We start from the raw sequence: 57,671 nt of genomic DNA, 5'->3' as shown, positions 1-57,671 counted from the left end.
CGTCTATGAATAGTTTGTTTGTAAAATAAAAAAGAATGAGTAGTAGGTCCTCATTCTTTTTTTATTATTTGGTTAATAATTAGATACTTCTAAAATGTATTAACCAAATAATATTTTAAGACTAATTAATAAATTAGTAAGCAACAATACTGCAATAAAGACTACGATGCCATTCTCAAGAGAATTATTTTTTAACTTCGCAACCTTTACATATGTATTTTTATTTTTTAAAAAATTCTTTTTCATAGCAATATTGTTTTTATTTGGGGTTAAAACTTTTTAAATATAAATTTCTTTAAAATAGTAATAGTTCAAATATATAAAAACCATTTGTTTTTATCGTTAAAAAACATAAATAATCGATGAAATACACATTTATTAATTTCAGATAGCATGCATACTATAAAAATAGGTGGTGTTCCTGAGCACTTCAATCTACCCTGGCATTTAACTATTGAAGACGGAAGCTATCTAAAAAACAATATACAATTAGAATGGACAGAATATCCTGGTGGTACAGGAGCCATGTGTGAAGCTCTAAGAAACAAAGATATCGATATGGCAATAATCCTTACCGAGGGTATTGTAAAAGATATTATAGCTGGTAATCCTAGTAAAATTATACAAACATATATCCAAACACCTCTTATATGGGGAATTCATGTAAGCGTTCATTCTAAATACACCCATCTTTCTGAACTTCAGAATACAAAAGCTGCTATTAGCAGGTATGGATCAGGTTCGCATTTAATGGCATATGTAAATGCTCAAAACCAAAAGTGGGATACCTCCCATCTACAATTTGAAGTTGTAAAAAATCTAGATGGAGCGGTTGAAGCATTAACTAATGGAAAAGCTGATTATTTTATGTGGGAACATTTTACTACAAAACCATTGGTTGATAATGGGACTTTTAGGCGAGTTATAGATTGCCCTACTCCCTGGCCTTGTTTTGTGATAGCTGTTAGGGAAGAGGTACTTAATACCAAAAAAGAAGAAATAAAGGCAATTCTGGATACTATAAATACTACCACTACAGATTTTAAGCATATCCCAAGTATAGACAGAACTCTGTCTTATAGATATGATCAGCAATTAGAAGATATACAGAAATGGTTACAACATACAGAATGGAGCCAATCTCTTATCGAAAAGAAAACACTTGTTGAGGTTCAGGATTACTTATTTAATTTACAAATCATTAACAAAAAAATAGCTCCCGAAAAATTAATTTATGACATCTAAGGTCTACATATATTAATATCCAAATAAAAAAAAGCGAAAATAAAGGGTAGGGATATCTTAAAATAAAACGTTACTACATAAAGGATATTTTAAAAATTAAGATTAAAAATATAATATATAAAATGCAAAGAGTAAACCCTTAGCAAATAATTAATTCTTAAATATCTATTAAGCAAGCATCTATACAAATAAAAAAAATTGTACATTTGCCGAGCCTACCCCCAATGAAATGAACTAATTATTAGCGCATACGCAACCTTATAGGGTTAATTGCATCTAATAATTAACTAACAAATCTATTATGGTAACTTTTTTAATAATACTAGCAAGTCTTATTATCTTCAACTTTATTCTGCTAAAATTAAGTACGCAATCTGTTGATACAGATAAAAAGAAATCAAGAACACAAAAAGTTCAGATTAACTCGGTATCTAATCAGTCTTCAGATGATAAGTCGAAATCTTCTGAAATACCTAACGCGGCATAAGTATATTTACCAACTTATTTCAGTTTGATTGGTTTCTAGCAAATATGAATTGGTTTTACTAAAATGCTTATTCCCAAACCAGTACCCCCTGTTAGCGCTTAGTGGAGAAGGATGCCCACTAGTTAAAATATGATGTTTTGATCTGTCTATCTTAGCTCCTTTTTTCTTAGCATAACCACCCCATAACAAGAAAACAACATTCTTTTTTTTATCAGATATAGTTTGAATAACAGCATCGGTAAATTGCTCCCAACCTTTATTTTGATGAGATCCAGCCTGATGTGCTCTAACGGTTAATGTAGCATTCAATAATAAAACTCCCTGCTTTGCCCAACGTTCTAAATTTCCACTTGATGGATATGGTAGTTCTAAATCTGTTTCAATCTCTTTAAAAATATTGATCAGTGAGGGAGGCATACTGATACCATCATTAACAGAGAAGCACAAACCGTTCGCCTGCCCTACTCCATGATAAGGATCCTGACCAATCACAACTACTTTAACATTATCAAAACTACAATGATCAAAAGCAGAAAATATCTCACTTCCATTTGGATAACATGTGTTATTTTTATATTCTGTTTTCACAAAATCTGCTAATGAACCAAAATATGGCTTATCAAATTCTTCCTCAAGTTGCTGATTCCAAGAGGGTTCAATATTTACATTCATATAGATGTCAAAAAATTATAGCAATTGTGTACTTTTGCCCTGTTCTAAAACTGATCGAATATAACCCAAAAATAGGGTAAAAAAAAGTATGATTCGTATTTCTAAAAAAACACTAGACGACCTAGAATTTGATACTGTGCAGAAACATGTTGCAGAACAGTGTAGTACAGATTTTGGTAAGTTGAAAGCATTACAAATTGTTCCCTTCGATACTGAAGAGCAACTTCATATTGCCCTACAAGAAGTATTCGAATATAAATCTTCATTATTAAATGATACTCGTATACCCAATCATGGATTCGATAGTATTAATAAAGAAATTCAATTATTAAATATTGAAAATACATTTTTAGAAGCTTTGAATCTAAAACGATTGGTTTCTATTAGTACTACTACTAATGATTTGCTATATTTTTTTAGAAAAAATGCAGAGCTATATCCTACACTCTATCAAACATCTTCTAAAGTAGTATTTACTAAAGAAATTATTAATCTAATCGAAATTGTGATTGATAAGTTCGGAGAGGTTAAAGACAATGCTTCTCCTGTATTACAACGTCTTAGAAAAGATATTCATAGTGTACAAGGGAAACTAAATGGAAGCTTTGGAAAAGACTTATCTCGATATAACAGCTTGGGATATCTAGATGAAATTAAAGAAAGTGTAGTAGATAACCGAAGAGTTCTAGCGGTAACTGCCATGTATCGGCGTAAAGTAAAAGGTGCCATCATGGGGAATTCTAAAACCGGAAGTATTGTTTATATAGAACCCGAAGCCACTTTACAATATAGTCGTGAACTTAGTAATCTTCAATATGAAGAACGAGAAGAAATCGTAAAAATACTAAAAGAACTAACTAATAAATTACGACCATTTACTGAGCTATTAGAGCACTATCAAGAATACTTAAGTGATGTAGATGTTGTTTCTGCTAAATCAAAATATGCAAGTCAACTTAACGCAGTATTACCAAAAATTACTACAGACAAAGAGCTAACACTTAAAGATGCATATCACCCATTACTATATCATACTAATAGAATAAAAGGAGAGAAAACCTTCCCTCAAACTATAACATTAAATGAGAATAATCAAATCATTGTTATTTCTGGTCCCAATGCCGGAGGGAAAAGTATTACTTTAAAAACTATAGGTCTACTACAAATAATGTTACAAAGCGGAATGCTCATTCCTGTACACGAATACAGCAGAATGTGTTTATTTGACGTTATCCTTACTGATATTGGGGACAATCAATCTATAGAAAATCATCTAAGTACATACAGTTATCGTTTGAAGAATATGAATTATTTCTTACGAAAATGTAATAGTAAAACGCTATTTCTAATTGATGAGTTTGGAACAGGTAGTGATCCAGAACTTGGTGGAGCACTAGCCGAAGCTTTCCTGGAGGTTTTCTATGAAAGAGGATCTTTTGGAATTATCACGACACATTATGCCAATTTAAAAATGCTGGCTAATGAGTTACCGAATATGAGTAATGCAAATATGTTATTTGATTCAAAAACATTAGAACCTCTATTTAAATTACACTTAGGTGAAGCAGGAAGCTCTTTTACTTTTGAAGTAGCTCAAAAAAATGGAATCCCTTATAGCCTTATCAATAAAGCAAAGAAAAAGGTAGAACGAGGTAAAATTCGTTTTGATAAAAGTATTGCCAATCTTCAAAAAGAGAGATCTAAATTACAAAAAACTACCGCTGGACTCAAAACCAAAGAACAAAAAGCAGAGGAAGAAAAAGATCGTCTGGAGAAGACCAACCAGCGTATTCAACGTAAGTTAGAAAGCTATCAGGAGTTATATGATGGTAATCAAAGAATGATTTATCTGGGGCAAAAAATCGATGATCTTAGTGAAAAATACTTTAACAATAAGAAAAAAAGAGAGTTAATCAATGAATTTATAAAAATCGTTGAAGTAGAAAACTCTAAACGAAAAAAACAGAGTGTAAAGCAACGAAAAGTAGAAAAAGCCAAAGAGGAAAAAGTCGTAAAAGAAGTTATCGAAAAAGTGCAGGTTATTCGTAAAAAGAAAAAGGAGGAAAAAAAGAAAGAAGAAAAAATCGAAGCGGCAAAACCAAAAGTGACTTTAAAAATTGGTGATCGAGTACGAATGATTGATGGAAGATCTATAGGTACTATAGATACTTTAGAAAAAGGAAAAGCTATTGTTAATTATGGAATTTTCACTACTAATGTAAGTATTGATCAATTAGAATTTGTAGAAAGAAAAAAATAAGCTCCGAATGGAAATCTATCTTTACTTAAGTACTTATATTATCTTAATTATTGGTTTATCGATATATATATCCAGATCATCATCAAGTGAAGATTTTCTTATCGGAGGGAGAAATAAAAGTGCTTACGCCATTTTATTCTCTAAATTCGCAGGTGCCATTGGAGTGAGTACTCTAATTACGTACACAGGTTATGCATATAAATTTGGCTGGGGGCTTTTTGCCATGTCTATAGGATCAGTAGTTGGTTATTTTTTATTTGCATTTTGGGCTGCGCCTAAAATAAAAAGACTATCCACACAAGGTAAATTCTATACACAAGGAGACCTACCCGCTTTTGTTACAAGTAACAAAAACACTGCTGTCATTACCAACGTTATAACCATAGTAGTTCAGTTTTTCTGGATATTACTATCCTTGGCAGGTGGTGCAAAGATCATTGCGTTTTTCGAAATTCTTCCTTACGAAACTGCGTTACTAATTACAGCAATGGTAGTTATGGTGTATGTATTATTTTCTGGTTTTAAAGCTGTTATCGTTACCGATGTTTTTCAGGCAGTAATTATAATTGTATTTCTCTGTATATTAATTTACGGAATGTTTGATGTTAAGGATTTTGGTACTATTCTTAGCAGTTCTACAGGTAAAAATGTAACTATGGGTAGCATTATAGGCTTAGTTCTTTACGGAGGATTATCTGTTTTTGGATTAGCAGATCGATACCAGCTTTGTTATGCCGCTAAAGATGAAAAATCCTTAAAGAGAGGGTTGAGTCTTGCCATTATTCCTGTCTTAGGTATCGTTTTCCTATTGCTTTTAATTGGACTATACACCTATATTCAAAATCCCAATTTAGATCCCGATACTGTATTCGTTTATGCCATGCAAAACTTTATAACACAATCGTGGCTACCACTTTTACTTGTACTTTTTTTTGCTGGTTTAATGAGTACTGCAGATACTTCTATTTTTGCAGTGGCTTCTCATATTGTAGCTAATACTAAAAAAGAACAAAAAGTAAAATCCTTACGATATGCTACGATTATTACTGTTATTGTTGCTTTTATAGTTGCCTTATTTTGGAGAAGTATTGTAGATATTACCATTGTAGGCGCTGCATTACGAATGACACTTTCAGTAGCGATGATCTATGCTATCCAGCAAAAAAGAAATAGCGGGCGATTTATCGCAAGTGCATTAGGGGGTATTTTAGGGTTAATAATCGGTATACTAGCCTTTGGTCCTACTCCTACCATTGCCATTACCGTACTTTTAGGATCGTTACTAGGATTAGTTTATAGATCCAAAAGTCAAAAAGAAATATAACTTTATAAAGTTATGTGTCCGAAAGATAATTGATATAGGGCTTCCTGTTAAAGTATCCTTAAACCACAATTCTGAGAATTTTATCTTTTTATATTTGGAGAAATTCAACTAAAAATTGCACCAAGAAATTATGCGAAAATTATTTTTTATAGCCTGTATTGGTATACTATTCCCATATATTATACAAGGACAACAACCTAATAAACCCAATGCAGCAGAAATTCATCAAGCTATAAAAAAACTTAATTTTTTAGGATCTGTATTATATGTTGCAGCACATCCTGATGATGAAAATACACGACTTATATCCTATATGTCTAATCAGGTAAAAGCAAGAACAGCTTATTTATCTCTTACCCGAGGAGACGGTGGGCAGAATTTGATAGGCCCAGAGATTAGAGAATTATTAGGGGTAATTAGAACCCAAGAATTATTAGCGGCTCGTAGAACAGATGGAGGAGAACAATTATTTACACGTGCTAATGATTTTGGATATTCTAAGCATCCCGATGAAACACTTTCTATCTGGGATAAAAAAGAAGTATTAAGTGATGTAGTTTGGGCAATACGAAATTTTAAACCAGATGTAATCATCAATCGTTTTAACCATAGAACTCCTGGTAGTACTCATGGTCATCATACTTCTTCGGCCATGCTAAGTGTAGAAGCTTTTGATTTAACCGGAGATAAAACTGTTTACCCCGATCAGCTCAATTATACAGAAACCTGGCAACCAAAAAGATTATTCTTCAATACTTCATGGTGGTTTTATGGTAGTCGAGAAAATTTCGAAAAAGCAGATAAAAGTAAATTATTAGAGTTTGACACAGGAATATATTATCCCTCTCTGGGACTTTCTAATAGTGAAATAGCTTCGTTGAGTCGTAGCCAGCATAAATCTCAGGGATTTGGTAGTACTGGTAGTCGTGGACAACAAAGCGAATATATAGAACTCATCAAAGGGGAATTACCAAAAGATAAAACGAATATTTTTGAAGGAATTGACACTTCATGGAATCGTGTTAAAGGAGGTAAAGCTATTGGTGATATTTTATATCAGGTAGAAAAAGATTTTGACTTTAAGTCCCCCTCTGCTAGTATTCCACAATTGGCAAAAGCATATCAACTAATTCAACAATTAGAGAATAACCATTGGAAAGCGGTTAAAACCAAAGAGATCCAGGAAATTATTGCTGCTACTTCGGGATTGTATCTAGAAGCCGTTGCAACAGAACCAAATACTACTAAAGGGAGCGAAATTACGCTAAAAGTAGAAGCAATTAATAGAAGTGCAAATACTATGACTCTGCAATCTATTAAAATTGCCGCCGTTAATATTAATGATATTTCTGAAAAAGTATTAAAAAATAATATCCGAAATAACTTCGAATTTAAAGGTAATATCCCAACTAATTTTGATTTCACCAATCCCTATTGGCTTACCAATAAAGGTACACTGGGAATGTATAATGTTAGTGATCAAAAGCTAATCGGAAAACCAGAAACAGATCATAAAATCAAAGCCTTGTTTACAGTAATGATCAATGGAGTTTCAATTCCTTTTTCTAAAGATGTTGTATATAAAACTAATGACCCAGTTAAAGGAGAAGTATATAAACCATTTGAGATCATTCCTACTATTTCTGCAAGTATCAAGGATAAAGTAATTATCTACGCTAATGGGGCATCAAAACAAATTCCTGTTACTATAAAAGCTGGAAAAGCGAACTTAAATGGAAAAGTTACTCTTGCACATCCAGAAGGTTGGCAGGTGACTCCAGCAGCAATTAATTTTAATCTCTCTCAAAAAGGAGAAGAAAAAACAATCACTTTTACTCTTACATCACCCCAGACTCAAAGTGAAGGTTACATTTCACCCAAGATAGAAATTAACGGGACCTTATACTCTAAAGAGGTCGTTACTATTGATTACGACCATATCCCATATCAAACTGTAGTATTACCATCTGAGACCAAAGTTGTGCGCCTGGATATTAAAAAGAAAGGGCAAAATATAGGGTACATAGAAGGAGCAGGAGATGTAGTGCCAGAAAGCTTACAACAAATAGGTTACCAAGTAACTACAATTGATCCAGAATCTATTTCTACAAAAAGCTTACAATCTTTTGATGCTATAGTAGTAGGAATCAGAGCATATAATACTGTAGAGCAGTTAAAATTTAAACAACAGTATTTATTAGAGTATGTAAAAAATGGAGGGAACCTTATCATTCAATATAATACCAGTCATAGATTAAAAGTAACTGATAACTTAGGTCCTTATCCTCTTAAGCTATCTAGAGATCGGGTAACCGATGAAAATGCAAAAATCACCTTTTTAGCACCAGAACATCAGGTATTAAATTCACCCAATAAAATCACTGCCAATGATTTTAAAGGATGGGTACAGGAAAGAGGATTATATTTCCCCAAAGAATGGTCAAAAGAGTATACCCCTATTTTAGCGGCTAATGATAAAGGAGAGTCTGAAAAAAAGGGGCCTTTACTAATAGCTAAATATGGTGAAGGACATTATATATATACCGGACTTAGCTTTTTTAGAGAGTTTCCGGCGGGAGTATCAGGTGCATATCGCCTTTTTGCCAATATGCTATCATTAGGAAAATAAATACCCAGAATATACTACAAAATATAATCTAACAATTTTTAATATGGAAGAGAAAAACGAAAAAAGAGAGTGGAAAAAATTATATAGTGCAGTATTAATCGCTAATGCAGTTTATATACTACTATTCTATTTTATCACTAATTCTTATTCATAATTCTTTTAAAAAGAACAACCTCAATCATCAATCAATAAACTAATTTAATCAATCAACTTATGCAAACCATAGATTGGATCGTACTACTAGGAACCTTACTATTTATAGTACTATATGGTGCCTGGAAAACCAAAGGCAGTAAAAATGTTAAAGATTATATACGAGGAGGTAATGATGCACATTGGTGGACTATTGGCCTATCGGTAATGGCAACACAAGCAAGTGCTATTACTTTTCTTTCTGCACCGGGACAAGCTTTTCATGACGGAATGGGATTTGTACAATTTTATTTTGGGGTACCTATTGCCATGGTTGTTATTTGTATGGTTTTTATACCAATGTATCATAAGCTAAATGTCTATACAGCGTATGAATACCTCGAAAGCCGATTTGATCTCAAAACCAGAAGCTTAACAGCTATCTTATTTTTGGTTCAAAGAGGGTTAGCTGCAGGTATAACTATTTTTGCACCAGCTATAATATTATCATCTGTACTAGGCTGGGATTTAGTAACCTTAAATATCATCATAGGTATACTAGTCATCATATACACTGTTTCTGGAGGAACAAAAGCAGTTAATATTACTCAGAAGCAACAGATGGGTATTATTTTTATTGGTATGCTGGTAGCCTTTTTTATTATCATAAGTTACCTACCAGATGGGATTACTTTTTCTAAAGCATTGGATATCGCAGGTGCTAGTGGAAAAATGGAAGTCCTTGATTTTTCATTTGATTTTGATAACCGTTATACATTTTGGAGTGGAATTATCGGAGGAACATTTCTGGCCCTCTCCTACTTTGGTACAGATCAAAGCCAGGTACAACGGTATTTAACTGGTAAATCTATAAAAGAAAGTCAGCTAGGGCTTTTGTTTAATGGATTGCTCAAAGTACCCATGCAGTTTTTTATTCTCTTAGTTGGAGTTATGGTATTTGTTTTTTACCAATTTAATGCCTCTCCTTTAAATTTCAATCCAAAAGGAAAAGAAGCTATACTTAACACAGAATATGCAGAACAATATACAGAACTAGAAAACAAACTTGCCGAAATTCATAGCTCAAAAGATGCTGTAATTAAAGGCTATCTGGCAGAACAAAAATCAGACAATAAAAATTTAATTCAGGAGCTAAACAAAAATGAAAAAGAAATCCGTGAAGCTGCTAAAGCATTAATCAAAAAGGCAGATATAACAGTAGAGACAAATGATAAAGACTATGTATTTATCCATTTTATTTTAAACAATCTGCCAAGGGGGCTTATCGGTCTGCTTCTTGCTGTTATCCTATCTGCTGCCATGTCTTCTACAGCTTCAGAATTAAATGCCTTAGCTTCTACTACCGCTATTGATTTATACAAACGAAATGTGGCTGAAGAAAAAAGTGATCAACATTATGTATCCGCTTCCAAATTTTTTACTCTTGGTTGGGGTATTTTAGCTATCATAGTGGCATGCTTCGCTAATTTATTCGATAATCTTATTCAATTGGTAAATATTATTGGTTCAATATTTTACGGAAATGTGCTAGGGATATTCTTATTAGCTTTCTTTATCAAATTTGTGCATAGTAATGCCACCTTTGTTGCAGCACTTATCACCCAGGTAATCGTGATTATTGGTTGGTATTATGACTGGATGCCTTACTTATGGCTCAACCTATTCGGGTGTGCATTAGTAATGACAATAGCAATTATCATACAACCATTTTTGGGGTCAAAACCTAAAATTACAGCCTAATGCATCTTAAAAGAAGTATAAAATGGGGAATTATTGGTTGTGGTAAAATAGCACATAAGTTTGCTAATGATCTAAAATCGGTCCCTAATGCAATACTGTATGCCGTTGCAAGTAGAGATCTAAAAAAAGCTCAGGATTTTGGAAAAGAGCATCAAGCTTCGACCTGCTATGATAACTATGAAGCGTTAAGCATAGATCCCAATATCGATGTCATATATATTGCAACCCCTCATGTTTTTCATTATGAAAACGCTTTGATGTGTCTTACAAATAAGAAAGCAGTTCTATGCGAAAAACCATTTGCCATGAATACTGCTCAAGTTGAAGAAATGATTGCGGCGGCAAAAAAGAATAACGTATTTTTAATGGAAGCACTTTGGACGTATTTTCTTCCGCATTATACATATGTTTTAGATGTTGTTAAATCTAATGCGCTTGGGGAAGTAAAAACACTGAAAGCTGATTTTGGCTTCACAACCCCTTTTGATCCCGAAGGAAGAGTATTTAACAAAAAACTCGGAGGAGGAAGTCTGCTCGATGTAGGAATATATCCATTATTTGCTGCATTAAGCATTTTAGGATATCCCGAAGAAGTGAATGCCCAGGCTACCATAGGAAAAACAGGAGTTGATGAAGATTGTAGTATTCAGCTTCGGTATAAAAATGGAGCTACAGCCTCACTATTTAGTGCTGTTACTAAAGAAACCGATACAACCGCTACTCTCGAGTTCGAAAAAGGGTCTATCATTATCAATAGTCGTTTTCACGAACCATCTTCTATAACTATCCTAAAAGAAGGAAAATCAGAACGTATAGAATTTAAGGTTGCTACCAACGGTTATAATTATGAAGCCATTCATGTACAGGAAATGTTGCTACAAAACCGCAAAGAAAGTACAATCATGAGTTTCGAAAAAAGCATCCAGTTAATCAACCTGTTAGATACGGTTAGAGAAAAAATAGATTTGCATTACGATTAAATTGAATTTCTTGCTTAGTTCTATTGTTCAAAAACAAAAGCACAGAGGTATATTTTTATCATATCAAGATAGATATAGGTAATTTTAAGTTAATTATAAATCCTCTAGATTTGTAAATAAAACGGCAGACAACACTCCTTAAACTCCATTGATTAAATAATTTGTCTTCGCTATCGCTTCTCAAATGATTTAATCAATGACGCTAAGGCTGAGTTTAGTAAGTCGTTACCAAACATATAGACAAAAGGAGGAAATATAAATACTACTCAATTAGTAATACTAATAATTGTTATATCGCTAAATATTGTCTTTGCTAGAGAAAACAAATGCCCAAGTACAAATTAAAATGATAAAAGTAAACAAAATAAGTACAATAAAATCATCGATACTAGACGGTATTGAAGTTAAATCAGCAACGTTTATTAATAAAAACTTCCCTTTTCATTTTCATCAATGTTGGAGTCTAGCTTGTATCAAATACGGAAGCGAAAACATAGCGTTTAACAATTCGAAGTTTTTGATTAGTAAGAATGCTTTGCAATTAATTCCCCCTTACTCAATTCATAAAAACTGGGGCAATACAAATAGTACTTGGACTTATAAAGCTCTATATATCAGCAATACGTAATCAAAAGTGTTTCAAAAAAAATAAATGCCGATTATTCTTACCTGGCAAGCTTTCCCTATTTTCTAACCTACTGTAAGAGTGAATTTGACATAAACGAAGTTTCAATTTTCAAAATCCTTGAAAATCTTTTTTTGGATACTTTGAATGACGATGAGCAATCTTATTTTCAAAAAAATACTGATGATCCTTTTGACGATATTCTAAACTATTTGTCTCTAAATTATAATCAATCACTTTAGAAATGCTACAACAAAAGTTTAAAGTGAATAAATTTAAACTACAAAAAAGCTTTAAAAAGAGTATTGGTTTAACACCTTTGGAATATCTAACTACCATTAGAATAGAAAACTCAAAAAAGCTTTTTTATACAGATGTTCCTTTGGTAGAAATTGCGCTTGAATCAGGGTTTTATGACCAAAGCCATTTCACTCATAGTTTCAAAAAATACGTTGGAGTAACTCCTGGTAATTATAAAAAGAACAGCAAGATTTTACAAGACTTGTAATTCTCTAAGAAGCATATTTGTTTTCTTAATTAAAACAATGAGAAATCAACACTTTTGTAATAAAAGGAAGAAAACATGAAAACAACAAAGTTATTAATATTAACATGTGTTTTCTCGATAAACACTGTCTTTGCTCAAGAAAATAATGTAAACGATGATACACAAAAGGCATATGAAATGCCCAAAACTCAGATCATTCAGGTCAGTAATTCTGAAACAGATACACTAAATACACTTTACATAAAACTGCCGGAAGGATATGAAAAAAACACAGATTTAGAATACCCTGTAATCTATTTTACTCATCCGGTACTACATATCGAGATATTATCTGCCGCCACTGAGTATCAGATAGAAGACGTTATTTTAGTTGGGCTTACCTGGCAAAAAGGAATGAACTATGGGAATTTGGACAGTTATGTGAAATTTATTCGCAACGATGTTTTTAAGATGGTAGAAAGCAACTACCGGGCTGATGCTAACAGACGTACCTTTTTTGGATATTCTTCCGGTGCTTTAGTTGGTGCGTACATATTATCAGAACACCCCAATACCTTTGAAAATTTCATTCTTGGTAATCCCGCTCTTGGAGTTGATCATGAAGTCATACAGAAAATTTATGAACTTGAGTCTACTACCACTGAAGAGCGAAATAAACTGAACGCAAATGTTTTTATTTCATATGGCACCTTGGAGGGGGAAGATATCCCTCATTTCGAAAAATTTATCACCATGCTTAAAAGCATAAACGATAAGAGTTTAACCTTACAACATGTTGTGGTTGAAGGTAACCATCAAACAGTATTGCCTATGACTACAGTACGCAGTATGTATTGGTTATCAGGCTTGATAAAAGAATAACAAATCTAAAACATAAGGTAAAATTGAATAACAAGCATGCATACGTTTGTTACCAAACATTATAAAAATTTGAACAATGAAAAATAATAACTTTATATTTTTATTACTTGTATTCATAATGTTTTTCAATTCATGCAATACTAAAAAACATGAATCAAAACACAGTGATTTACCAATTACAAGAGACTCCTATTTTGAACAAAAATCACCGAACTTGACTCCTAAATTGTTTGCTCCCGGAGTCATTTCACTTGATGGAAGATTTGAAAGTGCCGTTTCGTTTTCTCCTGATTTAGATGAAATATATTTTTCAGCTTATTCTGAAGGCGAAAACACATCTATCTACTTCTCAAAGCTCGAAGACAATAAATGGACTCCCGTTAAAAGAGCAAATTTTACAAATGGGAAAAAGCAAACAGAAATGCATCCATTCGTCAGCTCCAACGGTAAAAGAATTTATTTCACAGCTTTGGACTCTAGCTTTGTGGATGAGAAAATTTGGTACGTAAACCGTACAGAAGATTCCTGGAGTAATGCCGTAGAACTTGATTCACCTATCAATGATGGAGTGGTATTTGCTCCCAATCAGGCAAAAAACGGAGACCTTTTTTATACAGAAATATCAGGAAGAAATATAAAAACCAATTATGCACCCAATAAAAACGGTAAATATCCCGAAGTACAGGAAGTTGAAATTGGATTTGGTCATCACGCATTCATTTCTCCAAGTCAGGACTATTTACTGGTGACCGGTCAAAACGAAGAAGATGAAAGTAGAAAAGACAACGATATCTATGTCTATTTCAAGAGGCAAGACGGAACATGGACAAAACCAATTAATCTGGGTAGCACGATAAATTCAGATTTTGATGAAGTAAGCCCGAGAATCACTCCGAATGGCAGATACTTGTTTTTCGTTAGAAGTGAAAATCTATATTGGGTAAGCACAGAAGTTATTGATAAAGTACGGCCAGATGATTTCTGGAAGAACCGTAGAAACAAAAAAAAGGTTGATCAAAATGCTCTTCAAAGAAATTAGCGAAAAAATAAAAATTTCTACAACAGATATTGAAATATCAATAATTGAAAGCCCTGCAACAAATTGGGGGTTTAGAGGAATGGAAAAGAATAAATATGTACCATCAACAGTTCTGGCTTTAAAAATTGCCAGGCTTTTCAAAAAACCTGTTGAAGATATTTTCCTTTTAGAAGAAGAAGATTAAAAAACAAAAAAGCGTTCCTAATGGAACGCTTTTTATGATTTGTGTGTGAAAAAGAGTGTTTATTTGGCTCCCCACTCTGCAAGGGAATCTTTATTCATTTTAACGTAGTCGGCATTTTTTGCCTTCTCTGCTAACTCTAACGAAGTTTTTGCTGCTTTTATTGCCCCATCTTTATCTCCAGATAAAGAATAGATCAAAGATTGTTGTCTATGATACCAAAAAGCAGGCTCTTTACGTAGTGAAATTGCTTTATCAATATGCTCTTTCGCTTTAGCAAAATCTCCAGAATCTTTATAAAAAGTAGCTGCCAGATAGTGATCTCTATCCGTTGGACCAGCCATAGTTTTTTCGATACTGGCAACAGTTTGTGCTTTTGCAGGAGTTTCTATAGTAACTGCTGCTTCTGTATTTGCCCAAATAAAATTCATAACTGCAGAATCCATTTTAAAATCACTAAACATGATTGTAAATGTTTCTACATTCATAGGGATAGTACTTGATTTTACAGTTACTGTAGCTGCTACTTTGGTATCATCCCATTTTTGTGGAGTCCCCCAATTGCTTGCATCACTATAAAAAATTACTTCCCAATTTTCTTTACCTGGTTTTGTATAAATTGCATAAGTCCCTTTTTTCAACTCTTTACCTGCAACTTTTACATCATCGCTAAATATTATTTTTGTATTTGCATTAGCCCCTGTTCTCCATAACTTGTCATAAGGCACTAAATTTCCGAAAATAGCTCTTCCTCGCATACTAGGACGTGAATATTCAACAGAAACGTCTGTCAATCCAATAACCTGCTCTATTTTAGAAGTAGGACTTGGTTGTGGTGCTTTTACCTGAGCTTCAATTCCTAAAGAGAATAAAGCCATAGAAAGAAATAAGATGATCTTTTTCATTGTAGTTAGTTTAGTTTGTTTTGATTTACTTAATGACGAAAATAAGGATTACAACATACATTAAAGGTTAACAAAAACTTAAAATAAGTAATAGTATATTTGTCATCATTTTAAAAAAGTAATGAGAAAATATATTTCTGAAAGTATAGGGACTTTTAGTATGGTATTTTGTGGTACCGGTGCTATGACCATTAATGAAGTAACTGGTGGAGATGTCACTCATGTAGGAGTTGCAATTACCTGGGGACTTATTGTAATGGCAATGATTTATGCTTTTGGAGAAATATCCGGAGCTCACTTTAATCCCGCGGTTACCATTGCATTTGCTTATGCCAAAAAATTTGAATGGAAAGAAGTACCTAAATATATAATCGCTCAATGTATTGGTGCAATAATAGCCAGTAGTATTCTACTCTTTTTATTTCCGGAAAGCGAATTTCTTGGCGGCACCCTGCCAGCTCTAGATGATCTAAGAGCATTCGTCCTAGAAACATTACTTACTTATTTTCTTATGGTAGTTATTATAAATGTTTCTACAGGCTCTAAAGAAACTGGTACTATGGCCGGGATAGCAGTTGGAGGAGTTGTACTACTCGAAGCAATGTTTGCTGGCCCAATGACTAATGCGTCAATGAACCCTGCCAGATCCTTAGGTCCTGCTCTATTATCTGGTCATTGGGAACACCAGTGGCTTTATTTTATTGCTCCTGTTCTAGGTGCTCTATTGGCTGTGTTAACCTGTAAACTAGTAAAGCCAGACAACTGTTGTACAGACTGTTAAAAGATATTTTGTTTAAAATTATTATATTTAGCACAAAATATTAGCTCACCAAAATGCTTTGGATATGTATAGATATTATAATTCTTCTTTTACTATTATATATAAATTATAGAAAATATAAATTCTCGACAGAATTTAATATTAAACAAAATACTGGGTTTGCAACAATCTTCTTTGTTATAGTCTTTTTTGGGATTACTATACCCGAAATCACTTTTATGATAGTCAAATTTTCTGATTTCGAAGTTAAGTTTTTTGATATCTACAAAATGAGATATCAATTATATTGGATACTAGGTTTAGTGCAATTGGTTTATTTATTCTGGATTAATACCAAAATTAGATCTAAGAACATTTAAACTTTTATTATCAATTACTTCATCACCACAAACTGTATTTTTTGGTATGATACTATGCATTAGTCACTCTTTTTAACATATATTTACAATTTATAACAATACCCATATCCCCCAATGGAGCATTTTTCTAATGAATTTTGTAAAATAGATCTATACGATCAATATGTCATACTTACTATCAACGAAAATGTAAACTTTACACTTAATAAAGCTTCAATACTTAGAGACAAGCTTAGAAAGCATTATGAAACAGAAGGTTTTGTAATGATTAGTCATCGTAAATTTGAACATAAAGTCTCTCCAGAGATATATAAACAAGGCTTATTAAACAATATGAGAGGATTGGCAATTGTATCTAGTAATGATAAAGAAAGAGATAAAGCAATTATGGAACAACCATTATATGGGAAATCCTTTGCGTTCTTTAACACACTCGAAGAAGCAAAATCCTGGGCAAAAAGCTTTTTTTGATAGCATTATTATTTTGTTTAACAAAATTCATTTTACATTAAACAAAAAATATCTTACTTTTGGTAGTATAATTTCGTATCCTATGAAAATATATACATTAAAAGCAAAACAAAACCTTCCTATATCAATAGAAAAAGCCTGGGAATTTCTTTCAGACCCCAAAAATCTGAAAACAATGACACCAGAATATATGAAATTTGAGGTTTTATCAGGCGCTGATCGTAAAATGTATCCTGGTCAAATTATACAATATATTGTTACTCCAATTGCTGGTATTAAAAATAAATGGGTAACCGAAATAACACATGTCAAGGACAAAGAATATTTTGTAGATGAACAAAGATTTGGTCCCTACTCGTTATGGCATCATAAACACTTTATCAAAGAAATACCTGGCGGTATTGAAATGGAAGATATTATCGATTATAAAATACCTTTCGGGATACTAGGCCAATTGATTCACCCTATTGTTGTAAAACCAAGATTAAAAGAAGTGTTTGAATATCGTAAAAAAAAATTAATCGAATTATTTGGAACATTTGAAACCAAAGCAGATAATGAAATTATATTTGTTTAAAACTTAAATAATGAGAAAAAATATCCTACTCATAGGTGGAAGTCATGGAATTGGTTTTGAAATTGCTCTAAAACTGTATAATGAGCATAATATTTTTATTGCTTCCAGAACTTCAGAAAATCTAGGTAATTTAGAAGTAACTCATATTCCTTATGATGCATCGAAGGATGAAATCGATACTTCTACCCTTCCCGAAAGAATTGATGGTTTTGTATATTGTCCTGGCAGCATCAATCTCAAGCCTTTCAAAATGTTGACTCCAAAAATATTTGAAGAAGATATGCAGATCAATTTTATGTTTCTGGTCAAAATCATACACGCCTTACTTCCCAAATTAAAAAATTCGGAGCAAGCAAGTTTAGTATTTTTTAGTACCGTAGCCGTAAAAGTCGGAATGCCTTTTCATACAAGTATTGCCGCTGCAAAAGGTGCAATAGAAGGGTTTGCAAAAGCATTAGCGGCAGAATATGCTCCAAAATTTAGAGTTAATGTTATCGCACCATCATTAACAAATACTCCCCTTGCAAAAGGATTACTGAGTAACGAAAAAAAGAAACAACTCATGGATAATCGTCACCCAATGAAACGCATCGGGCAAGCAGAAGATATCGCAAATATTGCGCGATTTTTGTTAAGTGATGATAGCAGCTGGATTACGGGTCAGGTTATTGGGGTAGATGGAGGTATGTCTACTCTTAATGTAAATTAATATATGAGAAAGAAGGTCACTGTATTCTGGTTTAGAAGAGATCTTAGATTAGATGATAATACAGGGTTTCTTGAAGCACTAAAAGGAAAGTATCCGGTCTTACCGATTTTTATTTTTGACAAACATATTTTAGAACATCTGCCAAAAAATGATGCCCGGGTAACCTTTATTTTTGAAACGCTGCAAAAAATCAGATTAAAGCTTCAAAATAAATACAAAAGTTCTTTATCGATACACTACAGTACTCCTAAAAAAGTTTTTGAAACTCTAATTTCTCAATACGAAATACAGCAGGTATATACCAATCATGATTATGAACCTTACGCAAAAGAGAGAGATACTCTAATCAAAAATATCTTAGAGGGCCATAATATTCAGCTACATACACGTAAAGATCAGGTTATATTTGAAAAAGATGAAATTGTAAAAAAAGATAGCAAACCATATGTAGTATACACACCCTACAAAAATAAATGGAAAGAAATATTTGACCCCGTTCAATTAAAAATCCATTCCACAAAGTTATATCTTAATAATTTGGTTAAGAATACTGATCTTCCTAATGTAGCATTACAGGAAATGGGATTCGTAGCATCATCTATCAAAGTTCCAGATTATGATATCTCACCAAATCTTATTCAAAACTATGAGGCTACCCGAGATTTTCCATCAAAAGAAAACGGAACTTCAAAAATAGGACCTCATCTACGTTTTGGGACTGTTGGGATACGATCGATTGTCAAAAAAGCGATCACAGAAGAAAATGAGGTTTTTTGGTCGGAACTAATCTGGAGAGAGTTTTTTATGCAAATCCTATGGCATTATCCACATACTAAGGACTCTTCTTTTAGGCCTAAATATGATAGAATCGAATGGAGAAATAACGAGCAGGAGTTTAAAAAGTGGATGGATGGCCAAACAGGTTATCCATTGGTAGATGCAGGAATGCGCCAACTCAATCAAACAGGATATATGCATAATCGTGTACGAATGGTAGTTGCCAGTTTTCTCTGTAAACATTTATTGATCGACTGGCGATGGGGTGAGGCTTATTTTGCAGAAAAACTATTAGACTATGATATGTCTGCTAATGTAGGTAACTGGCAATGGGCAGCCGGTTCTGGTGTTGATGCAGCTCCATATTTCAGAATCTTTAATCCTACTACACAAATCACTAAATTCGACAAACAACTTTCCTATATCCATACCTGGGTAAAAGATAGTAATGAGTTTACCTATCCACAACCTATGGTAGAACATAAAATGGCACGTGAGCGTTGTCTTACAATTTATAAGAAAGCCGTCGGTTAGGTTAAAAATTATAACATTTTTTTAAAATTACCAACCCTATTTTTTTTGTATTTTACACATATCACAAGTCATTTATAAACCAATAATTTTAACACCATGAACACACAAGAAGTGGCCACACGCTTAGTAGAACTCTGTCGTCAGGGAGAAAACATGCAAGCTCTTAAGGAATTGTATGATCAAAATATAGTAAGTAAAGAAATGCCAGGAATGCCAAATGAAGTAACCTCGGGTATCGATGCTGTTATTCGAAAAAGTGAGGATTGGCATGCTTCTGTCGAAGAGTATCATGGTGGAGAAATATCTGAACCCGTAATTGCAGAAAATCATTTTAGTTGTGCCATGAAAATGGATTGCACTTTTAAAGAGCAAGGCCGTATGCAAATAGAAGAAGTTTGTGTGTATCAAGTAAATGATGGTAAAATTACCGAAGAGCAGTTTTTCTATTCTATGCCAAACGAGTAAATATATATAAACTACAGAAAAGTCAGATGCAATATGCATCTGACTTTTTATTATAAAAACTTCAAGATTTGCTGTAGTGCCGGATTTCGGTTGTCTTTTTTCCAAATAACAGAAAGTATTGCTTTTTGAGATATTTTCGGAATCTCTAAAAACTTAACCCCCAGATCAAAACCCTGTTGTAATGATGTAGGAACAATTGCAACTCCTAACCCACTCTCTACCAGTTTAAAAATGGTTTGCGCATGCACCGATTTATGAGAAACGATAGGAGAAAATCCTTTATCCTCGCAAATACTCATTATCTTATCATAATATACCGAACTATAATCAGACGAGAACAAAATAAAATGCTCATCGGCAACCTGTTTTACACTCTTAAACGTCTTCTCATTTAAATGATGATTCATAGGTAAGACCAAAGAAAATGTATCTGTATGTACCGTTTTTATTTCTATTCCATCTGGTACTCTGGCTAACCTTACAAAACCAAGATCCAGTTGATCCTTAACTATCCCCTCTACCTGAAGATAATTAGACATCTCTTCTAAACTAAATTGTATGTTAGGATATTCTTCATTAGCCTTTACCAGCAATGCAGGAATAATAGTCTGTATTGCCGAACCTAAAAAACCTATTCGAATTTCTCCATCACTTCCTTTATCAATCAAACGAGTTTGTCTTATCGTAAAATCAATATGATTAAAAATATAATCCAACTCTTTTTTAAGATACACTCCTGCAGCAGTTAGCGTCACCTTTCTTTTGCTACGTACAAAAAGGGCAACACCTATTATTTCTTCCATCTGTTTAATCTGTCTGCTTAATCCTGGTTGAGAAATAAACAATCGATCCGCAGCTTTTCTGAAATGTAACTCCTCGGCTACCGCCATAAAATAAGTAAAATGACGAAGCTCTATTTGATAACCCATAGTTATTAATTAATGACCAAATTAGTATTTCTAATTATCAAAAATAGGTATTATTTTAGTAAAAAAATAGAAATACGTATATGTCAACAACAACACACCAATTTTCATTTGGAGAAGACTACCTAACCGCAGGTATGGCAATACAAATTGCTCGTGGAGAAACCACCGGAATTATCTCTGAGACTTCTCGCAATAAAGTAAAAAAAAGCCAGCAGGTAGTAGAAAATATTGTAGAAAAAGGAGAACCTGTATATGGTATCAATACTGGATTTGGACCACTTTGTACTACAAAAATATCTAAAGAAGAAACTAATATCCTGCAAAGCAACATCTTGCAAAGTCATAGTGTCGGTGTGGGAGATCCCATAGATACCGAAATTGCTAAGCTCATGCTAATTCTTAAAATACAGTCTCTGGCAAAAGGATATTCTGGTATTGCAGAAAAAACATTAGATAGAATTCTATGGCATATTAATAACGATGCTATTCCGATTGTTCCCTGCCAGGGGTCTGTTGGAGCATCTGGAGACTTAGCTCCACTCTCTCATCTATTTTTACCTTTACTTGGATTGGGGAAAGTAGAATATCAAAATAAAGTAATTACTACCCAAGAGCTATTTGACATCACAGGATTAAAACCACTTGATTTAGGGCCAAAAGAAGGATTAGCTTTAATAAACGGAACCCAATTTATTGCTGCTCATGCGGTACAGGTAGTAGCAAAACTACATAGTTGTCTTACGCAAGCTGATATTATTGGAGCAATGATGATCGAAGGATTGCAGGGCTCTGTAAAACCATTTTTTAAAGAATTACACCAATTACGACCTTATAAAGGAAATATCCATGTCGCTTCCAGAATAAAATCTTTACTAAAAGGTTCTGAGATTATGGAAGATCATATTGATTGCGATCGAGTTCAGGATCCTTATTCTTTGCGTTGCATGCCACAGGTACACGGTGCATCAAGAAATGCATGGCTACATTTAAAAGAACTTCTGGAAGTAGAATTAAACTCAGTTACCGATAATCCTATAATTATAAATGAAGAGCTAACTATTAGCGGAGGTAGTTTTCATGGGCAACCACTAGCTATGGCTATTGATTATGCATGTTTAGCAGCTTCAGAACTCGGTAATATCTCTGATAGAAGAATTTACCTTTCATTAGAAGGTAATTCTCCTGGTGTTCCTAAATTATTGATGGAAGATACAGGTATCAATTCTGGTTATATGATACTACAATATACCACTGCCGCACTGGCAAGTGAAAACAAAGGATTATGTTTCCCTTCAAGTGCCGATAGTATTCCTACTTCTCTGGGGCAGGAAGATCATGTAAGTATGGGATCGATCGGTGGTAGAAAAGCATTAAGAGTAATTGAAAATCTGGAAAAAATATTAGCCATAGAGTTATTAACTGCAGCTCAGGCTTTCGAATTTAGAAAACCTTTAAAATCTGGAATCATTCTAGATGAAATCCATAAAAAAGTACGAGAAGCCGTATCTTTTGCAGATAAAGACAGGGTATTTGCTGATGATATAGAGAAAGGAATCAAAATCATCCAAAACAAAACTATAATTACTACTGCTAATCAAGTATCCTTAAAAGAACAGGTATCTCTAGAAACACAGTTTTCTAGTGAATTTGAAAAATATTAGTCAAAAAATTAAATAGTTCCCTTAGCTCGATTCAAAGGAAAAAAATATAATATGACAACATATAAATTAATAGGTCCGATCACGCAACTCATACCTATGCAAAAATCTGGTATTAAAGGTGCTATAAAGGATCATAACCTCGACATCATAGAAGATGCAGGTATTCTTATTGAAGGTGAAAAAATCCACACCATTGGTACTTTTTCAGATTTAAAAGAAAAAGCCAATGCTCTACATGCAGAAATCATAGAATTAGATACCGATTATGTATGTACTCCCGGATTTATAGATGCCCATACACATATCTGTTTTTCTGGATCCAGAGCTAATGATTATGCCATGCGAAATGCAGGAAGGTCCTATTTAGAAATTGCTGAAGCTGGTGGTGGTATCTGGGATACAGTTACCCAAACCAGAAAAGCAGAACAGCAGGTACTTGTTTCTGGTGTTATAGAAAGAGCAAATACATTACTAAAAAGAGGAATTACCACAATCGAAGTAAAAAGCGGATATGGTCTTTCGGTTACAGAAGAACTTAAAATGTTACGTGCTATAAAAACTGCAAATAGTAGTACAACAGCAGATTTAGTTTCAACCTGTCTTGCCGGGCATATATTGCCTAAAGATTTTGATGGAGATCATAAAGCATACCTCGAAGAAATTAGCACTACTCTATTTCCTTTATTAAAAGAAGAGCAACTTACAAATCGAATAGATGCTTTTGTTGAGCAAGGAGCATTTCTTCCTTCTGATATCTATCCCTATTTTGAAAAAGCAAAACAAATGGGATTTGATATTACCGTTCATGCAGATCAGTTTAATACAGGAGGTAGCGAAGTAGCTGTAAAAGTAGGAGCAATTAGCGCAGATCATTTAGAAGCCAGTACCGAGAATGAAATACAAATGTTAGCCCAAAGTAATGTGATTTCGGTTGCTTTACCCGGTGCTTCCATTGGATTAGGATGTGATTTTACACCAGCTAGAAAAATTTTAGACGCAGGAGGAGCATTAGCTATCGCCAGTGATTGGAACCCTGGTTCGGCTCCTATGGGTGATTTGCTAACACAAGCTTGTATTTTGGGTACATTTCAAAAATTAAGTAATGCCGAAATTCTTGCAGGAATTACCTGTAGAGCAGCTGCCGCACTTAATCTAGACGACAGAGGAAGATTAGTTCCTGGGATGATAGCAGATTTTAACCTGTTTCCAACAGAACATATCAATGAGATCTTTTACCACCAGGGAAAACTAGTTCCTTCTAAGGTATGGAAAAAAGGAAAGTTAGTATCCTAATCAAACTGTTTCCTTTTCTGTCATCTCGCGCGGAGTAGAGAGATAGTCAAGCATCGTATTTAATCACATTTCGACTCCGCTCAATGTGACAGTAATTATAATTCAATATATAATGAACTTCAAAGAACAAATACTTCAAGGAATTCCTAAAACAATGCCTCCAAAGAAATCTTTGGATTCTAAAATTAGTCGTGCCCCCAAACGAAAACAAATCCTTTCTAACGAAGAAAAAAAATTAGCGCTTAAAAATGCATTACGATATTTTCCAAAAGACTGGCATAAAGAACTTGCCAGTGAGTTTTTAGATGAATTAAATACATTCGGACGTATTTATATGTATCGCTTTATGCCAGAATACGTGATGTATGCTCGTCCTATTGATGAATATCCTGCAGAGACAAAACAAGCAGCAGGAATCATGCTCATGATTCAGAATAACCTGGATCATGCAGTCGCACAGCACCCATACGAGTTAATAACGTATGGTGGTAACGGAGCCGTATTTCAAAATTGGGCACAATATGTATTAACGATGCAATATTTGGCCACTATGACAGAAGCGCAAACTTTACATATATATTCAGGACATCCCATGGGATTATTCCCCTCTTCAAAAGATGCTCCAAGAGTTGTTGTGACCAACGGAATGATGATTCCTAACTACTCAAAGCCTGATGATTGGGAAAAATACAATGCCTTGGGTGTAACGCAATATGGGCAAATGACCGCAGGAAGTTATATGTATATTGGTCCTCAAGGTATCGTGCATGGTACGACCATTACTGTAATGAACGCTTTTAGAAAGACATTGAAATCTGAAGAAACTTCTGCTGGTAAAATCTTTTTAACTTCTGGATTAGGCGGAATGAGTGGCGCGCAACCAAAAGCTGGAAACATTGCAGGATGTATTACTATTTGTGCCGAAGTAAATTCAAAAGCCGCTCAAAAACGTCATGAGCAAGGTTGGGTAGATGAAATCCTTGATAATTTAAATGATTTGGTAACCAGAGTTCAAAAAGCGATGGATCAAAAAGAAATCGTTTCTATTGCATATCAAGGTAATGTTGTCGATATCTGGGAACGATTCTATGAAGAAAATATCTATATTCAATTAGGATCTGATCAAACATCATTGCACAACCCGTGGTCTGGAGGATATTACCCTGCAGGGTTAAGTTATGAAGAAGCGAATACCTTGATTAGCAATGATCCAGAAGCGTTTAAAAGCAAAGTTCAGGAATCACTTCGCAGACATGCCAATGCAATTAATAAACATACTGCAAGAGGTACTTATTTCTTTGATTACGGAAACGCGTTCTTACTAGAAGCTTCTCGTGCAGGAGCAGATATCATGGCAGAAAATGGCATTGATTTTAAATATCCATCCTATGTACAGGATATTTTAGGGCCTATGTGTTTTGACTATGGTTTTGGACCTTTTAGATGGGTATGTACCTCTGGGAAACCAGAAGACCTGGACACGACAGATCAGATTGCCTTAGAAGTAATGGAATCTATTAAGAAAGTGTCTCCAAAAGAAATTCAACAGCAGATGCAGGATAATATTACCTGGATTAGAGAAGCCAAACAAAATAAACTTGTTGTTGGTTCTCAAGCTCGTATTTTATACGCCGATGCCGAAGGTAGAATCAAAATTGCTGAAGCGTTTAACAAAGCAATTGAAAGTGGAAAAATTTCGGCTCCGGTTGTTCTGGGGAGAGATCATCACGATGTGAGCGGTACCGATTCTCCTTATCGGGAAACCAGTAACATTTATGATGGCAGTAAATTTACTGCGGATATGGCTATCCATAATGTGATCGGTGATAGTTTTAGAGGAGCTACCTGGGTGTCTATCCACAATGGTGGTGGTGTTGGCTGGGGAGAAGTAATCAACGGGGGATTCGGGATGTTACTCGATGGCTCTGCAGAAGCTTCAGAAAAACTAGAACGTATGTTATTTTATGACGTAAATAATGGAATTTCAAGAAGAAGTTGGGCTCGTAATGAAGAAGCATTATTCGCAATAAAAAGAGAAATGGAGAGGACTCCACAACTTAAAGTAACATTGCCAAATCTGGTAGATGAAGAATTTTTAGAAGGCTTTATTTAAGCTCACCGTATTATGGAAATTACCATCATTACATCCGATACATTTAAAATCAATACCTGGTCTGGGGGTACAACTACTCAATTTTTTATGTACCCCAAAACTGCAAATTATCCGGAATTAAATTTTGATTTCAGGTTAAGCATGGCCACGGTTTCAATAGAGGAGTCTGTTTTTACTTCACTTCCAGGTGTATCAAGAACACTACTGGTTTTAGATGGAGAGATAACATTGCTACACGAAAACAGATACGCAAAACAACTTTCTAAATTTGATAGTGATGAATTTGAAGGAGGTTGGAAAACATCCTCTATAGGAATGTGTACAGATTTTAATCTAATGACAACAGCTAATACGATTGGTAAATTAGATGTATTTAATCCTAAGCAAAATGAAAACATCCTATATCCTATTAAAAACAAATGGGATTGGGTGTTTATATATAACTATTCTGGAGAAGTTACTATTGACATCAATAATCAAGAATATATCATAAACCAATCTGACGTATTGGTTATACGTCAACCAATTGCAACTACTATGCGTATTAATGCAATTAAAGATAGTACCTTAGTTTTTTCTGAAATAGTAACTAATTAATAAAATTTAAACGTGTGAATCTATTTAAGATTACAGAAGCCAAAGCACCTATAGTTCCTATAATTATAAGTGTACCGCATTCGGGAACAAAATTTCCTTCAGACATAAAGAAACAGTATAAAAAAAGAATGCGTACCCATCTTGATGACACTGATTGGTTTGTACATCGACTGTATGAATTTGCGCCTTCTCTGGGGATCACTGTAGTTAAGGCAAATCTAAGTCGATGGGTAATCGATCTTAATAGAGACCCTAAAAGTGTACCCTTGTATACTGATAACAGACTTATTACAAGCAATACACCAATAACAGATTTTTACGGAAATAAAATTTATAAATCTCAAGAATTCGAACCTGATCAAAACGAAATTAAAAGAAGATTAGACACCTATTACTGGCCGTACTACGAGCAACTTAAGGCTCTAATAGAAGATAGAAAAAAGCAGTTTGGTAAAGTTTTACTTTGGGATGCTCATTCTATCCGCCATAAAGTTAGTACTATCCAAAAAGATCCTTTTCCTGATATGATTTTAGGAAATAATGATGAAAAAACGGCCTCTCCAGAACTCATTACATCTGCTTTACATGGGTTAAAATCAGGTACATTTCAAATTAATCATAACTCTCCTTTTAAAGGAGGGCATATTACCCGTTACTTCGGAAATCCAGAGAATAATATTCATACGCTTCAGCTGGAAATGAATAAAATTTTATATATGGATGACAATGAAGTTACTTATAATGAGGAAAGAGCAAAAAAAGTGCAGAACGTATTACAACATACCATGGAGCGCTTAGTTGAAACGCTACAAAAATAAAATTCTGAAACACACTATGAAAACCTATTATTTTAAGGGAATACTACAAAATACTGGCTGGAAAGAAAATACCGGTTTCACTGTAAATAATGAAGGTATCATTACAGATATCTCTTCTTTTGACCCGCAAAATACATCCAATAAAATTATTGATGGTTTTGCTATTCCCGGGTTTCAGAATGCACACTCTCATGCGTTTCAATATGCTATGGCTGGTTTGGCAGAAAGGCATGAAAACACTACTTCTACCCCGGATGACTTTTGGGGATGGCGAGAAGCTATGTACCAATTGGCATTAACGATGAATCCAGAGCAAATGGAAGCCATAGCAACGATGCTCTATGCAGAAATGGCTCGTCATGGATATACCAATGTAGCCGAATTTCATTATGTACATCACGATAAAAATGGAGTCCCCTACTCTAATCTTTCCGAAATGGGAAATAGTCTTATTTCCGCAGCAAAAAATGTAGGTATTGGAATTACGCTAGTTCCTATTTTTTATCAAAAAGGAGGTTTTGGACAAGAACCAAATGACAGACAGCGAAGGTTTATCTCTCCTACTATTGATGAATATTTAAAATTATTAGAATCAAGCAAAGAAGCTTGTAAGCACTACCAGCATGCCAATATTGCTATTGGTATACACTCTATGAGAGGAGTTGAACCGTCTGATATTGCCGAGATTGCAAAATCCGGACCTCAGGATATTCCATTTCACATTCATGTCTCAGAACAACTAAAAGAGATAGAAGATTCTGTCAAATATCTAGGGAAACGTCCTGTAGAATGGTTATTAGATCATGTAGATATGAATGATAGATTTCATTTGGTACACGCAACACACCTAACAGATGATGAAATCGAGGGAATTGCAAAAAGCAAAGCTAATGTAGTGCTCTGCCCAAGTACTGAAGGTAACTTGGGTGATGGATTATTTCCGTTAAGAAAATACCAGGAAAATGGTGGAAAATGGAGTATTGGCACCGATAGTCACATAGGTCTTAATCCGTTAGAAGAACTACGTATTTTGGATTATGGACAACGCTTAATTTCTCATAAAAGAAACACCTACTCCTCTAATCAACAAGGAGATTCTGGAATGTATGCATTAGAAATGGCTACAGAAACGGGAAGAAAAGCGATGAATAATTTTAACAAGGATTTCTTTAAGGTCGGAGAATCACTAAATGCCTGTATTATTGATGCTTCATCGCCATTATTAACTACCGCTTCTACAAAAAATCTTACTTCGACTATTGTATATGCAACAGATTCAAACATGCAGCTAGGAACTATTGCTAACGGAGAAATGATTGTTAATAACCAAAATCATACAAAGTATCAGGAGATAAAAGAAAAGTTTGCAAAAACCATCGATGCATTAAAAAACAGGTGATAATTATAACTTATATACTTCATATACAAAACCCTCTAGCGTTTTCACTAGAGGGTTTTACACATTTAACCACTTAAATTACAATCATATAAACTCAACTTAGTATAAAGATAATGTACTATATAATACGATTATTACGGGTTTCCGCAATAGGTATGATTAATTCTTATAAATATAGTTTTAGCGCTTATTGATAGTATGTTTATTACATTAGCATATTTTGACAAAATAGGCTATTATAACTTATCGAACGACTTATTTTTTTAGGTATTAGAAAGGAAAAAATAGCGTATTGTAATTATCCTGATCTTAGGCTAAGAATATAATAGTAATTGCTATTACATTATTATTGTATGCAAGTTGATAAAAACTGTAGTATTATAAAATTATATATCTTTAATATAAAACTTGATGAATAAGATACTAGTAACTCTTTTGGTAATTTCTGTAATTACCTCCTGTAAACAAAAACCAAATTCTACTAAAGAAATTGTAAACAATCTACCAATCAAAGATAGTTTGACATTAGAAATTGAAAAGTTAAACAAAAACTATTTCAATGGGTTGGCAGTTGCGATAGTTGATTCTACAGGAACCATATACAAAACAGGAATTGGCTTCGCTGACATAAAATCAAAAAAACCTTATACATCAAATACTATTCAACCAATTGCTTCTGTCTCAAAGACATTCATCGGTATCGCTTTGATGAAAGCACAAGAAAAAGGACTTTTAAATTTAGACGACCCAATAAATAAGCATCTTCCATTTAAAGTTCAAAATCCTAACTTCACAAACCAACCAATTACTATAAGACAGTTAGCAACTCATACTTCAACAATTGTTGATACCGAGAACTATATGGGTAGAGCTTATGTATTAAAAGATGAAATAGACAGTACATCATTCAAAATTGAAAACATCCCTCAAAGTTTCAATCCAAATAACACTAAAATTCCATTATCCCAATTTTTAGAAAATTATTTATCTGAAACAGGAAAATGGTACAAAAAGGATGCTTTCACTAAAAATAAACCAGGACAATTATTTGAATACACAAATGTAGGAGCTTCATTAGCTGCATATATCATTGAGCTTGTTTCAAATCAATCGTATTCAGAGTATACTACCGAAAACATTCTGAAACCTTTAAAAATGAATAACTCAGGTTGGAATTATAGTGATTTTAATATGAGTAATGTTTCAACTCTTTATTCCAATCCTAAAACAACAGTGCCATATTATTCATTAATCACGTATCCTGATGGAGGTTTTTTAACAACTATTAATGATCTAAGTATTTACCTAAATGAATTAATAAAAGGATATTCTGGAAGCGGCACATTACTCTCAAATAAAAGCTACAACGAGCTTTTTAAAATACAATTAAAAGAAGAAAACTTCACAGAAAGAGACCCAAATCATCCGTATAGCGACGAATACAATACTGGAATATTTATGGGTACTTCTGCTATGAATAATATTGGGCATACGGGAGGAGATCCGGGAACTTCAGCTTTAATGTTTTTCAACGCAAAAGATAAAATAGGCAGAATTTTATTAGTAAATACAAATATTGAAAACCAGGAAGGTGTTAACGCATATTATGGAATTTTTAATAAACTAGGAGAGTTTGGTCATAAATTAGAATAAAAGTCAGTGTCGCAAAACCCATTACTTTTCATATACTGAACCATTGCATACACATAAAAAAGAGGTAAAAACAAATGGCAAAAGAACAGAAAATAAGTACTGGCCTAAGAATTGCTTCAATGCTCTTTGACCACATTGTAATGACATTTATTGAGATGTTCTTTTTTATTCCGGGGATGATTTCGGAGTTTTTGACAGCTTTTGAAATAAGTCATGAACCAACTACCTTCGATATTTTTGGTTTAAATTACATTACACTTATTGGCTTTGCGCTTTATTTCTGTAAAGACTGTATAAATGGACAAAGCATTGCAAAAAGAGTTCTAAAACTTCAAGTCGTAGAAAACTCAAGCGGTAAAGTGGCTTCGCCAATTAGGTGTTTTATTAGAAATATATTTTGTATCTTTTGGTTTATAGAAGTAATTGTTACCCTGGTAAATCCTAATAGGAGAATCGGTGATATGGTGGCAGGAACAAAAGTAGTTCCATTTAATCCTGAGCTTAAACAATCAAAAATTAACGTTGGACAAATAGTACTTTCAATAATTCTTGCTTATGGGGTTATGATGCTTATAATGCTACCATTTGAAGCCTGGAAATCAAGAATAAAAAGTAATCAGGTAACGTATGTAACCCGTTCGTTGAATGAACAAGCCGCAAGTGAAACCGAACAACTTTTTGCAGATAGCCTGGGAACACACTTGACTTCTGATGTACGTGTTTATGATCAACTTGAGCAAAACAAAGACTTAAAATATGTTTCTGTTATACTCAGACTTAACGAAAACTACTTAGAGAATGACAACAATTACGAAAAAATCAAATCTGTCACTGTGCCCCTAATTTTGGCACAGTTTCCAGAAGGAACTTTTGTGGGTCAGATTCAATATATCTATCAACAACCACGTAGTATAAGAACGCGTACATTGACACTAGATTGGAGAAAAAAGGAATAAAAAACTTATTAAATGGAAACTGTTCAAAAAAAACACGAATACAAACTTGATAAATATACCTTTCAACAACCGTATGAAACCATAACAGTTGTGGATAACGCAGTTTTAGATATCTTATCTTATAATTATGACACCACTATTAATACTAATAGTAGTTATCTAGAAAAGGTGCAGCTAATTCTAAGTTTCTTAAAACTAGAAAACATATTTGAAACCGTTTTGATACACGAAAATACTCGTAAAAACACGTTTACCGAACTTCGGGGAAAAAGTGGCTATGCGGTATTGGATAGCTTCTTACGAATTGAGTTCGTTTCTGATCACACCGATAAATACCAGATTTATGAAGGGTACAAGAAGTTTAATGAGTATGTTTCTAGTTTTGAAACAGGCCTTAAAACAAGATATGAATCACAAAATAAACAGGTAGCCAGAAAATGGAAAAAGAAGCAAGAACATGAAGTTGAAGAAGAGTATAAAAGTGGGATGGCTGTTCTTATAATTATTGCTATCGTGTTTTTTGCTTCAATATATGGGATCATTAGCTACATAAATGGTTAGAGTTTTATCTTTTTTAAAAACTGTACAGGAAGCCATATCTATCTATTGAAGAAAATAAAATATCTTAAAAAATATATTTAGCAAAGATATTAGTAACGATAACTCGATGTGTATTTTGATAGTAATGTAAGAAAACGAAATAATGACATTTTACGAAAAAGAGCTTTATAGAATTCGTAGCATTGTTTATTCAAATGAAGGACAAATTAACACCGTAATTGGAATTCGAAACTATATCGAAAATAATTATGATGCCAATTTAAATTTAGAATTATTATCTCATATTCAGTTTGTTTCCAAGTATCACTTGTTACGCTTGTTCAAAAAATATTATGGCTTAACTCCAAGACAATACTTAATTGACAAACGAATTGAGAAATCTAAAGAGCATCTCATAAATGGAATGTCGGTAACTGAAACCTGTTTTGCTGTTGGTTTTGAAAGCTTAGGTTCGTTCAGTACTTTATTTAAAACAAAAACAGGAAAATCGCCTTCAGAATTTCAAAAAGAGCAACTTTCAAGAAGTAAAATAGATTTGAAGTTCGGAACTTTGGAGCATGAATAAATAAATTAAAGATGAAAGTAACACTAATTAGCATTCCAGTACGAGACCAAGAAAAAGCTTTAAAATTTTACACAGAAAAACTGGGCTTCATAAAAAAGAAGGATCTACCATTAGAAGGTGGAAATAGATGGCTGACCTTAGTTTCAAAAGAAGCACAGGATGGACCAGAATTATTATTAGAACCAGCCCCTAATCATTTTGAACCGTCTAAAGTCTATCAAGATGCATTGATGGAAGCAGGAATTCCATACACCCAATTTGATGTTCAAAATGTTGATTCAGAATATGAACGATTAACGAAATTTGATGTAGAATTCAGTATGAAACCAACCAAAATGGGAACTGTAAAAGTTGCAGTTTTTAACGATACCTGTGGAAATAATATTCAACTAGTGGAGGAATTATAAAAACACTACTGTCAACAACGTATATAATTCATTGCTAGTAATTGCGAAACCGAAAGGTTTGTGACTATTTATAAAGATCGCCAAAATGTCGTAACATTTTGCAATACTACGACACATATACTATGAGTTAGTAGCAATTAAAACCAATGTTAAAAATGATTTCACAAAATCAAATAGACAAGGCTTCAAACTTTTTGAAACTTCACAAAGAAGAAAAGATACTTACTCTATTAAATTCTTGGGATCCAGGAAGTTCTAAACTAATAGAAGCAAGTGGTTTTAAAGCAATTGGAACAACAAGTATGGGCATTTCTGCTTCATTAGGGTATCCAGATTGTCAAGCAATTCCGTTCCAGGAAATGGTAGATGCCGTTAAAAGAATAGTAGAAAAAGTAACCTTACCTGTTACAGCGGATATTGAAGGTGGATATGGTAAAAATATAAATGAAATTGTGAATAGTAGTAGGCAAATTCTTTTAACAGGAATAGTAGGGATTAATATTGAAGATAGTTATGACTTGAATCCCAAATTGGTTGATTCAATTGAATTTTGTGAGCGAATATCTGCTATTCGAGAAATGGCAAAATCTCTTGGAATACATCTAGTCATCAATGCAAGAACGGATGTTTTCATTACGTCTTCTGGTTCAGAAAATGACAGGTTGAAAGAATCTATTGATCGAGGTAATAAATATCAAGAAGCGGGAGCAGATTGTATATTTATTCCAGATGTTTGGCAAAAGGAAAAAATAAGAACTTTAGTACAAGAAATTGATGCACCAATTAATATTCTTTCAAATCCCACAAACGGAACAGGGTTTCCTCCTTCAATAAAAGAATTAGAAGAAATTGGTGTTGCCAGAGTAAGCTTAGGTTCTTCCCTAATGAAATCAACCTTGGCTTCAATAAGGAAAATTGGACAAGAAGTAATTGAAGAGGGAACATATAAAAGATTATCTGAGCATCTCGAACCAATCTCTGAAACATTATTGGCATATAAAATGGCAACCGAAAAAAATAAAAGTCACTAACAAACAATGTAGTAAAAATGTAATGAGGCGAAATAAAGTAATAGGAGTTCTAATTATTTTAATGGGAGTTTTAGTTCTTTTATATAAAAATGATGGTTTTTATGGTTGGGGTGGTTATGTTGATAAATCCCTGGAAAATATTATAATTAGTACTGTAATGATTGTAATTGGTGTTTTATTTATAAAAAAAGGAAAGTAACAGTTAACCAGGTACGACACAAATATTAAACGTTAGCAGTAATTAAAACCGGCTACTACAAAAAAATTAATTCAGAATTAATATCTTTATAGCCTGTTATACTAATTCAACATATTATCTGAGTCTTACTAAAAAGACATTCTCTATAAAACGAGAAATTGATACATAAAATTCTTCGGATTTTACAATGTACAGGTAATCATATCCAATTATTTTATCAAATCTTAACAATAGTAATCGATTAAAAATCAATTGCTTTATCACTTTGTAATGCATTTTGCATTTCGAAATGTGATGATAATACAGTGATTAAAAATGAATAGTAAACAGTTAATAAGCAGAAATAAAGAACAATATTATAAAGCATTAATTGCAGATAATGGTAAGTTGAATGAAATTGATCTTGGAGAAAAACTCGGGCTTGATGAAAAGGAAACCAGAGAAATAATTGTTCTACTTCTATCTGAACATAAAATTGAATATTTAGAGAATGGAGTTTGTGAATATAGTTGTATGAAAATAGTGAAAAGGAAAAGGAAAAATAAAGGCAGTTAACGATATATTCTATGTAAAGCGCTTTCCAAAATCTTAGGTTAAAATATGTGGTTTTTTACAATGAATATAAAAAGGATATGTGTATTGACACATATCCTTTTTATATCTGCAATTCTGAAAAATGGACGAAAAAACAAAAAACAAATAGAATTATATACTGCTGGAGCAACAATGCATCACAAAAATCCATTTGAAGAACTAAAGTATTATAAATCTGAATTGAAAAATAACCTGATTTAGATTTTTTTAAGTTCAGTTCCTTTTCTTTATATTGGAGTAATGATGACAATTGTAATGGCAAGAACTATTGAATAAATGAACATAAGTTTTGACCTTGATAGTACATTAATTCCGAACGGAAAGGAATTTGAAACAGAAAAGAGAAACCGAATTGCTAAACTGTTCGGAATTGAGGAAGTGCGAAAAGGAACTCATGGATTGGTTTCGGACTTGCAGAATCAAGGACACAAAATCCATATTTATACAACATCATTTAGATCTAAAGGAAAAATAAGACTGACTTTAAGATATTATGGAATAAAAGTCAATCGAATTGTAAACCAAACAGAAAATCAACGAGTTTTAAAGTCTCGGAATATCAACTCTTCTAAATTTCCTCCAGCATTTGATTTTGATTTGCACATTGATGATTTAAAAGGTGTCGGAATTGAAAGTGAGAGATTTAATTTCAATGCAATTATTGTTGAACCTACTGACAAAAATTGGGTTGAAAAGATAAAGAGTGGGATAAAAAACGCTGGATAACACTACATATGTGATCATAATTAATTAATCGATAGGTTTTTATTTTTTTATGGTGGCACCAGTGATTTAGATAGAAAAAGGTATAAAATCTGTGCAGATTTGTCGATGGTCTGGTAACTTTTCGCACAGTTATGACATATATTTAAAGTTGTAGCATATCATGTAAAACAAAATACGAATGAATAAAATTATAGTTCTATCATTGTTATTGGCAATTGGATTTATATCCTGTAAAACTTCTGAAAAAGAAATTGACAAACTTGAAATTGCAAAACAGTACTACAAGGCTCTTGACAATTCTGATGATTCTGGAATAGTAACTCTATTGACCGATAGTCTTTTGACCAAAGAAAGAGAGTATGACTATGAGCAAACATTTTCTCTGAAAGAATATGTTGAATGGTTGAAATGGGATTCTGTATTTGACCCGACGTATGAGATCCTTCAAATTGAGCTAGAAAACGGAATTGTCAAAGCAAAGATTTCAAAAATAGACAAAAGAATCTTTTTTCTTCACGAAGAACCAATTGTCACTAATCAAATTATTCGATTTGATAGTGGTAAAATAACCAGGGTTGAAACAACTAAATACGTGATTTTTAATGATACGACGTTTGTTAAAAACAGAAGTGAATTTTTAAATTGGATAGACAAAAATCACCCTGAGTTAAATGGGTTTATACACGACCAAACTGAGACAGGGGGACTAAAATATCTAAAAGCCATTGAACTATATAAAAACAGAAAATAATGCACTACAATACTATTATATAGCGAATAGAGTGATTAATAAAAAAATGAATAAGTGCTTAATCAAAAGTTCACTACTTTTAATTCCTATACTAACCATAACCTAGACCTTAGTTATTACTTACAAAGCACATGATTAAAAGTGAAAAAATGCTAAATACTAAATCAATTTTTATGTGCTTGATTTTACTTGGACTCATATCATGTATAGGTAAAAAATCAGAATTGATTGAACTGAATTTTGAAAAGGATTTAATGCCCGAAGGTATCGCTATCGACGGCAGTACAAAAAAGTTATATTTAAACAGTCTAAAAAATAATAAAATAGTAAGTAGTTCACTTGATGGCAGTAATCCTGCAATTTTTCTAAAAACCAACAAACATAACTATTTAGCTGGTTTTGGAATGACAATTAAAGGAGACACTTTATATGCTCTTGGTAATAGTCTAACAGAAGATAAAAACAAATCAATCCTTTTACTTTTACAACTTTCCTCTGGAGACCTAATTGATTCTTATTCAATTAACGACTCCAATTTTCACTACTTGAATGATTTAGCAATTAGTTCAAATAATGAAATTTTCATTACTGATTCAGAAAGTAACAAAATCTATAAGATTCAAAGACCAAATAAAACCATCGAAATTTACTTGGATTCTGAAGAGATTTCCAACTCTAACGGAATCACAATCTCCGATGATGATGAATATTTATATTTGGCATCAAACAACGGGATTTCTATTGTCGAAACAATATCAAAAAAAATAATAAATAAACCCAAAGAAGGTTATTCGGGTATAGATGGTATAAAATATCACAAAAATAACCTGTATGGAATAGTAAACGGCTGGAGGGACAAATCACAAAATGGACTGTTCAAATTTGAACTTAACAAAATTGGGACGGAAATTCTAGAAAGTAAAAAAATAGTCGAATTCACCGAAAATTTTAAAATCCCAACCACTTTTGATATTTTCGACGGAAACATTTATTTTGTAATCAACACCCAAATAGACAATTTTGACGAGAATACAAATGAGATTCTCGACTTGAAAAAGTTAGAATCGTATACAATGATGAAAATCAAAGCTGAATAAAACAATGCTAACAGTTCCTATAACAAATAAGACCGTAAGTACAGATTTAGTTACTCTGAACCAATTTGATGTACAAAAAACTTTTCTAACAAGATAGATACATAGCAAATGAAGACAACAGGTAAAATTGCAATCATAGGAGGAGGAATTGGAGGTTTAACAATGGCATTAACCCTAAAAAGAAATAATCAAGGGTTCAAACTTTTTGAAAAATCTAATGAATTCAAAGAAGTTGGAGCTGGAATTGGAATCGCTTCTAATGCTTTAAAAATATTTGATAAACTTAACATAGGTAATGAACTAAGAGAAAAAGGACATTTACTCAAAAAGACAATACTTGCTACCGAAAAATTAAAAATTCTAAAAACAGTTCCCTTTCCAGAAGAGGTCTATTGTATTCACAGAGCTTCAATTATAGATGTAATTTCTAATGAGCTGGACAAAAACTCTTACGAGTTAAACAAAGAAGTAGAAAGCATTGAGAATCAAGAAAACGTAAAGATTAAATTTAAAGATAATACAGTTTCAGAATTTGACACCTTAATTGCTTCTGATGGTATTAATTCAACAGTGAGAAAATCTGTTTTTCCTGAAATAAAGACAAGACATACACATCAAGTTATTTGGAGAGGAATTACAAAATTTGATATCAATGCTGATTTAAAGCATACCTATTACGAGCTTTTTGAAGGTAGTTTACGATTCTTATTTTTACCATTGAATGATACCGAAATGTTTTGGCTGGCTGTTCAAGAAAAAAAGAATTTCAGTAAAGATTCATCTGCTTCTCTAAAATCCTATTTATTAAAAACATATAGCGAATTTCATCCCATAGTATTGGATTTGCTCAATAGAACAATGGAAAGCAATATCCTACAAAATGAATTGGCTGACATTGAACCCAATTATAAGAATTGGTTTAAAAATAATACTGTTTTTATTGGTGATTCTATTCACGCTACTACTCCAAATCTAGGACAAGGAGCCTGTCAAGCAATTGAGGATGCCTATACTTTAGGGCTTTGTATAAAAAATGACATGAATACTTCTTTTTCTGATTATCAAAACGTAAGATTTAAAAAAGTCGAATACATTGTAAAACAATCTTGGAAAATTGGAAAAATGTCACTGACCAATGGGGGTTTACAAAAAAAACTACTCCATTTATTGTTGAGATTCTTTCCCGAAAAACAATATCAAAAAAGGTTTAAGCGGATAATCGATATTGAATATTTGAATAAATTAGAAAACACTACCGCTAACAACATGCAATAAAACATAGCTAATAAATAAATCAAAAACATTAATTATAAATAACCAAACATGAAATATAATAGCAATTGCTATTATAACATTGTTACCACACATTTAAAAAACTCTTTCCTAACCGAAAACATTCTTTCACTCATTATGGTTTTTCACTTTCGAAATCTAAAATTAAATTTGACTGAAATTATATCAAAATGAAAAAACTTATTTTATTATTCTTTTGTTTTTCATTCATAAGCTATGGGCAAATAGAAAACAGATGGCAACCTGATAGTGTTTATGCAAATCATAAAGTGAAGAAAATTTATGTGTATCTGAATTCACCAAAAGACTTGTCCGAAATTGTTGAATTTGAGCAAACTGGAAAAAGATTGTGCTCAATTAAATATAGTTCATCTTATAATCGTAGAACCCGAAAATCAAAAAGGATTGAAAAGATAAGTCATTATAAATATGATTCCTCCGATCGTTTAATAAAAATAATTGATTCAGTTGGAACAGATTCAATAACTTTTCAATACGGGACAAATGGAAAATTATTTTCATCCAGAAAAAATTTGGGTAGTTTTATTTATGATACAAAATACTCTTATGAACCTTTTAAATCCACCACAACTCTAAAAAACGATTCGATAGTATTTTATGAAAAAGCAAAAGAATATGAACTTGATTTTTATGTCAGTAGATTTTTCGGTTATTATATGGAATCAAAATTAAAAAAAGCACAAACTACTGAAAACGGAATAACAAACACTTATGCATATTCTGACCAAACAGATTTACAAAGATTTGAAGATAATAAAACCATTAAAAATAGTTTTGACACAAAAGGTCGACTTATAAAATCGGAAATTAAATCTGTTTTTATGAATGATAGGGTAAACGAATATGAACTAAATTATAAATATTATAAAAACGGACTTATAGAAAGTATTCGTGGATATATCCCAAGATATTTCAAATATGAATTTTGGGAATAAAAAACGTGTGGTAACAACACCTATGCGATAATGCGGTTTATGGCATAATCGAAAAGTCATTGCTTATTTGGTTTGTCGCCAAAGTATTAAACATAAAAATAATTCAAAATTCTTGTCATATTTTTAGAGTTCTTGTCACTAAGGTTAATAGAGACAGATAAAATATCAAATGCAAAATCAAGACCAACTAATTTTTAATCAAATTCTGGAAGATAATAAAGATACGATTTACAGAATTTGTCGTATTTATGCCGTTTCGCCAATTGAACCACAGGATCTTTTTCAGGAAGTAATAATCCATATTTGGAAGTCTTATTCAACTTTTAAAGGTAAATCTAACATTAGTACATGGATTTATAAAATTTCACTAAACGTTTGCTCTCGTTCTAAAATGAAATTTGATAGAAGCAATGATAAGTTAGTTCAATTTGAATCTATACAATTTTTATTAACCGAAAATATTCCTGATAATAATCAACAAGAAAAGTATCGAGTACTACACGATTGCATTTCTACATTAAATGAAAGTGACAAGGCTATTATTATTCTGTATTTAGACGAATTACCTTACAAAGAAATAGCGACGATTACTGGTTTGACTGAAAACCATATTGCTGTTAAAATGAAAAGAATAAGGAAGCTGTTATTTAATTGTATAACTCCTAAAATAAATTAAAATGTTAGAACAAGAATTAAAAGAAATTTGGAAAAATTCATCTGAAACTGAAAGAATAAAATTCGATTTATCAAAACTAATGATAGAATTAAATGACAAGATAAACAGGTTTGAAAGAGCTTTTCGTAGAAGAGATAGAGAAGAGCTTATTACGGCAATAATTAGTATTCCTATTTTCGGATATATTGCGTATCTAATTCCATTTCCGATTACCAAAATTGGGGTTGTTTTGGCTATGATTGGCTTTATCTGGGGTATTTTTGAACGTAGGAATCACCGAAAGCAGAAGGCTCCAGTTAATCTTATATTATCCTTTCAGGAACAGCTTAAAAATCAAAAAAACAATATACATCGAGAGGTCAAACGATATGATACTGTATTATATTGGTTTCTTATACCCAATTTTATACCGTATACAATATCAATTATAGGCTTAGGTGACCCTACGGAGTATGGTTTATCAAATACTATTCTTAACCAGTTATTACCCATTTCGTTTATTTATAAAATAGGTTCTCTGGTTTTTGCAGTAGTTATCTTTATAGCCATATTCTGGGCATACAAACGTGTAATTAGAAAGCAGTTTAAACCACTCATTGAAGATATTGATAAAGTGATGCATCAATTAGAGCATGAGAATTAAATGCAGATATGGGAGATATTGATAAACTATGTTTTGGATAAATTAGAAAACACTACCGCTAACAACATGCTATAAAACATAGCTAGTAAATGGTAAACCCAAAAGTTCTCTCCTATTTATTGAGACCACCAAACCTTTTTAGATTACTTGTTAGGGAAATGTGAAATAAATTTGATTAAGTGCAAAATCGAAAGTTTATTGATTTCTACCGCCCTACTTATACTAAATGTTAGTAAACATTCTATGAAATTCAAACTCCGGAGTATAATTTACATTTTGATTTTAGGAACATTCTTTGGCTGCCAAAATAACCAAAATATTCTGGGCAATTATTCTGTTTGTGAAAATGGAGAATATACAGAAATTTACTTTAAAAAAGACTCAATGAGAATTGCGGCGGACAACGATTGGGTCAAATTGTCTAAATGGAGAAAAGTCGAAATTAAAAACGATACTCTTTACTTCGAAACATTCGGAGAATGGAGAGATTCTTTGAAAGCTGAAATAAAATATGTTGGAGTGAATACAATCGAATTGCGTATCTCGAAAAGTGGTGAGAACCTTAACCTGATAACTATTGACGAAAATCTGGACTTTGAAAAACCAAAAGAATTCTGGAACGGATTTTATAATCGACAGCATCTCAAAAATTGTGAATGAGACTAATAAAAATGTTGGCTAACACCAAGTATATACTATATCAGGCTTTGGTGTTTTATCAGAAAGCATACAATAAGTGCTTTGATAGTAATAATTGGAGCACCTGCAATCGGAATCACATATTTTATGTTGCATACTATAAAGTCATACTACTACTAAGATTCTAATCCAAAGTAATAATCTTCTCATACACCTCAACTCTTACATAAATAGAGAAGATGCATTTCCGTTTTAAGCACAAAAAAAGGGATTACCAAAAAATAATCCCTCTCATAGATTTAAAAAACAAATGCCCAAAATTTGTTATATCTCTATTACTTACGAATTGCGTGTTTACCACAATAACTCAAATTGTCAATATAAATAGTACTTAACAAAGTTTTCATTTTTCAATTTGCGGGAAAAATGCGGAAAAAGATAATTTATTTAGCTAATTGAAAGTTATATTCTCTGAATACTTATCAATTAGATGCTATTAATAATATGTTTGATTAATTCTTGTTGAAGGTAAAAAACAAAGCGCATTAGAAGATTTTAAAAACTTGATTAAACTTGAGTTTTCTCTAATATCTTTTCTAATTTTGATCTATAAGATTTCATCCTAGTCATCGCGTTCTCTTTTACACTGTTTCTATTATCATCCTTATATATTTCTAATGAAAAATTTAACAATGCATTTAAAGCATTAATCTCTGCTGTAATTCTTAAGTTTTCGGATTGCTTTCTTTGCTGAATCTCCATTTTTTCATGTGCCTGGGCTGATCTACTTAATTCATCCCGTGTTTCCTTCAATTCTTCTCTTTGCAGAGTCAATTCATTTTTCTGCAGTATGATAGTGATTATTATACCCGCAAAAGCTAAGCCTGAAAAGATCGCATTTGAAAATCCAAACATATCTCCAAATGTTCCTCTAATTTCTGGTTTTTTAGTTATGAAAGTTAAATTAAGCAATAGCACAGCTAAAATGGAAATAACCGCTAGTAGTGAAGAAATAATAACAAAGTAATTAGTTTTTTTAGCTTCCTTGTTTTTAATTGAATCAATTTTATTCATGCCAATTTTATTTAAAACATTAACTAAAATTAATACTTTCAGAATACTTATCAAGCAGAAATCCTGTTTTAAATGAGTTAAATCTTGTAATTTTATTTTCTGAAGAATCGTAAACTACTTCTACATAAAAACGATTTATAGCATATAGTGCTGTTCTAGTATTTCCTTCATTAATAGAGTGTATAAATTCCCCCATAGAAAAGATCACTTTTCCTTTGTCGAAGTCTGGAAGGGTGTTGAATTCGTAGAGGGTCATTTTATAAATTCAAAATTTCTTTTGATAAAGCTAAATAAAATTAAATTTCAAAAAGAATATTGTTGTAACTTTAATTATACTTACTGTGTAAGTATCTAATAATCTGCATATATCTTTAATTAGATAATAAACAATTATAAAATACAATATATGAATTTCGAAAAGAAATATCTTGATCTTTCAGAATCCGAACTTATTCTTGAACTAGATAGAATAGTTTTCGATGATTTTACTGCAACTCCCAAAAGTCCAGAAGAAGTAAAAGGTAGATTAGAAGCTTGGTTATCTTCAAAAAAAGTAGAATTAAAAGAAATCATTTGCAAAAATAATAGCATTAAACACCTTAGAACTAATGAGGAGAATCTTGCTCTCGTAACAGCTGTTTTTGCAGCATTAGAAGCTTCTTTATTTGGGTCCGCAGCTTCTCCTTTGGCAGTTCTTTTGTGCAAAAAAGGTATTGATAAATTATGTGATAATCAGGATTGACATGAAGCTATCTGCAAGAAAAAAAATCGAATTAATCCAAATAGATTCATATATTAAATCTGGTATTGATTACAGAACCATAAAACTTGATTCATTAACCAAAATTCCAGTTAATTTATCCGAGAAATTAAAGAAAAACATCACACTTCGTAATAAGGCAATAATCAATAGAAAAGAACTAACAGATTTTCAAGACTTAAACGAAATTTCAGTAATACTTGAATGCTGGGATCTTCTAATAAGTTCAAATAGTAAAGATGTAGATTCTCGAATCGATAATCTTACAATTGCATGTGCACCAACAGGGAACATGAATGCCATGGCGATTACGGGTATCAATCAATCCATAGGCATCCTATTTGAAAACCATCTACCAATTTGGGCTATCATTCTTTCTAACATTATTACCGAGTTAATCACAACTGAAACTAAGGAAGAACTTATTATTCACCATCCAAAAGATCTAAAAACATATACGACAAAAGAAGATTCCATGGAACGTTTTGTTCAATTCTATTTAGATACAATCCAATATGGTAAACCGCCAGCATTAATAGATTCAATAGTTAAGACCCCAACACGGAGTCATCTACAAAATCTCATAAAAAAAGGGTTTATATCATTTATTGTTGGGCATGAATATGCGCATATCACTAAGAATCATCATGAAAAACGTGCAAGTAGACGAGGACCATTCATGGTGCCTAAGAATACTAAGGAAATATGGGAGTTATATTCTGACAAGTATAAAAGTCAATACCCTGGAATATCACCTGAAGAGTTTTCGAATAAAATTATTGATCAATATATGGAAATTGAGGCAGATTGGAATGGTTATTCTTATGTTGCAAATACATATAATAAATACCCAGAAGATTTTACGGGAAAAGTCCGTAGTAAAAATGGTTCTTCAAAACTTAATCCAAAATTTAAATTAATGTTTGTCGAAATCGGAATTCAACTTTTTTTGTGGTCTATTGAATATCTCGAAAGATTGGTGCGTACTATGCAAAGAGGAAATGATGGGCACAAAAATGATTTGTTTCACACTAATATTGATGTACAAAATGTTATTCTTCGAAGTACTCACCCTTGTCCTTTATCAAGAATAAAAATGCTAAGTCAGATAGGACATTTAAGCGAACCTGCAAGTGAATGGGTTGAAGATCTATTTAAGGAATTTTATAAGATCGCAGAACCTAGAGCTGCTGAAATGCATCGAAATGGTATTCGTCCTCATCCTAAATGGACTGCCTCAAATACTGAATTGCATCAATTCTTGTTTGCTAACAAATAGGTTAACACTAATAATAGTAGGGGTATTCAATTGATCATAAAAATCGTTTTTCGCTTCTTATAAATAAGAAGTATTAACCCTAAAGCCAAAAACAACCATAACCAATCAAAAAAATCAAAAGAGTTATCTCGTTCAAGGTTTACGTTTTTCTCTGACTTCTGTTCTTTAGTTTTAACAATGGTCTGATCGATTATTTTAGAATCCTTTTTATGAATGATTTTGGTTGTATCAACCTCTTCTTTGAATTCTTTCTCTACAATTGTATTTGTGTATTCTACGCCATCAACAACAATAGGTTCATCATTATCAATAGGCGTATATGTAATCTTATTTGATTTTCTGGTAATGCCAGTATTGGTTTCTACTTTGAGATTTTCATTTTTGATAATATCTCTTTTTTCAAGTTGAGATTTATCACTGATAGTTTTTTGCATTACTCGTTTTCTGGTACCACAGCCTATGCAACATAATATCAAAACAAAAATTAGTGTTCTCATTTTACTTTGTTCATTTGAAAGTGATAGGGGTCTTTTTGGTTTCCATTCTTATCTAACCACCTTCCGCCCCACTCGTTTCGTGGGTGAAGAGATTCCCAAAAATCACCTAATAAATCAATCTTCTCATGCTTGTTTACCAACTTTCCCTCAATGAAAAAATTAAAATCTTTAGCCATTCTCTCAGGATGTTTACTATTTAAAGTCCAGGAAGTTCTTTTTCTCTTTTTTAATGCTATAGATTTACCCTCTCTTACCACATCATAACCAAAGTAATTTAATAACACTTGAGATGGTGTTCGATAAGCTTCTCCTACAGTTAACTTTACTCCTAGACCATACGCATACTGAATTAGTAAGGATAAGTTAAAAGTGAATATTTGTTGTTGTTCTGATAGTTTCATTTTTTATCTTTTTTGTCTAAATATTTTTTCCAGAAATATGCCGCAGTTGTTGCTATCAAAAGTGAAAGTGTTGACATAATGGTTTTAAGAATAAATTCTTCAAAAAAAGTACCTGAAAGAAACGCTAGTGCATAAAATGCCAGTTCTAACTCCAATGTTTTACTCATGTGACTCTCCATTTTTACCAAGTTTCTTTTTCACAAAGGCCCTAACAGCTTCAATAGCCAAAAGAATTGATATACACCCAAAAATTATATACCCATCATTTATATCTAAGTATATTTTCCCTTCTATTATTTTATCTGTTGCGATATCATATAGGTACACAAGTAAAATTATGCCTGCTATAATTCTCAAAAAGTTTCTTATATGTTGGTTCTTTATATCCATAGTTAATTTGTTCATATAATTAATTTATACTGTATTTAACAACCTATATGCTTAGCTCAAATTTCATTTCCATCCGCATTAAAATGTGTCATATGTTAAAATTATATTGACACTTCTATATAAGATCCTGAAATTTCTATAAAATCTCCAGTTAGAGTAACCGAAGAAGCTGATGTACCATTATCTCCATCAATTGCCCCCTGATAATTAAAATTAATAAAATCGGATTCTGATTCTACTGCACCATATATTCCAGCATAATTAAATGTTTTGTTTGTAAAAACAGATATCGTTATAGATGATCTTATTGTGCTATTTGGGAACGGTAAATTCCCAACTCTTAGCTGACCTGATGGGGTTCCGGTAGTGTTTATACTAGTAATTCTTATTTTAAAAAACACATGTCTACCAGATTTTACATATTCGCCTGTGGCAGTAGCAGGTGTGTAAGTAGCTCCTCCTCCTGCGTCAATTACCGTTGGTGTGAAAGAACCAACAGTTTGTGTCATACCAGAACCGTAAAACGAATCTCCTGCTTCTTTTGTAAGTAAATCTTTAGGGCCGGTTACTTCTGTTAAGTCATAGCTAGGAGCAGTAATCTTTCCATTCTTGAGTATTACCAGTGCGTCACTCCTAGTGTTAGAAGCGGTACCATTTCCAGCTGATAATAACCTATCATTTTCATTCCATGTTACATTATCTCCTATAGGCGTATATGTTGTCCCGTATCTACCCAGAGATGTTTCTCCTAATGTTGCTGATGTGTTGCCTTGACCTAACGCAACGGAACTATTTCCAGATGCAGTATTGTCAGAACCATAAGCAAATGCAAAAGATTGTGTCGCGGAAGTACTAGCTCCACCAGCAAAAGAACTTCCGCCAGAAGCAGTAGTATGTACTCCAGTTACCAAAGCATTATCACCCGTTGCGCCCAATGTGGTAGAAGCAATAAAACTTGTAGATAAATCAAAAGCATCATCGCCAATATCTCCTTTGTTAGCCCTGTCTTCTCCTATTTTGGTGAAACCAGAACTCGTACCTTCTGATATTCTTTGTAATCCTGTTCCAGAAGATCCACCACCAGTTATGGTAATAGTTCCATTAGGAGCAGTTCCTGTAACCGTTGATCCTACAAACGTCATATTTGTAACACCGTTTATTGTATTTGTGCCATCAGATATACTTACTCCCGCAAAAATAGATTGCATTTCTCCTAAAGTATAAGCTCGTACTCTTCCGGTTGTTCTATTGATGGTTAAAAAATCATCTCCAGTTGTTGCTGTTGGAACATTTCCTAACAACACTCCACCTCTATGCACATTAGGTCTTTGTGCAAATCCAATTGTAGTTATTAATAAAACTAATCCTAATAATACTTTTTTCATTTTACCTATTTAATTAATTATGCTGGAGGCATATAGTTCCCCTCTGTATTACTCCAACTTGCAAACAATGTATGATCATCTCCAGACGCATAAACACCAGGATTCAAAAAATACCCATCAGAAGTAAATCCGATTCCAAAATCTCCTGACTCCCAAGCATCATCATTTGTGTTTCCGGGGGCTTTAAACTTTTGAATGCTTTTAGATATATCAGAAATGACATTGTCTTTTATTTTTTTCACCTCTAAACTTTCTGAGGCTCCTCCATTTGATACATGAAGTTTTGAGGTTTCCACAAGAATCTCCTGTACAGGTAGTTCATCGATATTTCTAGAGCTTTCAATTACAGAGTTAATCCAGACAACTATTTCCTGTAATCGCTTAGTTACGACGCTCTCAAAACCCATAATTAATTGTTTCCCACAAATATACAATATTATTTAGAATCATTCTAAATAATGAATTATAAAAAAGAAATTGATTAAATTTAGGGTATGAATTTCTTATTACTTTTAATCGCAATATTCTTGATTGTGAGAGCTATAATTGTTAAAACAGTTAATCTCTTTACTTCTAATAATGAGGTAGACAACACTCCTAATATTACTATTAATAATTATACTACTGAACAACATTTACATATTACTCAGGATCAATTCGAAAAATTGAAAAAATAATTAGTTTCCTATAGCTATATGCCCATTTTCTGACTCTAGTAATTTAGGAACTTCTATGGTAGTACTGGAAGTATTCGTTTCAACTCCTATTTGATTACTGAAAGCGTTATTAGCCTTTATCATATTAGCTTTAACAATGTATAAGTTAGTTTCCTCCAAAGGTCCTTCAACTTCAACATTATCACTTTTAACGTAACTCACTCCGTTCATAAGGATATCACTATGTGACAATGCTTGCACTAATTTCCTCATCATCTCCTTCGTAACAGGTTCAAAAACAAACTCATCTAATTCATGTATCTCTGAACTAATTAAAATTGCCGTAGTGTCCGTCTTATAAGTTTCACTTTCGTCTGAAGCTTTTCCATTAATTGTATTGATTGGAATTCTAATTATGTTTTCAATACCTGTGGCGTAAAAAATATCTGTGTTTGTTTTGTTTTTATATCTAATCTCAATAGTGTTTTTTTGCTCAACTTTTACATTAATAACTTCACTTAAATGTTCCTTATTCTCATAGGCATCATGATTATTGTTGATTCTAATTCGAATATTTTGGTTTAAAAATTCCACCATGTTAACATTAAACTCATACACTTCATAATTGAAATTATTATATATGCTAGATATTTTAATGACCGTATCCACTCCAGAGTAAATTTTGTCAATCACAATCACCTCTGCACTTCTACTTTCATCAAATAATACTTCTTCAATATCATACCATGAGTTTTCTATTTTAATATAATTCCCTACAACTCCCCAAGACGGTAAAGCTCCATTTAAAGAATAGTTATCCCCTGTATCAATACCAGTATCGTAATTATAAATATTACCACTAACAAAATAAACACCAGTCTTTTCGTCACCAAGGTTATACATACGAGCATCACGCTGATCTTTTAAGCGTGTATTATTAGTTTTCTTTTGAACCGGAAGGCTTACCTCTTCTTTATTTTCTTTGATAACAGTTGCTATGATTTCGTTATAATTTGATTTTATCTGAGTAATTGGTGAATCACAGTTTTGAAACTGCTGTATCTCTGTGTAAGGAAGTGGTACCTGAGATTCACAGCTTAAAGTATTTTCATCTGTTTTGTAGTTTGAACAAACTCCCCATTGGATCCTTTCAGCGTATCTAATTGAATTAGATTTTGAAACCAATAAAAAAGGATCTTGTATTCCAAATTCATCAACAAAGAATGGCTTCGATGTATTACATCCAAACTGATCTTTTATATACATTGTATAATTCCCCGGTGGCTGGCCGTTAAAAATGTTGGAGCTCTGCCATGTTGAATTATCTAAGGAATATTGTAACACTAACCCTTTGCTTGGATTAACAATAACTGTAACTGTTGCTCCTTCTGGTGATTGGTTAACCTTTACTTTTACATTCTCATTACTTAATACCGAAGGAGTTTCTATATTTCGTGTAGCTTCCTGACCATCATTTGTTTTGCATTTTATTTGAATTCCAACTCCTCTCAAATAATCAAAACTAAAAGGATTCTGCGTATTTGGATTTATACTAATTGGATTTGTTACTACATTAGCTAAAACATTGGTTAACACTTCTACACGAATATAGTTACACCCTTTACTTGATTGATGGAAACTTGTATTTTCAATTTCAAGTAAAATCCCTTCAAAGTTTGTTATTTCAAAATCTACATTTAATATTGTTGTTGCCATAATTTATACTTCACAATTAGAGAACCCAATATTTCCGCTCACCTTCTTAGGTGTAGCCGAAGTATTGATTAATGTTAATTCAAAAGAATCCGTTCCTGTTGCTTGGGCAGATGGACCAGATCCAACATCTATCCATATTTGTTTTTGTCCAGCTGAATTCAACTTGACTGCTTTCCCTAATTCAGTCCTGCCAACATCTGGAAGGAACATCAAATCATATGTAACATCTTCATCCGGCATTCCGTCAATGGTAATTATATAAGTTTTTGAACATGGTCCAGAAAAGAATGTACTTATAGAAGCTGTTGAATGGCCAGACTCAATAAACGCCTGTCCATCATTAAACTTAAGGTTAGGGTTTATCGATTTAATGATCACTATATTAGAAATTCTTACAACCTCAAATATGTTCGATGAATTATAATCCAAATTAAAAGCCTGTAAAAAATTAATTGCGCTTCTTTCTCCTACAATTCCTGTAGGAGTTCCAACGGTCACTTCTTTCGACTTGCTACGACTAGTTTTCCAAGTCTCTAAAATCTGTGCGGTAGATGTACCAATAGAATAGTTTATCCTAGCTATTCCATTAATTGGCATATCTTGATTGAATGTTATCTTTATCTCCGAGTACGTCATTATCTATTCGCTTTTAAAAGTTTCCATTTACCAGAACCATTTGGTTTAACATTGAATAAAAATCCTTTTTCTATTTCATTATCTTCATTAACAAATTCAACTAATCCATTAACATTTGGTATTGTTTTTCCTAAAATATTGGTTGTTCCTTCAATTTGCTGCATTACTTCAAAGTCAACTATATGTTCAAATTCAATCCATTCAGGCAGATATCTAGGTCTTGGTAATTGAGAATTTTTAATATTTTTATTTTCAGCATATTCATTTCCACCTCTTAGTTTTGTTTTTAGACCGCTATTCGCTGTTGAACTTCCATATCGAACATAGTCATTAATATATTTAGTCAATCCTGAAGCAATTACCCAGCCATGTCGAAGCATAACATTAAATGGAGAAAAACGTAAATTTGTAGCAGTTTCAGGACTAAATATGCCTGTAGGTTTTTTTTCGAAATCATCTTCCCATTTTCTTTGTCTAAAAGTGTTACCCTGCCATCGTTTTAGGTCCAACATAAAAATGTCTTTATCTGATCTATTATCTTCGGTTGGAAACTCCGACTTAGGCTTTCTTCTTGTAAATTCAATTCCATAAGGGTCAGACCTGTAAACGCTAACCATTCTGAAAATCTTTTTTAGCCTGGTTATTGAAGTTGTAAATGTTGATGTAGCGTTATATTCATCAAGCCCCATAGCTTCTTCATACTCACCTCCTTTGACATAACCAAATTCAAGACCCGAATAGTAGTACTCTTTTGCTACACTTCTCTTTACTTTTTTAACTTGATTGGGTAATTTAATCGTAACATTGTTGTTATAGAAGTACTCCTTTTTTTCAACTCTGGCCCTTTCTTTGAATCCAATTCTTTCAATTCCTAACCCCATATTCCAAACTGCGGTTAAAGACTCCATATAGTCCTTGAATGAAGTAGTGAATCCCTTGTATTTATTTTTATCGCTTTCTGGTAATTTATCAAATCCTCTTATCCAGAATCCATGAGTAAAACCTGTCAATGAAGCAATACCATCAGTGTTATAGCCAATATCTGTTCTGCCTAACGCATCAGAATAAAAGCTATTTTTTTTGCCAGTAGCTATTGTCAATAATCTATCTCCCAATTCATGAGCTAAAATTGTTTTAGAAGTTGTTTGAACAAAATCACTATCTTCTTCTATTACCATATCACAAACAATGTTTTGCATATCGGTTTCAAAATGAGCACTATGCCCATTTCTACCATCCATTAATTGCGTGAATTGCAACGATAAGCTTTCTCCTTCCAGTAGGTTGATTGTTTGATCAAATGAAAAATTTAAGGTTTTGTTATTGAGAGTATTGATATCACGTGTTTCAAATAAATTTATTGTGTTTTTGTATGCAAAATCAGAACCATTATTATATGTAGCTAACCGTAACCGGTACATTGACCAATTAATGTCATCATAGTTTAGAACCTTTACGGTAAATGAAATATGAAATTTTATTTTTAACGTCCGATTTTTGTCAGAGTTAATAAAAAACATTAATCCGATATCACCAGATGCATTTCTTTCATGAGAGTTATCTCCAATTGAAGTATTTGCTACAGCTGAGACAGCACTATCATGTGATTTATACGCTAGATTTAAAGGAACACTAACTGTTGATCCTCTTGTATTACCATTTGTCTGGTTATATAGATATGAGCTATTGTCACTATCTTTTATATCATAGGTAGATTCTAAAAATATTCGTCTACCATCGAATACAACTTTTTTGGTTGTAAGAGGTGATAAAGAATTTCCGTCAAGAGTATCCAACCGTTCTATTTCTACTTTTTCAGATTCTCTTGATTTTAATAGTTTTTCTAGTCCCTCAGAATTGAATTTTACGGATACTTGTCTATTTTCTAAAACATAGGTTGATAAATCTAATACACCATCATAAGATCGAATCCATTCATCCGTATGTGGGTGTTTTTCATCTCTAGTCAATCTTATCTCAGCATTAATGTCATATACATCTTTAATCAATTTTATAAACTCTGCTCCATCTGCTATGAATTTTAAGCTATTAGAAAATTTAGCGAATATTCCATGGTACTTTTTGTTACGGGCATATTCTTTTTCATCGCTTCGCCATCCGATCGGCTCGGTTATTACTAAAGAGCCATGTTCTTTATGACTTAGAGTGTATTTAACTCTATCGTGATATGTTGGATTAATTAGTCCCATTATGCACTCCAGTCTGTATTTTTAAGTTTAAATAATTCGTGTTCGAAATCAACTGGTCTAGGCTGATGTACAGTAACATTTGTTTTATTTTTTTCTATCGCCTTTCTTGTTAGTTGCATCTCCATAATCAGTTCTCTATTATGAGAATTAAAAGACTGCTTAGATTGAAAATCATCCAATTTTCGTTTTTCAACATCAATACTCGTCAGTATGGATGCTTTAAATAATCTTTCGTATTCAGAAAGACTTGGAGTAACCCTAGTACCTTCTGGTAAATCCAAAATAGAAGGAGAATCAACTACATAAGGTGCTTTATTAGGCTCTGCAATAACTTCGGCTCGTTCCTCACCAACTAATGCAAATCCACCAGGGTGATATTCCGTTCCCTTTGCATATTGCGGAATTGGTTTAGCTATAATTGCAGCTATCTGTATGGCTCCTATTACACCTACTAAAGCAGCTCCAACACTTCCTGCTATTGGCCCCATTTGTGCATAAGCTTGCATAATCCCTAAAGCAGTAGCTATAGCAACATCTGCAATTGCTAATGCTTTGTTTAATTTAGCTTGTTTTCGTTGTTCCTTTCTTTTCTTTTTCTCTAAAGCCTCTCGCTCTTTCTCTTTCTTTTTCTCTAAAGCTTTTCTCTTCTCTTCAGAAAGATTTTCATTCTCTAAAAGCTTCTCAAATTTCTCATCATTCTTAGCTATTTCATCATCAATCTTTTGTATTCTAGCTTCAAATATTGAATTAGCAAGATCTCCTAACGAAGCAGCTAGTTGAGATGAAATATCTCCAATCTGTTCTGCTTTTTCTTGAGTACTTAAAACTTCCTGTGAATCATTTTCTATGAAATGTTCGGTAGTAAGGTTTGAAATTTTAAGTTTTATTTCGGAAAGCTGCCTTTCGTATTCAGCTCTTTTGCTTGCGCTTAATTCTTCATTTGCTAATAACTGCTCAACAGCTTTAACTTGTGTATTAAGAGCTTCTAATGCATATCTTTTCTTTATCTCAGCTATCCTCTTCTCCCTTCTTTCTACCGCATCTTCAACACCTGAATAAATTCCCTCTCTTTTATTGAAAGCTTCATTCTCTAGCCTAAGTTCATCATTAAGTTGTTTTTGTTTTTGCTTTACTTTTAGATCGGCTTCTTTTTTTATTTTCTGAAGATCAAGAGTATCAGTGTTATTTTCCTTACCCTTTTCTATTTGTTTTTTCTTAGCTTGATATTCGGCAATAATTAAAAGTTCTTCATCTGTAACTTTTTTAAGTGTGTTTTTAGAAACTTTACTTTTGGATAATAAAGATTCTATTTCTTTATCAGAAAAACCTTTAGCTATATCGAATTTCCCTTTTGCAGAAAGTATAGCTAACTCTAATTCTAAAGAAGTAAACTCTTTTAATGCATCTTCTCTTTCTTCGAATGTCTTCTCTTCGTTATTGAATATCTCCTTTTGAAACTTAATTCTTTGTTGAACTACGAACTTGGCTAATGAAATTGCGTCTTTTGCTAATTTCTTTTCAAGTTCAACTCTTTTCTTTGCACTCTTCTCTGCATTTTTATCTTTTTCATCGCCTTCATTAAATTTAACTTCATCTGGTGAAAAATTACCTGATGTATCAATCTCCCCAGCTTCACTTTTCTTTTTAATTAATGAGTTTAAAGCTTCTATTTCCTCTTTTATACTTGCAACTTCCTTATTTCTGTTCTTAAGTCCAGTCTCTACACTTCGAGTAGCAGTTTCATATGTATTCCCTGCTGACAATACCGCATTACCTAATGTCTCATACCACTTTACATTATCTTCTAAAGAGCTTTTTTCTGAATCAATCAATTTAGCATACAGCTCCGCTTTTTTGCTTTGCAATGCTTGTGACAATGCTTTCCTATCTAATTCCTCGATGTATCTTTTAATTGCATTAGTGGTTTCATCTGTATTAATGTTCTCAAGAGTAATGTTACCTAGGTATTCAGGACTGATTTTATTAAGTTTTTTTATAGCGTCTAGCCTCTGTTCTTTAGATAGATTTTCATTTTTTGCGGTTTTAATCAAAGTATCTAACCCTGCTTTTTCCTTCGCAACTGATTTTGCAGCTTCTTTTCTGGCATTATTCAATAATCTTTGTTTTTTTTCAGCTATAGTTCTCTGGACGTTCATGTTTCTAAAAGCAACAATCAACGCTGTTATTGCTATAATAGCTGCACCGATACCAGTATTAATTAAAGCAACTCTAAAAACCTTCATAGATCTTATTGCGCTTAACAATCCCTTATTAAGAGCTACAACAGATATCCGATAAGCAACTGTATATGCGGTTGCTATTTTCTTAGCTAACCCCACCGCCACTGTGATTCCTTTATAAGCTATCCATACTCCAGTAGCAAGTGCAATTGTATTGATAATCTTTTCTAAATTCTGAGCTAAAAATTTAATTCCATCTTTTAGAATACTACTTGCGTTAGTTGAGTCATCAACACCCAATATGTACCCTTCCCAAGCAGAGGATAATAATCTTAATGCTCCATCCAAAGAATCTAATTGAGTATCTGCCATTTCTTTAGCTGCATCAGATGCATTGTAATACTCACCTGTTAGGTGCTCTAAAGCCTCAGACCCTTTAAGGATTACCTCTTCATTGTTGATCAAAGCTGTAGTTTGACCATTAATCAAAGAAGTCATTTGTTTGTTTACACGATTACCGAATATTATTGAAACCGCTGCTGCTTTTTGCCTATCAGTTAATCCTACAAATCTTTCATTTAAAAGCTTAACAGTATTAGTGATACCGATAAACTGACCATTTGCGTCAAAGAATTCTACATTCAATTCTCGCATTTTCTTTTTCATCTTCTTGGTAGGAGCAGCCAGCCTATTCAAAGCAGTATTTAGTGATGTAGTGGCGTCTGTTCCTTTTATCCCAGAGTTACCCAAAAGCCCCACAGCAGCTGCTACTTCTTGAATTGGTATTTTTAGATTATTGGCGGTAGGTGCAATTTCTTTGAAAGATTCACCAAGCGTTAATATTGTGGTATTTGTACTTGTTGCTGTTTTCGCTAACACATCTACCACCATTCCTGTTTGTTCTGCTTGTAAACCAAACCCTGAAAGAACATTAGAAGCGATATCTGCTGCTTCTGCTAAACCAATTCCTCCTGCTGCTGCTAAATCTAAAACTTCAGGAGTCGCTTTTAAAATCTGATTGACATTGAATCCGGCCATTCCTAAAAGACTCATCGCTTTAGCTGCTTCACTTGCTGTGAAAACAGTTGTCTCACCAAGCTGCTTCGCTAATACCTCAAATTCTTTACCATTACTTTTAGTGATCGCTCTAAGATTAGCCATCTCTTTGCTAAATCCCCGAATAATGCTAAAGCTATTTCGCATTACGGTTACAAAAGCAAACAACCCTCCTGTAAACCCTAATGCACTGGTAAGGCTAAGAAAGATACCTCTTAATCCTTTTAACGATAAACCGTATTGGCCGACAAATCTTTGGCTTTGACCTAAAGCAACATCCAATTTTTTAAGTCTGGAATCAAGTTTTAAAACCTCTACCTGAGCCTTTTTAAATTGTTTTGATGTATCCCCAAATTGAACACCAATATCTTTAGCCTTTAATCTGGCTTTATCTAATTCTTTTGATAATTTTTGATACGGGCTTAGTAAACCTAAAGTAACTCTAGCTTGATCTCTTTTTATCTTATTTAGAGCTGCTGTTTTTACCTTTTCTTCTATTGTTAATTTAACACCTCTTCTTGTTGCAGCCTGCTTTTTAGCCTCAACATCTATAATTAACTTATCTTGTCTTAGTTTTTCGGTTTGAATTTTTTGTAATGAAATCAACGCATTTTGCTCTGCCTTCAATGCATCGGCAGCTTTTTTTCGTAATACTTCTTCTTGTTGTTTTATTTGAAGAAATTCTTTTCTAGCTTTTGAAACTTTGAATTGCTGTTCCAGTTTAGCGTATTCTAAAGCAGCTTTTTTAATAGGTTCAAAGCTCTCTACCCATTTTTTATTAGCATCAATAGCAGGTTGTAGACCTTTGGCATAATCCTTACCAAGTGTAAGTACTTTATTTTCTACGACTTCCTTTCTTGTAATTTTACCCTTCCCTGCCATTTTCTAATGCTTTAATTTTTTGATTTCCTGCATTTATCAATGCGTAGTATTGAGTTAAGGTTATCTTATTAGAATCAATGAATCCCATATTAGTAACAACACAATATGTCATGATCACCTCATCCAGACTGTTATTTTTTGAATCGTCTTGTTTAGGTAGTTTTTTTTGTAGTCGACTAATTATTATCTCAATTGCTTTATTTTCCCTCTCGATCTTATCGTAATCTACCTCTACTCCTTCTTCTATTTGGTATCCAGCGTTTTTCAATACTTCAAACAACTGGGCATCTGGTTCGTGTCTTAGGCATTTAATTGCAAGGTTGACTGATTTATATTTTGCAGATAAGTATTCTATTTTTATTGAAACTTTTAATGCTTTATTAGCTTCATCACTTGATAGAGTAAGATCATGTTGGTGCTCCAGTTCTTCCCATACCTTTTTAAGTTTTCCAGTATCGATATTTTCATCACTCAATAAACCAACATCTCCAGTTTGCAGGATCTTGAAAAATAGTTTTGCTGGGATTATATCGATAGAATCATATATCATGTAAGTTTTTTCTTAAGTATTTTAAAAAGAAAGGTGATATTTTTGAATCTATCACCTCTCTTAAATCTTCATCAGTTAACCCGAAAATATCTTTACTTAACAGGTTGATCAGCACCTCTTTCTTTTTTTCATCTTTAGTATCGAAAAAGATACTATCATT

62 protein-coding genes (2 of these 62 cut by a window edge) are annotated in these 57,671 nt (G+C 32.7%); 45 read left to right on the top strand and 17 right to left on the bottom strand.

What is annotated here, in order from left to right; translation table 11 throughout:
* From AAFU52_RS19995 to AAFU52_RS19985, 3 genes are all read left to right on the top strand, one after another.
* On the top strand, positions 1 to 9 hold the 3' portion of the coding sequence (locus AAFU52_RS19995; RefSeq protein WP_438423323.1) for a nucleoside phosphorylase. Its footprint begins 870 nt before the window's first position; only the last 9 of its 879 coding nucleotides appear in the window; the start codon falls outside the window, past its left edge; its stop codon occupies positions 7 to 9.
* Between the two features lie 384 nt (positions 10 to 393).
* A complete protein-coding gene (locus AAFU52_RS19990; protein WP_438423321.1) occupies positions 394 to 1,245 on the top strand; it encodes a substrate-binding domain-containing protein in 852 nt (283 codons plus the stop codon).
* Between the two features lie 301 nt (positions 1,246 to 1,546).
* Positions 1,547 to 1,732, top strand: a complete 186-nt coding sequence (locus tag AAFU52_RS19985; protein ID WP_024769136.1) for a hypothetical protein — start codon at positions 1,547 to 1,549, stop codon at positions 1,730 to 1,732.
* 6 nt (positions 1,733 to 1,738) lie between these two features.
* On the opposite strand, the gene AAFU52_RS19980 is transcribed toward AAFU52_RS19985, so the two are convergent.
* Positions 1,739 to 2,404 (bottom strand): uracil-DNA glycosylase, encoded by a 666-nt coding sequence (locus AAFU52_RS19980; protein WP_438423320.1) that lies wholly within the window; start codon positions 2,402 to 2,404, stop codon positions 1,739 to 1,741.
* A gap of 88 nt (positions 2,405 to 2,492) precedes the next feature.
* Between AAFU52_RS19980 and AAFU52_RS19975 the strand changes: the two genes are divergently transcribed.
* The 10 genes from AAFU52_RS19975 to AAFU52_RS19930 all read left to right on the top strand — a co-directional run bounded on the left by AAFU52_RS19975 (position 2,493) and on the right by AAFU52_RS19930 (position 14,707).
* On the top strand, positions 2,493 to 4,664 hold the full coding sequence (locus AAFU52_RS19975; protein ID WP_438423318.1) for an endonuclease MutS2: 2,172 nt from the start codon (positions 2,493 to 2,495) through the stop codon (positions 4,662 to 4,664).
* A gap of 7 nt (positions 4,665 to 4,671) precedes the next feature.
* Complete coding sequence (locus AAFU52_RS19970) at positions 4,672 to 5,988, top strand: sodium:solute symporter family protein (protein WP_438423316.1); 1,317 nt, start codon at positions 4,672 to 4,674, stop codon at positions 5,986 to 5,988.
* Between the two features lie 130 nt (positions 5,989 to 6,118).
* The gene (locus tag AAFU52_RS19965) at positions 6,119 to 8,617 is read left to right on the top strand and encodes a PIG-L family deacetylase (RefSeq protein ID WP_438423314.1); all 2,499 of its coding nucleotides are present in this window, start codon (positions 6,119 to 6,121) and stop codon (positions 8,615 to 8,617) included.
* A gap of 213 nt (positions 8,618 to 8,830) precedes the next feature.
* Entirely contained in the window at positions 8,831 to 10,510 is a 1,680-nt protein-coding gene (locus AAFU52_RS19960; protein ID WP_438423312.1) for a sodium:solute symporter, read from the top strand.
* Complete coding sequence (locus AAFU52_RS19955; RefSeq protein WP_438423311.1) at positions 10,510 to 11,490, top strand: Gfo/Idh/MocA family protein; 981 nt, start codon at positions 10,510 to 10,512, stop codon at positions 11,488 to 11,490. Before AAFU52_RS19960 ends, AAFU52_RS19955 begins: the two co-directional genes overlap by 1 nt.
* 346 nt (positions 11,491 to 11,836) lie before the next feature.
* Positions 11,837 to 12,118, top strand: coding sequence for an AraC family ligand binding domain-containing protein (locus AAFU52_RS19950; protein WP_438423309.1), 282 nt, complete (start codon positions 11,837 to 11,839; stop codon positions 12,116 to 12,118).
* 241 nt (positions 12,119 to 12,359) lie between these two features.
* Positions 12,360 to 12,623 (top strand): helix-turn-helix domain-containing protein, encoded by a 264-nt coding sequence (locus tag AAFU52_RS19945; RefSeq protein WP_438423308.1) that lies wholly within the window; start codon positions 12,360 to 12,362, stop codon positions 12,621 to 12,623.
* 75 nt (positions 12,624 to 12,698) lie between these two features.
* Positions 12,699 to 13,484: an alpha/beta hydrolase gene (locus tag AAFU52_RS19940; RefSeq protein ID WP_438423305.1), complete on the top strand. Its 786-nt coding sequence runs from the start codon at positions 12,699 to 12,701 to the stop codon at positions 13,482 to 13,484.
* A gap of 76 nt (positions 13,485 to 13,560) precedes the next feature.
* The gene (locus tag AAFU52_RS19935; protein WP_438423303.1) at positions 13,561 to 14,523 is read left to right on the top strand and encodes a hypothetical protein; all 963 of its coding nucleotides are present in this window, start codon (positions 13,561 to 13,563) and stop codon (positions 14,521 to 14,523) included.
* Positions 14,504 to 14,707, top strand: coding sequence for a transcriptional regulator (locus AAFU52_RS19930; RefSeq protein WP_438423301.1), 204 nt, complete (start codon positions 14,504 to 14,506; stop codon positions 14,705 to 14,707). The genes AAFU52_RS19935 and AAFU52_RS19930 overlap by 20 nt, the downstream gene beginning before the upstream one ends.
* A gap of 59 nt (positions 14,708 to 14,766) precedes the next feature.
* Here AAFU52_RS19930 and AAFU52_RS19925 read toward each other — a convergent pair whose 3' ends face one another.
* Positions 14,767 to 15,609, bottom strand: coding sequence for a DUF2911 domain-containing protein (locus tag AAFU52_RS19925; protein ID WP_438423300.1), 843 nt, complete (start codon positions 15,607 to 15,609; stop codon positions 14,767 to 14,769).
* Between the two features lie 121 nt (positions 15,610 to 15,730).
* On the opposite strand from AAFU52_RS19925, the gene AAFU52_RS19920 reads away from it, so the two are divergent.
* The 6 genes from AAFU52_RS19920 to AAFU52_RS19895 all read left to right on the top strand — a co-directional run bounded on the left by AAFU52_RS19920 (position 15,731) and on the right by AAFU52_RS19895 (position 20,282).
* The gene (locus tag AAFU52_RS19920; RefSeq protein ID WP_438423299.1) at positions 15,731 to 16,390 is read left to right on the top strand and encodes an MIP/aquaporin family protein; all 660 of its coding nucleotides are present in this window, start codon (positions 15,731 to 15,733) and stop codon (positions 16,388 to 16,390) included.
* Between the two features lie 473 nt (positions 16,391 to 16,863).
* A complete protein-coding gene (locus tag AAFU52_RS19915; protein ID WP_438423298.1) occupies positions 16,864 to 17,220 on the top strand; it encodes a hypothetical protein in 357 nt (118 codons plus the stop codon).
* A gap of 82 nt (positions 17,221 to 17,302) precedes the next feature.
* A complete protein-coding gene (locus tag AAFU52_RS19910; RefSeq protein WP_438423297.1) occupies positions 17,303 to 17,797 on the top strand; it encodes an SRPBCC family protein in 495 nt (164 codons plus the stop codon).
* Positions 17,798 to 17,807: 10 nt separating this feature from the next.
* A complete protein-coding gene (locus tag AAFU52_RS19905; RefSeq protein ID WP_438423296.1) occupies positions 17,808 to 18,506 on the top strand; it encodes an SDR family NAD(P)-dependent oxidoreductase in 699 nt (232 codons plus the stop codon).
* A 3-nt stretch (positions 18,507 to 18,509) separates the two neighbouring features.
* Positions 18,510 to 19,817, top strand: coding sequence for a cryptochrome/photolyase family protein (locus tag AAFU52_RS19900; RefSeq protein WP_438423295.1), 1,308 nt, complete (start codon positions 18,510 to 18,512; stop codon positions 19,815 to 19,817).
* A 96-nt stretch (positions 19,818 to 19,913) separates the two neighbouring features.
* Positions 19,914 to 20,282, top strand: a complete 369-nt coding sequence (locus tag AAFU52_RS19895; protein ID WP_024769119.1) for a nuclear transport factor 2 family protein — start codon at positions 19,914 to 19,916, stop codon at positions 20,280 to 20,282.
* Positions 20,283 to 20,332: 50 nt separating this feature from the next.
* Here AAFU52_RS19895 and AAFU52_RS19890 read toward each other — a convergent pair whose 3' ends face one another.
* Positions 20,333 to 21,211, bottom strand: coding sequence for a LysR family transcriptional regulator (locus tag AAFU52_RS19890; protein ID WP_024769118.1), 879 nt, complete (start codon positions 21,209 to 21,211; stop codon positions 20,333 to 20,335).
* Positions 21,212 to 21,291: 80 nt separating this feature from the next.
* Here AAFU52_RS19890 and hutH point away from each other — a divergent pair, with 80 nt between their 5' ends.
* The 23 genes from hutH to AAFU52_RS19775 all read left to right on the top strand — a co-directional run bounded on the left by hutH (position 21,292) and on the right by AAFU52_RS19775 (position 41,860).
* The gene (hutH, locus tag AAFU52_RS19885) at positions 21,292 to 22,872 is read left to right on the top strand and encodes a histidine ammonia-lyase (protein WP_024769117.1); all 1,581 of its coding nucleotides are present in this window, start codon (positions 21,292 to 21,294) and stop codon (positions 22,870 to 22,872) included.
* Positions 22,873 to 22,923: 51 nt separating this feature from the next.
* The gene (gene hutI, locus AAFU52_RS19880; RefSeq protein ID WP_438423294.1) at positions 22,924 to 24,165 is read left to right on the top strand and encodes an imidazolonepropionase; all 1,242 of its coding nucleotides are present in this window, start codon (positions 22,924 to 22,926) and stop codon (positions 24,163 to 24,165) included.
* A 112-nt stretch (positions 24,166 to 24,277) separates the two neighbouring features.
* On the top strand, positions 24,278 to 26,278 hold the full coding sequence (locus tag AAFU52_RS19875; protein WP_438423293.1) for a urocanate hydratase: 2,001 nt from the start codon (positions 24,278 to 24,280) through the stop codon (positions 26,276 to 26,278).
* Positions 26,279 to 26,290: 12 nt separating this feature from the next.
* Positions 26,291 to 26,875: a HutD/Ves family protein gene (locus AAFU52_RS19870; RefSeq protein ID WP_438423292.1), complete on the top strand. Its 585-nt coding sequence runs from the start codon at positions 26,291 to 26,293 to the stop codon at positions 26,873 to 26,875.
* Positions 26,876 to 26,889: 14 nt separating this feature from the next.
* Positions 26,890 to 27,693 (top strand): N-formylglutamate amidohydrolase, encoded by an 804-nt coding sequence (locus AAFU52_RS19865; RefSeq protein ID WP_438423291.1) that lies wholly within the window; start codon positions 26,890 to 26,892, stop codon positions 27,691 to 27,693.
* A 16-nt stretch (positions 27,694 to 27,709) separates the two neighbouring features.
* Positions 27,710 to 29,092, top strand: a complete 1,383-nt coding sequence (gene hutF / locus AAFU52_RS19860) for a formimidoylglutamate deiminase (protein WP_438423290.1) — start codon at positions 27,710 to 27,712, stop codon at positions 29,090 to 29,092.
* 411 nt (positions 29,093 to 29,503) lie between these two features.
* On the top strand, positions 29,504 to 30,745 hold the full coding sequence (locus AAFU52_RS19855) for a serine hydrolase domain-containing protein (RefSeq protein ID WP_024769111.1): 1,242 nt from the start codon (positions 29,504 to 29,506) through the stop codon (positions 30,743 to 30,745).
* Between the two features lie 74 nt (positions 30,746 to 30,819).
* Positions 30,820 to 31,701 carry an RDD family protein gene (locus AAFU52_RS19850; protein WP_438423289.1) on the top strand — a complete coding sequence of 294 codons (882 nt, stop codon included), beginning with the start codon at positions 30,820 to 30,822 and terminating at the stop codon, positions 31,699 to 31,701.
* Positions 31,702 to 31,713: 12 nt separating this feature from the next.
* Complete coding sequence (locus tag AAFU52_RS19845) at positions 31,714 to 32,262, top strand: hypothetical protein (protein ID WP_024769109.1); 549 nt, start codon at positions 31,714 to 31,716, stop codon at positions 32,260 to 32,262.
* A gap of 142 nt (positions 32,263 to 32,404) precedes the next feature.
* Entirely contained in the window at positions 32,405 to 32,827 is a 423-nt protein-coding gene (locus tag AAFU52_RS19840; RefSeq protein WP_024769108.1) for a helix-turn-helix domain-containing protein, read from the top strand.
* Between the two features lie 11 nt (positions 32,828 to 32,838).
* Positions 32,839 to 33,234 (top strand): VOC family protein, encoded by a 396-nt coding sequence (locus AAFU52_RS19835; RefSeq protein ID WP_024769107.1) that lies wholly within the window; start codon positions 32,839 to 32,841, stop codon positions 33,232 to 33,234.
* Positions 33,235 to 33,389: 155 nt separating this feature from the next.
* On the top strand, positions 33,390 to 34,265 hold the full coding sequence (locus tag AAFU52_RS19830) for an isocitrate lyase/PEP mutase family protein (RefSeq protein ID WP_438423288.1): 876 nt from the start codon (positions 33,390 to 33,392) through the stop codon (positions 34,263 to 34,265).
* A 22-nt stretch (positions 34,266 to 34,287) separates the two neighbouring features.
* Entirely contained in the window at positions 34,288 to 34,464 is a 177-nt protein-coding gene (locus AAFU52_RS19825; protein WP_438423287.1) for a hypothetical protein, read from the top strand.
* A 315-nt stretch (positions 34,465 to 34,779) separates the two neighbouring features.
* Positions 34,780 to 35,019 carry a hypothetical protein gene (locus tag AAFU52_RS19820; RefSeq protein ID WP_438423286.1) on the top strand — a complete coding sequence of 80 codons (240 nt, stop codon included), beginning with the start codon at positions 34,780 to 34,782 and terminating at the stop codon, positions 35,017 to 35,019.
* An 84-nt stretch (positions 35,020 to 35,103) separates the two neighbouring features.
* Positions 35,104 to 35,259: a hypothetical protein gene (locus tag AAFU52_RS19815; RefSeq protein ID WP_438423285.1), complete on the top strand. Its 156-nt coding sequence runs from the start codon at positions 35,104 to 35,106 to the stop codon at positions 35,257 to 35,259.
* 75 nt (positions 35,260 to 35,334) lie between these two features.
* On the top strand, positions 35,335 to 35,784 hold the full coding sequence (locus tag AAFU52_RS19810; protein ID WP_438423284.1) for an HAD family hydrolase: 450 nt from the start codon (positions 35,335 to 35,337) through the stop codon (positions 35,782 to 35,784).
* A gap of 178 nt (positions 35,785 to 35,962) precedes the next feature.
* The gene (locus AAFU52_RS19805) at positions 35,963 to 36,535 is read left to right on the top strand and encodes a hypothetical protein (protein WP_438423283.1); all 573 of its coding nucleotides are present in this window, start codon (positions 35,963 to 35,965) and stop codon (positions 36,533 to 36,535) included.
* A 173-nt stretch (positions 36,536 to 36,708) separates the two neighbouring features.
* Entirely contained in the window at positions 36,709 to 37,632 is a 924-nt protein-coding gene (locus tag AAFU52_RS19800) for a hypothetical protein (protein ID WP_438423282.1), read from the top strand.
* Positions 37,633 to 37,740: 108 nt separating this feature from the next.
* Positions 37,741 to 38,907 (top strand): FAD-dependent monooxygenase, encoded by a 1,167-nt coding sequence (locus AAFU52_RS19795; protein WP_438423281.1) that lies wholly within the window; start codon positions 37,741 to 37,743, stop codon positions 38,905 to 38,907.
* 188 nt (positions 38,908 to 39,095) lie between these two features.
* Positions 39,096 to 39,881, top strand: a complete 786-nt coding sequence (locus tag AAFU52_RS19790; RefSeq protein WP_438423280.1) for a hypothetical protein — start codon at positions 39,096 to 39,098, stop codon at positions 39,879 to 39,881.
* A 169-nt stretch (positions 39,882 to 40,050) separates the two neighbouring features.
* Complete coding sequence (locus AAFU52_RS19785) at positions 40,051 to 40,557, top strand: RNA polymerase sigma factor (RefSeq protein WP_024769093.1); 507 nt, start codon at positions 40,051 to 40,053, stop codon at positions 40,555 to 40,557.
* A 1-nt stretch (position 40,558) separates the two neighbouring features.
* Positions 40,559 to 41,200, top strand: coding sequence for a hypothetical protein (locus AAFU52_RS19780; RefSeq protein WP_024769092.1), 642 nt, complete (start codon positions 40,559 to 40,561; stop codon positions 41,198 to 41,200).
* Between the two features lie 276 nt (positions 41,201 to 41,476).
* Positions 41,477 to 41,860, top strand: coding sequence for a hypothetical protein (locus AAFU52_RS19775; protein WP_438423278.1), 384 nt, complete (start codon positions 41,477 to 41,479; stop codon positions 41,858 to 41,860).
* Positions 41,861 to 42,406: 546 nt separating this feature from the next.
* Here AAFU52_RS19775 and AAFU52_RS19770 read toward each other — a convergent pair.
* Both AAFU52_RS19770 and AAFU52_RS19765 read right to left on the bottom strand, forming a co-directional pair.
* Positions 42,407 to 42,913, bottom strand: coding sequence for a hypothetical protein (locus AAFU52_RS19770; protein WP_438423277.1), 507 nt, complete (start codon positions 42,911 to 42,913; stop codon positions 42,407 to 42,409).
* A gap of 19 nt (positions 42,914 to 42,932) precedes the next feature.
* A complete protein-coding gene (locus AAFU52_RS19765) occupies positions 42,933 to 43,169 on the bottom strand; it encodes a hypothetical protein (RefSeq protein WP_438423276.1) in 237 nt (78 codons plus the stop codon).
* Between the two features lie 150 nt (positions 43,170 to 43,319).
* Here AAFU52_RS19765 and AAFU52_RS19760 point away from each other — a divergent pair, with 150 nt between their 5' ends.
* Complete coding sequence (locus AAFU52_RS19760) at positions 43,320 to 43,655, top strand: hypothetical protein (RefSeq protein ID WP_438423275.1); 336 nt, start codon at positions 43,320 to 43,322, stop codon at positions 43,653 to 43,655.
* A gap of 1 nt (position 43,656) precedes the next feature.
* A complete protein-coding gene (locus tag AAFU52_RS19755; RefSeq protein ID WP_438423274.1) occupies positions 43,657 to 44,952 on the top strand; it encodes a M48 family metalloprotease in 1,296 nt (431 codons plus the stop codon).
* Between the two features lie 26 nt (positions 44,953 to 44,978).
* Here AAFU52_RS19755 and AAFU52_RS19750 read toward each other — a convergent pair whose 3' ends face one another.
* The 6 genes from AAFU52_RS19750 to AAFU52_RS19725 form a co-directional block, all read right to left on the bottom strand.
* Positions 44,979 to 45,386, bottom strand: a complete 408-nt coding sequence (locus AAFU52_RS19750) for a hypothetical protein (RefSeq protein WP_438423273.1) — start codon at positions 45,384 to 45,386, stop codon at positions 44,979 to 44,981.
* Positions 45,387 to 45,445: 59 nt separating this feature from the next.
* The gene (locus AAFU52_RS19745) at positions 45,446 to 45,850 is read right to left on the bottom strand and encodes a hypothetical protein (protein WP_438423272.1); all 405 of its coding nucleotides are present in this window, start codon (positions 45,848 to 45,850) and stop codon (positions 45,446 to 45,448) included.
* Positions 45,847 to 46,017, bottom strand: a complete 171-nt coding sequence (locus AAFU52_RS19740; protein WP_438423271.1) for a hypothetical protein — start codon at positions 46,015 to 46,017, stop codon at positions 45,847 to 45,849. The genes AAFU52_RS19745 and AAFU52_RS19740 overlap by 4 nt, the downstream gene beginning before the upstream one ends.
* Positions 46,010 to 46,255, bottom strand: coding sequence for a hypothetical protein (locus AAFU52_RS19735; protein WP_438423270.1), 246 nt, complete (start codon positions 46,253 to 46,255; stop codon positions 46,010 to 46,012). Before AAFU52_RS19735 ends, AAFU52_RS19740 begins: the two co-directional genes overlap by 8 nt.
* Before the next feature lie 86 nt (positions 46,256 to 46,341).
* The gene (locus tag AAFU52_RS19730) at positions 46,342 to 47,625 is read right to left on the bottom strand and encodes a hypothetical protein (RefSeq protein ID WP_438423269.1); all 1,284 of its coding nucleotides are present in this window, start codon (positions 47,623 to 47,625) and stop codon (positions 46,342 to 46,344) included.
* Positions 47,626 to 47,642: 17 nt separating this feature from the next.
* Entirely contained in the window at positions 47,643 to 48,032 is a 390-nt protein-coding gene (locus AAFU52_RS19725; RefSeq protein ID WP_438423268.1) for a hypothetical protein, read from the bottom strand.
* Between the two features lie 87 nt (positions 48,033 to 48,119).
* Here AAFU52_RS19725 and AAFU52_RS19720 point away from each other — a divergent pair, with 87 nt between their 5' ends.
* Positions 48,120 to 48,302, top strand: a complete 183-nt coding sequence (locus AAFU52_RS19720; RefSeq protein WP_438423267.1) for a hypothetical protein — start codon at positions 48,120 to 48,122, stop codon at positions 48,300 to 48,302.
* Here the strand turns inward: AAFU52_RS19720 and AAFU52_RS19715 are convergent, their stop codons facing one another.
* The 6 genes in view from AAFU52_RS19715 to AAFU52_RS19690 are tightly spaced (at most 3 nt apart) and all read right to left on the bottom strand, a layout consistent with a single transcriptional unit that may run on beyond the window.
* A complete protein-coding gene (locus AAFU52_RS19715) occupies positions 48,303 to 49,997 on the bottom strand; it encodes a hypothetical protein (protein WP_438423266.1) in 1,695 nt (564 codons plus the stop codon).
* Between the two features lie 3 nt (positions 49,998 to 50,000).
* Complete coding sequence (locus tag AAFU52_RS19710) at positions 50,001 to 50,633, bottom strand: hypothetical protein (RefSeq protein ID WP_438423265.1); 633 nt, start codon at positions 50,631 to 50,633, stop codon at positions 50,001 to 50,003.
* The gene (locus AAFU52_RS19705; protein WP_438423264.1) at positions 50,633 to 52,843 is read right to left on the bottom strand and encodes a hypothetical protein; all 2,211 of its coding nucleotides are present in this window, start codon (positions 52,841 to 52,843) and stop codon (positions 50,633 to 50,635) included. Before AAFU52_RS19705 ends, AAFU52_RS19710 begins: the two co-directional genes overlap by 1 nt.
* Positions 52,843 to 56,961 (bottom strand): phage tail tape measure protein, encoded by a 4,119-nt coding sequence (locus AAFU52_RS19700; RefSeq protein WP_438423263.1) that lies wholly within the window; start codon positions 56,959 to 56,961, stop codon positions 52,843 to 52,845. Before AAFU52_RS19700 ends, AAFU52_RS19705 begins: the two co-directional genes overlap by 1 nt.
* Complete coding sequence (locus tag AAFU52_RS19695) at positions 56,945 to 57,511, bottom strand: hypothetical protein (protein WP_438423262.1); 567 nt, start codon at positions 57,509 to 57,511, stop codon at positions 56,945 to 56,947. The genes AAFU52_RS19700 and AAFU52_RS19695 overlap by 17 nt, the downstream gene beginning before the upstream one ends.
* On the bottom strand, positions 57,501 to 57,671 hold the final stretch of the coding sequence (locus AAFU52_RS19690) for a hypothetical protein (protein ID WP_438423261.1). The gene runs 276 nt beyond the window's last position; 171 of the gene's 447 nt are visible here — the last part of the coding sequence; the start codon falls outside the window, past its right edge — the gene reads right to left on this strand; the stop codon is at positions 57,501 to 57,503. The genes AAFU52_RS19695 and AAFU52_RS19690 overlap by 11 nt, the downstream gene beginning before the upstream one ends.

It is taken from the genome of Aquimarina macrocephali, assembly GCF_051627225.1.
GTDB classification, from domain to species: Bacteria; Bacteroidota; Bacteroidia; order Flavobacteriales; family Flavobacteriaceae; genus Aquimarina; species Aquimarina macrocephali.
Note: the sequence above shows the minus strand (reverse complement) of the source record. Positions and strands in the feature narration are given on the sequence as shown.

What these genes read in the sequence shown, in the direction of transcription:
- AAFU52_RS19745 (WP_438423272.1), bottom strand. Translation starts at nt 45,850, where the DNA reads ATGAAACTATCAGAACAACAACAAATATTCACTTTTAACTTATCCTTA.
- AAFU52_RS19710 (WP_438423265.1), bottom strand. Translation starts at nt 50,633, where the DNA reads ATGACGTACTCGGAGATAAAGATAACATTCAATCAAGATATGCCAATT.
- AAFU52_RS19855 (WP_024769111.1), top strand. Translation starts at nt 29,504, where the DNA reads ATGAATAAGATACTAGTAACTCTTTTGGTAATTTCTGTAATTACCTCC.
- AAFU52_RS19790 (WP_438423280.1), top strand. Translation starts at nt 39,096, where the DNA reads ATGAAAAAACTTATTTTATTATTCTTTTGTTTTTCATTCATAAGCTAT.
- hutF (WP_438423290.1), top strand. Translation starts at nt 27,710, where the DNA reads ATGAAAACCTATTATTTTAAGGGAATACTACAAAATACTGGCTGGAAA.
- AAFU52_RS19725 (WP_438423268.1), bottom strand. Translation starts at nt 48,032, where the DNA reads ATGGGTTTTGAGAGCGTCGTAACTAAGCGATTACAGGAAATAGTTGTC.
- AAFU52_RS19795 (WP_438423281.1), top strand. Translation starts at nt 37,741, where the DNA reads ATGAAGACAACAGGTAAAATTGCAATCATAGGAGGAGGAATTGGAGGT.
- AAFU52_RS19805 (WP_438423283.1), top strand. Translation starts at nt 35,963, where the DNA reads ATGAATAAAATTATAGTTCTATCATTGTTATTGGCAATTGGATTTATA.
- AAFU52_RS19700 (WP_438423263.1), bottom strand. Translation starts at nt 56,961, where the DNA reads ATGGCAGGGAAGGGTAAAATTACAAGAAAGGAAGTCGTAGAAAATAAA.
- AAFU52_RS19935 (WP_438423303.1), top strand. Translation starts at nt 13,561, where the DNA reads ATGAAAAATAATAACTTTATATTTTTATTACTTGTATTCATAATGTTT.
- AAFU52_RS19975 (WP_438423318.1), top strand. Translation starts at nt 2,493, where the DNA reads ATGATTCGTATTTCTAAAAAAACACTAGACGACCTAGAATTTGATACT.
- AAFU52_RS19810 (WP_438423284.1), top strand. Translation starts at nt 35,335, where the DNA reads ATGAACATAAGTTTTGACCTTGATAGTACATTAATTCCGAACGGAAAG.
- AAFU52_RS19930 (WP_438423301.1), top strand. Translation starts at nt 14,504, where the DNA reads ATGCTCTTCAAAGAAATTAGCGAAAAAATAAAAATTTCTACAACAGAT.
- AAFU52_RS19825 (WP_438423287.1), top strand. Translation starts at nt 34,288, where the DNA reads ATGAGGCGAAATAAAGTAATAGGAGTTCTAATTATTTTAATGGGAGTT.
- AAFU52_RS19820 (WP_438423286.1), top strand. Translation starts at nt 34,780, where the DNA reads ATGAATAGTAAACAGTTAATAAGCAGAAATAAAGAACAATATTATAAA.
- AAFU52_RS19735 (WP_438423270.1), bottom strand. Translation starts at nt 46,255, where the DNA reads ATGAACAAATTAACTATGGATATAAAGAACCAACATATAAGAAACTTT.
- AAFU52_RS19695 (WP_438423262.1), bottom strand. Translation starts at nt 57,511, where the DNA reads ATGATATATGATTCTATCGATATAATCCCAGCAAAACTATTTTTCAAG.
- AAFU52_RS19870 (WP_438423292.1), top strand. Translation starts at nt 26,291, where the DNA reads ATGGAAATTACCATCATTACATCCGATACATTTAAAATCAATACCTGG.
- AAFU52_RS19910 (WP_438423297.1), top strand. Translation starts at nt 17,303, where the DNA reads ATGAAAATATATACATTAAAAGCAAAACAAAACCTTCCTATATCAATA.
- AAFU52_RS19770 (WP_438423277.1), bottom strand. Translation starts at nt 42,913, where the DNA reads ATGAATAAAATTGATTCAATTAAAAACAAGGAAGCTAAAAAAACTAAT.
- AAFU52_RS19985 (WP_024769136.1), top strand. Translation starts at nt 1,547, where the DNA reads ATGGTAACTTTTTTAATAATACTAGCAAGTCTTATTATCTTCAACTTT.
- AAFU52_RS19705 (WP_438423264.1), bottom strand. Translation starts at nt 52,843, where the DNA reads ATGGGACTAATTAATCCAACATATCACGATAGAGTTAAATACACTCTA.
- AAFU52_RS19905 (WP_438423296.1), top strand. Translation starts at nt 17,808, where the DNA reads ATGAGAAAAAATATCCTACTCATAGGTGGAAGTCATGGAATTGGTTTT.
- AAFU52_RS19965 (WP_438423314.1), top strand. Translation starts at nt 6,119, where the DNA reads ATGCGAAAATTATTTTTTATAGCCTGTATTGGTATACTATTCCCATAT.
- AAFU52_RS19895 (WP_024769119.1), top strand. Translation starts at nt 19,914, where the DNA reads ATGAACACACAAGAAGTGGCCACACGCTTAGTAGAACTCTGTCGTCAG.
- AAFU52_RS19740 (WP_438423271.1), bottom strand. Translation starts at nt 46,017, where the DNA reads ATGAGTAAAACATTGGAGTTAGAACTGGCATTTTATGCACTAGCGTTT.
- AAFU52_RS19840 (WP_024769108.1), top strand. Translation starts at nt 32,405, where the DNA reads ATGACATTTTACGAAAAAGAGCTTTATAGAATTCGTAGCATTGTTTAT.
- AAFU52_RS19960 (WP_438423312.1), top strand. Translation starts at nt 8,831, where the DNA reads ATGCAAACCATAGATTGGATCGTACTACTAGGAACCTTACTATTTATA.
- AAFU52_RS19835 (WP_024769107.1), top strand. Translation starts at nt 32,839, where the DNA reads ATGAAAGTAACACTAATTAGCATTCCAGTACGAGACCAAGAAAAAGCT.
- AAFU52_RS19800 (WP_438423282.1), top strand. Translation starts at nt 36,709, where the DNA reads ATGTGCTTGATTTTACTTGGACTCATATCATGTATAGGTAAAAAATCA.
- AAFU52_RS19915 (WP_438423298.1), top strand. Translation starts at nt 16,864, where the DNA reads ATGGAGCATTTTTCTAATGAATTTTGTAAAATAGATCTATACGATCAA.
- AAFU52_RS19755 (WP_438423274.1), top strand. Translation starts at nt 43,657, where the DNA reads ATGAAGCTATCTGCAAGAAAAAAAATCGAATTAATCCAAATAGATTCA.
- hutH (WP_024769117.1), top strand. Translation starts at nt 21,292, where the DNA reads ATGTCAACAACAACACACCAATTTTCATTTGGAGAAGACTACCTAACC.
- AAFU52_RS19750 (WP_438423273.1), bottom strand. Translation starts at nt 45,386, where the DNA reads ATGCAAAAAACTATCAGTGATAAATCTCAACTTGAAAAAAGAGATATT.
- AAFU52_RS19970 (WP_438423316.1), top strand. Translation starts at nt 4,672, where the DNA reads ATGGAAATCTATCTTTACTTAAGTACTTATATTATCTTAATTATTGGT.
- AAFU52_RS19900 (WP_438423295.1), top strand. Translation starts at nt 18,510, where the DNA reads ATGAGAAAGAAGGTCACTGTATTCTGGTTTAGAAGAGATCTTAGATTA.
- AAFU52_RS19990 (WP_438423321.1), top strand. Translation starts at nt 394, where the DNA reads ATGCATACTATAAAAATAGGTGGTGTTCCTGAGCACTTCAATCTACCC.
- AAFU52_RS19940 (WP_438423305.1), top strand. Translation starts at nt 12,699, where the DNA reads ATGAAAACAACAAAGTTATTAATATTAACATGTGTTTTCTCGATAAAC.
- AAFU52_RS19950 (WP_438423309.1), top strand. Translation starts at nt 11,837, where the DNA reads ATGATAAAAGTAAACAAAATAAGTACAATAAAATCATCGATACTAGAC.
- AAFU52_RS19715 (WP_438423266.1), bottom strand. Translation starts at nt 49,997, where the DNA reads ATGGCAACAACAATATTAAATGTAGATTTTGAAATAACAAACTTTGAA.
- AAFU52_RS19785 (WP_024769093.1), top strand. Translation starts at nt 40,051, where the DNA reads ATGCAAAATCAAGACCAACTAATTTTTAATCAAATTCTGGAAGATAAT.
- AAFU52_RS19780 (WP_024769092.1), top strand. Translation starts at nt 40,559, where the DNA reads ATGTTAGAACAAGAATTAAAAGAAATTTGGAAAAATTCATCTGAAACT.
- AAFU52_RS19760 (WP_438423275.1), top strand. Translation starts at nt 43,320, where the DNA reads ATGAATTTCGAAAAGAAATATCTTGATCTTTCAGAATCCGAACTTATT.
- AAFU52_RS19920 (WP_438423299.1), top strand. Translation starts at nt 15,731, where the DNA reads ATGAGAAAATATATTTCTGAAAGTATAGGGACTTTTAGTATGGTATTT.
- AAFU52_RS19955 (WP_438423311.1), top strand. Translation starts at nt 10,510, where the DNA reads ATGCATCTTAAAAGAAGTATAAAATGGGGAATTATTGGTTGTGGTAAA.
- AAFU52_RS19830 (WP_438423288.1), top strand. Translation starts at nt 33,390, where the DNA reads ATGATTTCACAAAATCAAATAGACAAGGCTTCAAACTTTTTGAAACTT.
- AAFU52_RS19875 (WP_438423293.1), top strand. Translation starts at nt 24,278, where the DNA reads ATGAACTTCAAAGAACAAATACTTCAAGGAATTCCTAAAACAATGCCT.
- AAFU52_RS19850 (WP_438423289.1), top strand. Translation starts at nt 30,820, where the DNA reads ATGGCAAAAGAACAGAAAATAAGTACTGGCCTAAGAATTGCTTCAATG.
- AAFU52_RS19730 (WP_438423269.1), bottom strand. Translation starts at nt 47,625, where the DNA reads ATGAAAAAAGTATTATTAGGATTAGTTTTATTAATAACTACAATTGGA.
- AAFU52_RS19720 (WP_438423267.1), top strand. Translation starts at nt 48,120, where the DNA reads ATGAATTTCTTATTACTTTTAATCGCAATATTCTTGATTGTGAGAGCT.
- AAFU52_RS19890 (WP_024769118.1), bottom strand. Translation starts at nt 21,211, where the DNA reads ATGGGTTATCAAATAGAGCTTCGTCATTTTACTTATTTTATGGCGGTA.
- AAFU52_RS19925 (WP_438423300.1), bottom strand. Translation starts at nt 15,609, where the DNA reads ATGAAAAAGATCATCTTATTTCTTTCTATGGCTTTATTCTCTTTAGGA.
- hutI (WP_438423294.1), top strand. Translation starts at nt 22,924, where the DNA reads ATGACAACATATAAATTAATAGGTCCGATCACGCAACTCATACCTATG.
- AAFU52_RS19845 (WP_024769109.1), top strand. Translation starts at nt 31,714, where the DNA reads ATGGAAACTGTTCAAAAAAAACACGAATACAAACTTGATAAATATACC.
- AAFU52_RS19765 (WP_438423276.1), bottom strand. Translation starts at nt 43,169, where the DNA reads ATGACCCTCTACGAATTCAACACCCTTCCAGACTTCGACAAAGGAAAA.
- AAFU52_RS19945 (WP_438423308.1), top strand. Translation starts at nt 12,360, where the DNA reads ATGCTACAACAAAAGTTTAAAGTGAATAAATTTAAACTACAAAAAAGC.
- AAFU52_RS19980 (WP_438423320.1), bottom strand. Translation starts at nt 2,404, where the DNA reads ATGAATGTAAATATTGAACCCTCTTGGAATCAGCAACTTGAGGAAGAA.